General features: G+C 54.5%; 42 protein-coding genes and 1 riboswitch (1 of these 43 running past the window's edge). Of the genes, 32 read left to right on the top strand and 10 right to left on the bottom strand.

The genetic code is table 11. From position 1 onward, the window contains the following. Positions 1 to 373: 373 nt before the first annotated feature. From metA to aceK, 4 genes are all read left to right on the top strand, one after another. Positions 374 to 1,303, top strand: a complete 930-nt coding sequence (gene metA / locus FVB43_RS15685; RefSeq protein ID WP_133846944.1) for a homoserine O-acetyltransferase MetA — start codon at positions 374 to 376, stop codon at positions 1,301 to 1,303. Positions 1,304 to 1,617: 314 nt separating this feature from the next. Next, positions 1,618 to 3,216 carry a malate synthase A gene (aceB, locus tag FVB43_RS15690; RefSeq protein ID WP_167864284.1) on the top strand — a complete coding sequence of 533 codons (1,599 nt, stop codon included), beginning with the start codon at positions 1,618 to 1,620 and terminating at the stop codon, positions 3,214 to 3,216. A 21-nt stretch (positions 3,217 to 3,237) separates the two neighbouring features. Continuing rightward, positions 3,238 to 4,542, top strand: coding sequence for an isocitrate lyase (aceA, locus tag FVB43_RS15695; protein WP_133846946.1), 1,305 nt, complete (start codon positions 3,238 to 3,240; stop codon positions 4,540 to 4,542). A gap of 251 nt (positions 4,543 to 4,793) precedes the next feature. Continuing rightward, positions 4,794 to 6,533: a bifunctional isocitrate dehydrogenase kinase/phosphatase gene (gene aceK, locus FVB43_RS15700; RefSeq protein WP_133846947.1), complete on the top strand. Its 1,740-nt coding sequence runs from the start codon at positions 4,794 to 4,796 to the stop codon at positions 6,531 to 6,533. Here aceK and iclR read toward each other — a convergent pair. Continuing rightward, positions 6,530 to 7,363: a glyoxylate bypass operon transcriptional repressor IclR gene (gene iclR, locus FVB43_RS15705; protein WP_133846948.1), complete on the bottom strand. Its 834-nt coding sequence runs from the start codon at positions 7,361 to 7,363 to the stop codon at positions 6,530 to 6,532. The genes aceK and iclR overlap by 4 nt on opposite strands. A 309-nt stretch (positions 7,364 to 7,672) precedes the next feature. Between iclR and metH the strand changes: the two genes are divergently transcribed. Beyond that, positions 7,673 to 11,356 (top strand): methionine synthase, encoded by a 3,684-nt coding sequence (gene metH, locus FVB43_RS15710; protein ID WP_133846949.1) that lies wholly within the window; start codon positions 7,673 to 7,675, stop codon positions 11,354 to 11,356. 126 nt (positions 11,357 to 11,482) lie between these two features. Then, positions 11,483 to 13,132 carry a Na/Pi cotransporter family protein gene (locus tag FVB43_RS15715; RefSeq protein ID WP_133846950.1) on the top strand — a complete coding sequence of 550 codons (1,650 nt, stop codon included), beginning with the start codon at positions 11,483 to 11,485 and terminating at the stop codon, positions 13,130 to 13,132. 53 nt (positions 13,133 to 13,185) lie between these two features. On the opposite strand, the gene panS is transcribed toward FVB43_RS15715, so the two are convergent. Further along, complete coding sequence (panS, locus tag FVB43_RS15720) at positions 13,186 to 14,103, bottom strand: ketopantoate/pantoate/pantothenate transporter PanS (RefSeq protein ID WP_133846951.1); 918 nt, start codon at positions 14,101 to 14,103, stop codon at positions 13,186 to 13,188. Between the two features lie 248 nt (positions 14,104 to 14,351). Further along, a complete protein-coding gene (gene lysC / locus FVB43_RS15725) occupies positions 14,352 to 15,704 on the bottom strand; it encodes a lysine-sensitive aspartokinase 3 (RefSeq protein WP_159336734.1) in 1,353 nt (450 codons plus the stop codon). Between the two features lie 92 nt (positions 15,705 to 15,796). Next, positions 15,797 to 15,986: riboswitch (Lysine riboswitch) on the bottom strand. A 371-nt stretch (positions 15,987 to 16,357) separates the two neighbouring features. Here lysC and pgi point away from each other — a divergent pair. The 8 genes from pgi (at position 16,358) to ubiA (ending at position 24,581) form a co-directional block, all read left to right on the top strand. Further along, positions 16,358 to 18,001: a glucose-6-phosphate isomerase gene (gene pgi / locus FVB43_RS15730; RefSeq protein WP_133846953.1), complete on the top strand. Its 1,644-nt coding sequence runs from the start codon at positions 16,358 to 16,360 to the stop codon at positions 17,999 to 18,001. 648 nt (positions 18,002 to 18,649) lie between these two features. Continuing rightward, complete coding sequence (yjbE, locus tag FVB43_RS15735) at positions 18,650 to 18,919, top strand: exopolysaccharide production protein YjbE (RefSeq protein WP_133846954.1); 270 nt, start codon at positions 18,650 to 18,652, stop codon at positions 18,917 to 18,919. 77 nt (positions 18,920 to 18,996) lie between these two features. Beyond that, positions 18,997 to 19,644 carry a YjbF family lipoprotein gene (locus FVB43_RS15740; protein WP_133846955.1) on the top strand — a complete coding sequence of 216 codons (648 nt, stop codon included), beginning with the start codon at positions 18,997 to 18,999 and terminating at the stop codon, positions 19,642 to 19,644. Beyond that, positions 19,641 to 20,396, top strand: a complete 756-nt coding sequence (locus tag FVB43_RS15745) for a capsule biosynthesis GfcC D2 domain-containing protein (protein WP_167864285.1) — start codon at positions 19,641 to 19,643, stop codon at positions 20,394 to 20,396. Before FVB43_RS15740 ends, FVB43_RS15745 begins: the two co-directional genes overlap by 4 nt. Continuing rightward, positions 20,396 to 22,489, top strand: coding sequence for a YjbH domain-containing protein (locus FVB43_RS15750; protein WP_133846957.1), 2,094 nt, complete (start codon positions 20,396 to 20,398; stop codon positions 22,487 to 22,489). Before FVB43_RS15745 ends, FVB43_RS15750 begins: the two co-directional genes overlap by 1 nt. A gap of 174 nt (positions 22,490 to 22,663) precedes the next feature. Beyond that, complete coding sequence (gene psiE / locus FVB43_RS15755; RefSeq protein WP_062748345.1) at positions 22,664 to 23,080, top strand: phosphate-starvation-inducible protein PsiE; 417 nt, start codon at positions 22,664 to 22,666, stop codon at positions 23,078 to 23,080. A 105-nt stretch (positions 23,081 to 23,185) separates the two neighbouring features. Then, positions 23,186 to 23,713, top strand: a complete 528-nt coding sequence (ubiC, locus tag FVB43_RS15760; protein ID WP_133846958.1) for a chorismate lyase — start codon at positions 23,186 to 23,188, stop codon at positions 23,711 to 23,713. 19 nt (positions 23,714 to 23,732) lie between these two features. Continuing rightward, positions 23,733 to 24,581, top strand: a complete 849-nt coding sequence (gene ubiA, locus FVB43_RS15765) for a 4-hydroxybenzoate octaprenyltransferase (protein WP_192933176.1) — start codon at positions 23,733 to 23,735, stop codon at positions 24,579 to 24,581. A 48-nt stretch (positions 24,582 to 24,629) separates the two neighbouring features. Here the strand turns inward: ubiA and plsB are convergent, their stop codons facing one another. Beyond that, the gene (plsB, locus tag FVB43_RS15770) at positions 24,630 to 27,053 is read right to left on the bottom strand and encodes a glycerol-3-phosphate 1-O-acyltransferase PlsB (RefSeq protein ID WP_133846981.1); all 2,424 of its coding nucleotides are present in this window, start codon (positions 27,051 to 27,053) and stop codon (positions 24,630 to 24,632) included. A gap of 127 nt (positions 27,054 to 27,180) precedes the next feature. Between plsB and FVB43_RS15775 the strand changes: the two genes are divergently transcribed. From FVB43_RS15775 to FVB43_RS15790, 4 genes are all read left to right on the top strand, one after another. Further along, positions 27,181 to 27,549, top strand: a complete 369-nt coding sequence (locus FVB43_RS15775; protein WP_133846960.1) for a diacylglycerol kinase — start codon at positions 27,181 to 27,183, stop codon at positions 27,547 to 27,549. 106 nt (positions 27,550 to 27,655) lie between these two features. Then, positions 27,656 to 28,264, top strand: a complete 609-nt coding sequence (gene lexA, locus FVB43_RS15780) for a transcriptional repressor LexA (RefSeq protein ID WP_062748337.1) — start codon at positions 27,656 to 27,658, stop codon at positions 28,262 to 28,264. Between the two features lie 82 nt (positions 28,265 to 28,346). Beyond that, positions 28,347 to 29,669, top strand: coding sequence for an MATE family efflux transporter DinF (dinF, locus tag FVB43_RS15785; protein WP_167864286.1), 1,323 nt, complete (start codon positions 28,347 to 28,349; stop codon positions 29,667 to 29,669). Positions 29,670 to 29,884: 215 nt separating this feature from the next. Beyond that, positions 29,885 to 30,094: a CsbD family protein gene (locus FVB43_RS15790; RefSeq protein ID WP_133846962.1), complete on the top strand. Its 210-nt coding sequence runs from the start codon at positions 29,885 to 29,887 to the stop codon at positions 30,092 to 30,094. A gap of 86 nt (positions 30,095 to 30,180) precedes the next feature. On the opposite strand, the gene zur is transcribed toward FVB43_RS15790, so the two are convergent. Further along, positions 30,181 to 30,690 (bottom strand): zinc uptake transcriptional repressor Zur, encoded by a 510-nt coding sequence (gene zur, locus FVB43_RS15795; protein ID WP_133846982.1) that lies wholly within the window; start codon positions 30,688 to 30,690, stop codon positions 30,181 to 30,183. Positions 30,691 to 31,151: 461 nt separating this feature from the next. On the opposite strand from zur, the gene FVB43_RS15800 reads away from it, so the two are divergent. The 4 genes from FVB43_RS15800 to pspG all read left to right on the top strand — a co-directional run bounded on the left by FVB43_RS15800 (position 31,152) and on the right by pspG (position 34,442). After that, positions 31,152 to 32,393 (top strand): conjugal transfer protein TraF, encoded by a 1,242-nt coding sequence (locus FVB43_RS15800; RefSeq protein ID WP_167864287.1) that lies wholly within the window; start codon positions 31,152 to 31,154, stop codon positions 32,391 to 32,393. Between the two features lie 181 nt (positions 32,394 to 32,574). Next, on the top strand, positions 32,575 to 32,865 hold the full coding sequence (locus FVB43_RS15805; protein ID WP_238337024.1) for a hypothetical protein: 291 nt from the start codon (positions 32,575 to 32,577) through the stop codon (positions 32,863 to 32,865). 190 nt (positions 32,866 to 33,055) lie between these two features. Next, positions 33,056 to 34,051, top strand: a complete 996-nt coding sequence (dusA, locus tag FVB43_RS15810; RefSeq protein ID WP_159336738.1) for a tRNA dihydrouridine(20/20a) synthase DusA — start codon at positions 33,056 to 33,058, stop codon at positions 34,049 to 34,051. A gap of 157 nt (positions 34,052 to 34,208) precedes the next feature. Then, the gene (gene pspG / locus FVB43_RS15815) at positions 34,209 to 34,442 is read left to right on the top strand and encodes an envelope stress response protein PspG (protein WP_133846966.1); all 234 of its coding nucleotides are present in this window, start codon (positions 34,209 to 34,211) and stop codon (positions 34,440 to 34,442) included. Between the two features lie 239 nt (positions 34,443 to 34,681). On the opposite strand, the gene FVB43_RS15820 is transcribed toward pspG, so the two are convergent. Beyond that, positions 34,682 to 35,662: a quinone oxidoreductase gene (locus FVB43_RS15820; RefSeq protein WP_167864288.1), complete on the bottom strand. Its 981-nt coding sequence runs from the start codon at positions 35,660 to 35,662 to the stop codon at positions 34,682 to 34,684. 101 nt (positions 35,663 to 35,763) lie between these two features. Between FVB43_RS15820 and dnaB the strand changes: the two genes are divergently transcribed. The 7 genes from dnaB to FVB43_RS15855 all read left to right on the top strand — a co-directional run bounded on the left by dnaB (position 35,764) and on the right by FVB43_RS15855 (position 44,352). After that, positions 35,764 to 37,179 (top strand): replicative DNA helicase, encoded by a 1,416-nt coding sequence (dnaB, locus tag FVB43_RS15825; RefSeq protein ID WP_133846968.1) that lies wholly within the window; start codon positions 35,764 to 35,766, stop codon positions 37,177 to 37,179. A gap of 254 nt (positions 37,180 to 37,433) precedes the next feature. Then, positions 37,434 to 37,913 carry an Lrp/AsnC family transcriptional regulator gene (locus FVB43_RS15830; protein WP_133846969.1) on the top strand — a complete coding sequence of 160 codons (480 nt, stop codon included), beginning with the start codon at positions 37,434 to 37,436 and terminating at the stop codon, positions 37,911 to 37,913. A gap of 255 nt (positions 37,914 to 38,168) precedes the next feature. Continuing rightward, complete coding sequence (locus FVB43_RS15835) at positions 38,169 to 38,786, top strand: YitT family protein (RefSeq protein ID WP_133846970.1); 618 nt, start codon at positions 38,169 to 38,171, stop codon at positions 38,784 to 38,786. A 74-nt stretch (positions 38,787 to 38,860) separates the two neighbouring features. Beyond that, entirely contained in the window at positions 38,861 to 40,054 is a 1,194-nt protein-coding gene (locus FVB43_RS15840) for an amino acid aminotransferase (protein ID WP_197931294.1), read from the top strand. A gap of 114 nt (positions 40,055 to 40,168) precedes the next feature. Continuing rightward, positions 40,169 to 40,588: a secondary thiamine-phosphate synthase enzyme YjbQ gene (locus FVB43_RS15845; protein WP_133846971.1), complete on the top strand. Its 420-nt coding sequence runs from the start codon at positions 40,169 to 40,171 to the stop codon at positions 40,586 to 40,588. Positions 40,589 to 40,590: 2 nt separating this feature from the next. Then, complete coding sequence (locus FVB43_RS15850) at positions 40,591 to 40,908, top strand: MmcQ/YjbR family DNA-binding protein (protein WP_133846972.1); 318 nt, start codon at positions 40,591 to 40,593, stop codon at positions 40,906 to 40,908. Positions 40,909 to 41,805: 897 nt separating this feature from the next. Further along, a complete protein-coding gene (locus FVB43_RS15855; RefSeq protein WP_242462156.1) occupies positions 41,806 to 44,352 on the top strand; it encodes an autotransporter outer membrane beta-barrel domain-containing protein in 2,547 nt (848 codons plus the stop codon). A 53-nt stretch (positions 44,353 to 44,405) separates the two neighbouring features. Here FVB43_RS15855 and FVB43_RS15860 read toward each other — a convergent pair whose 3' ends face one another. Beyond that, positions 44,406 to 45,458, bottom strand: coding sequence for an NAD(P)-dependent alcohol dehydrogenase (locus FVB43_RS15860; RefSeq protein WP_133846974.1), 1,053 nt, complete (start codon positions 45,456 to 45,458; stop codon positions 44,406 to 44,408). A gap of 419 nt (positions 45,459 to 45,877) precedes the next feature. Continuing rightward, positions 45,878 to 48,706, bottom strand: coding sequence for an excinuclease ABC subunit UvrA (uvrA, locus tag FVB43_RS15865; protein WP_159336742.1), 2,829 nt, complete (start codon positions 48,704 to 48,706; stop codon positions 45,878 to 45,880). 251 nt (positions 48,707 to 48,957) lie between these two features. On the opposite strand from uvrA, the gene ssb1 reads away from it, so the two are divergent. Further along, positions 48,958 to 49,518 carry a single-stranded DNA-binding protein SSB1 gene (gene ssb1, locus FVB43_RS15870; RefSeq protein ID WP_133846976.1) on the top strand — a complete coding sequence of 187 codons (561 nt, stop codon included), beginning with the start codon at positions 48,958 to 48,960 and terminating at the stop codon, positions 49,516 to 49,518. Between the two features lie 79 nt (positions 49,519 to 49,597). Here ssb1 and FVB43_RS15875 read toward each other — a convergent pair whose 3' ends face one another. Further along, complete coding sequence (locus FVB43_RS15875; RefSeq protein ID WP_133846977.1) at positions 49,598 to 50,353, bottom strand: transporter substrate-binding domain-containing protein; 756 nt, start codon at positions 50,351 to 50,353, stop codon at positions 49,598 to 49,600. A 12-nt stretch (positions 50,354 to 50,365) separates the two neighbouring features. Continuing rightward, the gene (locus FVB43_RS15880) at positions 50,366 to 51,757 is read right to left on the bottom strand and encodes an amino acid permease (RefSeq protein ID WP_167864290.1); all 1,392 of its coding nucleotides are present in this window, start codon (positions 51,755 to 51,757) and stop codon (positions 50,366 to 50,368) included. Between the two features lie 531 nt (positions 51,758 to 52,288). Between FVB43_RS15880 and FVB43_RS15885 the strand changes: the two genes are divergently transcribed. Both FVB43_RS15885 and FVB43_RS15890 read left to right on the top strand, forming a co-directional pair. Then, positions 52,289 to 54,013, top strand: coding sequence for a ShlB/FhaC/HecB family hemolysin secretion/activation protein (locus FVB43_RS15885; protein ID WP_167864291.1), 1,725 nt, complete (start codon positions 52,289 to 52,291; stop codon positions 54,011 to 54,013). 70 nt (positions 54,014 to 54,083) lie between these two features. Then, positions 54,084 to 57,671 carry the start of a hemagglutinin repeat-containing protein gene (locus FVB43_RS15890; protein ID WP_167864292.1) on the top strand. Its footprint extends 4,089 nt past the window's final position, so 3,588 of the gene's 7,677 nt are visible here — the first part of the coding sequence; its start codon is at positions 54,084 to 54,086; its stop codon lies beyond the right edge, outside the window.

Below are 57,671 nucleotides of genomic sequence, written 5' to 3' on the forward strand. Positions count from 1 at the left end.
TCAGAAGTGAAACGCCGTAGCGCCGATGGTAGTGTGGGGTCTCCCCATGCGAGAGTAGGGAACTGCCAGGCATCAAACGAAGAAAGAACCCCGACCGAAAGGCCGGGGTTTTTTTTCGTCTGTGATTTAATCATTGCCATGTATGTCCCCTATTTAGAACAAAATCAGAACGTTAATAGTTGCTGAATCGAAGCAATCCTCCTCTGCATTGCCTGTTTCCTCACCACTAATGAGTCGATCGTTACTCTATACTGAGCAATGAGATGAAACATTTTCAATAATCGGATGAGTACTCGACATTCGGGCAGAGGCACGTTATCTTTGGCTGTCTGGATGTCTAAACGTATAAGCGTATGTAGTGAGGAAGCAGGTCATGCCGATCAGGGTACCCGATGAATTACCAGCCGTAAGTTTTTTGCGCGACGAGAACGTCTTTGTTATGACGTCCACGCGTGCCAGCACGCAGAATATTCGCCCGCTGAAAGTGCTGGTACTGAATTTGATGCCAAAGAAGATCGAAACTGAAAACCAATTTTTGCGTCTGCTTTCTAACTCCCCGCTGCAGATCGACATCCAGCTACTGCGCATCGACAGCCGCGAGTCACGCAATACGCCATCGGAACATCTGAATAACTTCTACTGTAATTTCGAAGACATTCAGAATGATAACTACGATGGACTGATCGTGACAGGTGCCCCGCTCGGGCTGGTCGACTTCTGCGATGTCGCGTACTGGCCGCAAATCCAGAAGGTTTTGCACTGGGCAAAAGAGCACGTGACTTCCACGTTATTTGTCTGTTGGGCTGTACAGGCGGCACTGAATATTCTGTATGGCATTCCAAAACAGACCCGCGAAAACAAATTATCAGGTGTGTTTGAGCATCAAATCTTACATCCTCACGCACTGTTAACGCGCGGCTTTGACGATACCTTCCTGGCGCCACATTCACGTTATGCTGACTTCCCCACTCAGCTACTGCGTGACTATACTGACCTGGAAATTTTTGCTGAGTCGGACCAGACCGGTGCATATCTGTTTGCCAGCAAAGACAAACGCCTGGCCTTTGTCACCGGCCATCCTGAATATGATGCACTGACGCTGTCCGGTGAATTCCACCGTGATTTTGATGCGGGCCTGAATCCGGAAGTGCCCTTTAACTACTTCCCGAATGACAACCCGGCATTGCCACCGCGTGCCAGCTGGCGTAGTCACGGTAACCTGCTGTTCTCCAACTGGCTGAACTACTACGTATACCAGATCACACCGTTCGATCTGCGTCATATGAACCCAACACTCGAGTAAACACTCCCCCTGTTCTGTTACCAGGTGGATCATCGATCCACCTTAAACACCGCCCACTCCCCCCTCTCTCATTTTGCTGAATCCAGTCACCCGATCGCGATCTCATTATTCTGTGAAAACAACTTCCTGTTGATTTGTAATTTTAATTATATATAAATCAATTCATTGAGTTCATATTGAGTTTAAAATGGAAATAGTTTTTGATTTTGAAATTTAACTGATGCTATTTTGATCCTGCAGTTCAAAGATTGTTCAAAGAAGATCGCCGGGTAACACATTGCATACCCGGTAGCATCGATGACAGGAGCAAACAGATGACACAGCAGGTAATTAGCAGGGAACTGGCCTTCCAGCGCGCATTTGGTGAGGATGAACAGCAGATTCTCACCGATGAAGCCGTCGATTTTCTTAGCGATCTGGTGGTGAAGTTCACGCCGCGCCGCCAGGCACTGCTATCAGAACGTGCACGGATACAGTGCCGGATTGATGGGGGAGAGCTCCCATGTTTTATTTCGGAAATGGATTCCATTAAAAATGGCGAGTGGACAATCCGCGGTATTCCAGCAGATTTGCAGAACCGCAGAGTCGAGATCACCGGCCCGGTAGAGCGCAAGATGGTCATCAATGCGCTCAATGCTAACGTGAATGTGTTTATGGCTGACTTTGAAGACTCGTTGGCCCCTGCATGGGACAAAGTGATCGCCGGACAGATCAATCTGCGCGATGCGATCAACGGCACCATCAGCTACACCAATGAGGCCGGGAAGATCTATCAGCTGAAGCCCGATCCGGCAGTACTGATCTGCCGTGTTCGCGGCCTGCACCTGCCTGAAAAGCATGTCACATGGCGCGATGAGCCGATCCCGGGCAGCCTGTTTGATTTTGCGCTCTACTTTTTCCACAACGTGAATGCGCTGCTGGCAAAGGGAAGCGGGCCTTACTTCTATCTGCCGAAAACCCAGTCGTATCAGGAAGCGGCCTGGTGGAGTGATGTGTTCAGCTACACCGAAGATCGTTTCGATCTCCCGCGTGGGACGATCAAAGCGACCTTGCTGATCGAAACCTTACCGGCCGTTTTCCAGATGGACGAGATCCTCTGGCACCTGCGCGATCATATTGTTGGCCTGAACTGCGGCCGCTGGGATTACATCTTCAGCTACATCAAAACCCTGAAAAATCATCCCGATCGTGTTTTACCCGATCGCCAGTCCGTGACGATGGATCAGGGTTTCCTGGATGCGTATTCACGCCTGCTGATCAAAACCTGTCACCGGCGCGGCGCGTTCGCGATGGGGGGAATGGCAGCGTTTATTCCCAGCAAAGACGCAGAGCGCAATCGGTGGGTGCTGGACAAAGTACAGGCCGACAAACAGCGTGAAGCGGCTAACGGTCACGATGGCACCTGGATTGCTCACCCCGGTCTGGCCGATACGGTGATGACCATTTTTGACCAGGTGCTGGGTGAACGTCCAAACCAACTCCAGGTGATGCGTGAACAGGATGCAGACATCACCGCAGAACAGTTGCTGGCCCCCTGTGCGGGTGAGCGTACTGAAGAGGGTATGCGCGCCAATATTCGGGTGGCTGTGCAGTACATCGAAGCCTGGATCAACGGCAACGGCTGCGTGCCTATCTATGGACTGATGGAAGATGCCGCCACCGCTGAAATCTCACGTACCTCAATCTGGCAATGGATTCATCACCGCAAAACGCTGCAAAGCGGTGAAGTGGTCACTGAAGCCCTGTTCCGCAAGATGCTGACAGAAGAGTTGCAGGTGATCCGGCAAGAGCTGGGTGACTTACGCTATCACGAAGGGCGCTTCGATGAGGCCGCTTCACTGATGGAACGCATTACCACTGAATCCGAACTGGTTGAGTTTCTGACTCTGCCGGGCTACCGCTTACTTCCCTGAACCCTGACAAGGAGCTCCATCATGACTTCTCGTACCCAACAGATTCAGCAGACAGAACAATCCTGGCGCGATGCACGCTGGGATGGCATCACCCGTCCGTACAGCGCTGAAGAGGTGGTCAAACTGCGTGGCTCGGTTAACCCGGTCTGTACGCTGGCCCAAAATGGAGCAGAAAAACTCTGGGCGCTGCTTAATGGCGGCGCAAAGAAAGGTTATATCAATAGCCTGGGCGCACTGACGGGCGGGCAGGCACTGCAACAGGCGAAAGCGGGGATTGAGGCGATCTACCTCTCCGGCTGGCAGGTGGCGGCCGATGCTAACCTCGCCGCCAGCATGTACCCGGACCAGTCGCTGTATCCGGCTAACTCCGTCCCGTCGGTGGTGGAACGCATCAATAACACCTTCCAGCGTGCCGATCAGATTCAGTGGTCATCGAATATTGAGCCTGGCGATCCGCGCTATGTGGACTATTTCCTGCCGATCGTGGCCGATGCGGAAGCCGGATTTGGCGGCGTACTCAATGCCTTTGAACTGATGAAGTCGATGATTCAGGCCGGCGCAGCGGGCGTGCACTTTGAAGACCAGCTGGCATCAGTGAAGAAGTGCGGCCATATGGGCGGCAAAGTGCTGGTGCCGACTCAGGAAGCGATTCAGAAACTGGTGGCTGCACGTCTGGCGGCTGATGTGATGGGCGTGCCTACGGTGTTGATTGCCCGCACGGATGCGGATGCAGCAGACCTGATCACCTCCGACTGCGATGATTATGACCGTGAATTTATTAGCGGAGAACGCACACCGGAAGGTTTCTTCCGCACCCATGCCGGTATTGAGCAGGCGATCAGCCGGGGTCTGGCGTACGCACCTTATGCTGATGTGATCTGGTGTGAAACCTCAAAGCCGGATCTTGAGCAGGCGCGGCGCTTTGCCGAAGCCATTCACGCGCGCTTCCCGGGTAAACTGCTGGCCTATAACTGCTCGCCGTCATTTAACTGGAAGAAGAACCTCGACGACAACACCATTGCCCGCTTCCAGCAGGCGCTGTCAGAGATGGGCTACAAATATCAGTTCATTACCCTGGCGGGCATCCACAGCATGTGGTTCAACATGTTCGACCTCGCACAGGCTTACGCACAGGGGGAAGGCATGCGCCACTATGTAGAGAAAGTACAGCAGCCGGAGTTTGCCGCGATTAAACAGGGCTACACCTTCTCCTCGCATCAGCAGGAGGTCGGAACGGGATACTTTGATCATGTCACCACCATCATCCAGGGCGGGGTGTCATCGGTGACGGCACTGACGGGATCGACGGAAGAAGAACAGTTCTGATCCTGGGTCGAGCATGCCCGACCCCTACACGTATCCGGGGCATGTCCGACCCGACACGTATCCCGGGTATGTCCGACCCGACACGTATCCCGGGCATGTCCGACCCGACACGTATCCCGGATATGTCCGACCCGACACGTATCTCGGGCATGTCCGACCCGACACCTATTCTGGGCCTGTCCGACCTCCACAGACTTCTGTAGGGGACGGGCATGCCCGTCCCTTCTTCATGCTGACGCCTGAGGTGAATCATGCCGATACTGGAAACCCTGATTGCCCGCACCATCCTGCAGGGATTTGACGCGCAGTATGGACGTTTTCTGGAAGTCACTGGCGGGGCGCAACAGCGTTTTGAACAGGCCGACTGGCAGGCGGTGCAACTGGCGATGAAAGCGCGTATCCATCTCTACGATCACCATGTGGGTCTGGTGGTAGAACAGCTGCGCTGTATTACCGCCTCGCAGTCGGAAGACCGTGATTTTTTGCAACGGGTAAAGGCCATCTACACCGATTTGCTGCCGGACTACCCGCGTTTTGAAATAGCCGAAAGCTTCTTTAATTCCGTCTACTGCCGTCTGTTCAGCCACCAGGCTCTGACGCCGGAACGACTGTTTATCTTCAGTTCACAACCAGAGCAGCGATTTCGCACCATTCCACGCCCACTGGCAAAAAACTTCAGTGCGGCCGATGGCTGGCAGTCTTTGCTGAGCCGTTTACTGCACGATCTGCCGTTGCGCCTGCCTTGGCAGGATATGGCGCGAGATATCCAGTATATCATTGCGCATCTGCGTGAAAACTTTAGCGCCAGTGAGCTGCAACAGGCGAATTTACAGGTCGCCAATGAACTGTTTTACCGGAATAAGGCTGCCTGGCTGGTTGCCAAACTGCGCACGCCTTCAGGAGTCTGCGCCTTCCTGCTGCCGATTCACCGCAGTGACGAAGGCACATTGTTTATTGATACCTGCCTGACGCGCAACCGTGAGGCCAGCATCGTCTTTGGCTTCGCCCGCTCCTACTTTATGGTGTATGCCCCGTTGCCTGCGGCGCTGGTTGAATGGCTGCGTGAGATCCTGCCGGGCAAAACCACGGCTGAACTCTATATGGCGATTGGCTGCCAGAAGCATGGCAAAACCGAAACGTATCGCGAATATCTCCACTATATGACCGCAACAACCGAGCAGTTTGTCGTGGCGCCCGGCGTACCAGGGCTGGTGATGCTGGTGTTTACCCTGCCGGGCTTTGATCGGGTATTTAAAGTGATTAAAGATCGCTTTGCGCCGCAGAAAGAGGTGACGCCAGAGCGGGTGCGTCAGTGCTATCAGCTGGTCAAAGAGCATGACCGCGTGGGCAGAATGGCGGATACCCAGGAATTCGAAAATTTTGCTATCGAAGAGAAGCGCATCAGCCCGGCGCTGCTGGCGCTGCTGGAGCAAGAGGTGCCGGAGAAATTGCAACGGAACGGGGAGATGCTGACCATCAGCCATCTGTATATGGAACGGCGTATGACCCCGCTTAACCTGTGGCTGGAGCAAGCCAGTGCGCAGCAACGACGAGAGGCGATAGAAGAGTACGGCAATGCGGTGAAGCAGCTGGCGGCGGCCAATATCTTCCCCGGCGATATGCTGTATAAAAATTTTGGCGTCACCCGTCACGGGCGGGTGGTGTTCTATGACTACGATGAAATCAGCTATATGACTGAAGTGAACTTCCGCGATATCCCCGCCGCACGCTACCCGGAAGATGAATTAAGCCACGAGCCCTGGTATAGCGTGTCGCCAGAAGACGTGTTTCCGGAAGAGTTTCGTCACTACCTGTGCGCCGATCCGGCCATCGCCACACTGTTTGATGAAATGCACGCGGAGCTGTTTCACGCCGACTTCTGGCGCGGGCTACAGCAGCGTATCCGCGCGGGTCACATTGAAGATGTGTTCGCCTACCGCCGCCGCCAGCGCTTCAGTCAGCGTTATCGTTCACTGCAAACGGCAGGTTAGCGCGATCCGCCGTATTCACGGGTGATCTCTTTCGCCGCTTTGATCACCAGTGCACCGATTTCGGTAACACGGTCGTCGGTAATGCGTGAGATCGGGCCGGAGATGGAAATCGCTGCGAAAGGTTCGCGGTGTTCGTCGTAGATGCAGGCGGCAATGCAACGCAGACCCAGCGCGTGTTCTTCATCATCAAACGAATAACCGGCCTTGCGTACCTGCGCAAGGTTCTCTTTCAGGCTGTGTGGTGACATCAACGTTTTCGGCGTGTAGTGATGTAGCCCCTGACGATGCAGTAGTTCGCTCACCTGCTTATCATCAAGGTTGGCGAGAAATGCCTTACCTGCACCGGAGGCGTGCATCGGCAGTTTGCCGCCAATCGGCGCTGACATGCGCATTAGCTGAGTGCATTGCACCTGATCGATAATCACCGCCTGGTGATCGCTGATGTCTAACACCGCCAGATTCACCGTTTCGCCGGAGGCCTCCATCAGTGTGCGTAGCATCGGATGGACCAGTGCCAGCAGGTTACGGCTTTGCAAAAAGCTACTGCCGACCACAAACGCGTGCGCCCCAATAGTCCACAGCCCTAAATCCCCGACCTGCCGCACAAATCCCTGTTGCTGCATAGTGGTCAACAAGCGATGTGTGGTGGAGTTAGGTAACCCGGCCTGCTGTGCCAGTTCAGTGAGCGCCACATTACCGTGGGACTCAGCAATAAATTCCAGCAGCTTCAGACCACGGGTTAACGACTGAACCTGCCCGGCAGGCGCAGCAGTAGATGCAGCGGCGGCACGCGGCTTCTTGCCGCGTTTCACGACGACGGGGGTGACCATACCTGACTCCTTTTTGCGCATTATGGAAATCATTTTCGTTCTATACCCGTCATACTTCAAGCTGCTTCTGCGTTGGCTGCTCTCACTCACCCGAATCACTTACTCCAGTAAGCTCATCGGGATTCATTCGTTGGCCGCCTTGAAGCAACTCGAATTATTTAGGGTACTTACCGTCATACTTCAAGCTGCTTCTGCATTTGTCATCAGACTGAAAATGTCTCACCTGGCATCACTGTTACCCGCACAAAAGTTGTGCCAGTATGACGTGCTGGCAGTGGTGCCTGGGTGAGATGCTGAAGGGGAAGAGTGGTGAGTAACCGGATTGAAGCGCTGCATCAGCAGTTGAAAAAACGCATTATGCTGCTGGATGGCGGCATGGGAACCATGATCCAGAGCTACAGACTGGAAGAAGAGGATTTTCGCGGTGCGCGTTTTGCCGACTGGCCGAGCGATCTCAAAGGCAACAACGATCTGCTGGTGCTGACGAAACCCGAGATGATTAGCGAAATCCACAACGGCTACCTCGCCGCAGGTGCAGATATCCTCGAAACTAACACCTTCAACTCCACCACCATCGCGATGGCCGATTACCAGATGGAATCCCTGTCGGCCGAGATCAACTACGTTGCTGCGAAACTGGCGCGGGCCTGTGCCGACGAGTGGACGGCACGCACCCCGGATCGTCCACGCTATGTCGCAGGTGTGTTAGGGCCCACTAACCGCACCTGCTCCATTTCTCCTGATGTCAACGATCCCGCATTTCGTAATGTCACCTTTAACCAGCTGGTGGAAGCTTACCGCGAATCCACCCGCGCGCTGGTGGAGGGGGGCGCTGACATCATCATGATTGAAACGGTGTTCGATACCCTGAATGCCAAAGCGGCGATCTTTGCCGTTAAAGAGGAATTTGAAGCGCTGGGGGTTGAGCTGCCGCTGATGATCTCCGGTACCATCACCGATGCTTCAGGCCGAACGCTCTCTGGCCAGACGACGGAAGCCTTCTATAACTCACTGCGCCACGCGGAACCGCTCTCCTTTGGCCTGAACTGTGCTCTTGGTCCAGACGAGTTACGTCAGTACGTAGCGGAGCTGGCGCGTATTGCCGAAGGGTATGTCACCGCACACCCGAATGCCGGGTTACCCAACGCTTTTGGTGAATACGATCTGGATGCGCAGATCATGGCCGAACAGATTGGTGAATGGGCGCAGGCCGGCTTCCTGAACATTGTCGGCGGCTGCTGCGGTACCACGCCAGAGCATATCGCGGCGATGGCGAAAGCGGTTGAGGGCGTTGCCCCGCGTCCGCTACCAACGCTGCCCGTTGCCTGCCGCCTTGCCGGGCTGGAGCCGCTGAACATCAGCGCAGAAAGCCTGTTTGTCAACGTGGGGGAACGGACTAACGTCACCGGCTCGGCGAAATTTAAACGACTGATCAAAGAAGAAAAGTATAACGAAGCGCTGGAAGTGGCTTTGCAACAGGTGCAAAGCGGCGCACAGATTATTGATATTAATATGGATGAGGGGATGCTCGACGCTGAAGCAGCGATGGTGCGTTTTCTCAACCTGATTGCCGGGGAACCGGATATTGCGCGTGTGCCCATTATGATCGACTCCTCGAAATGGGAGGTGATCGAGAAAGGTCTGCAATGTATCCAGGGCAAGGGCATCGTTAACTCGATCTCCATGAAAGAGGGCGTCGATCAGTTCCTGCGTCATGCCCGCCTGGTGCGGCGTTACGGTGCGGCAATGGTGGTGATGGCCTTTGATGAAGTGGGCCAGGCGGATACCCGTGCGCGTAAAATCGAGATCTGCCGCCGCGCCTACAAGCTGCTGACGGAAGAGGTCGGCTTCCCGCCGGAAGATATTATTTTTGACCCGAATATCTTCGCGGTCGCCACCGGCATTGAAGAGCACAACAACTACGCGATGGACTTTATCGGCGCCTGTGAAGACATCAAACGCGAACTGCCGCATGCGATGATTTCGGGCGGGGTGTCCAACGTGTCGTTTTCCTTCCGGGGTAACGACCCGGTGCGTGAAGCGATTCACGCGGTCTTCCTCTACCACGCTATCCGTAACGGCATGGATATGGGGATCGTGAATGCCGGGCAGCTGGCAATCTATGACGACCTGCCTGCCGACCTGCGTGATGCGGTAGAGGACGTGGTGCAAAACCGTCGCGACGACGGCACCGAACGTCTGCTGGAGCTGGCAGAGAAATATCGTGGCAGCAAAGCCGATGATGACAGCACCAAACCGCAGGCCGAATGGCGCAGCTGGGACGTGGCAAAACGCCTGGAATACTCGCTGGTTAAAGGGATTACCGAATTTATTGAAGTCGATACGGAAGCCGCACGCCTGTTGGCCGCCCGTCCGATCGAAGTGATTGAAGGGCCACTGATGGCCGGTATGAACGTGGTCGGTGACCTGTTTGGCGAGGGTAAAATGTTTCTGCCACAGGTGGTGAAATCAGCGCGTGTGATGAAACAGGCGGTGGCCTGGCTGGAACCCTATATTGAAGCCAGCAAAGAGAAGGGCAGCACCAACGGTAAAATCGTTCTGGCGACGGTAAAAGGCGATGTGCACGATATCGGCAAAAATATCGTTGGCGTGGTGTTGCAGTGTAATAATTACGAAATCATTGACCTGGGCGTGATGGTGCCCAGCGATAAGATCCTGAAAACCGCCCGCGAGCACAACGCCGATATTATCGGCCTGTCTGGCCTGATCACCCCGTCACTGGACGAGATGGTCAACGTGGCGAAAGAGATGGAGCGCCAGGGCTTTACAATACCGCTGTTGATTGGTGGGGCTACCACGTCTAAAGCGCACACTGCGGTAAAAATCGAACAGAATTACAGCGGCCCGACGGTATATGTGCAGAACGCCTCGCGCACCGTGGGCGTGGTCTCTGCGCTGCTGTCTGCGACCCAGTACGATGACTTTGTCACCCGCACCCGCAAAGAGTACGACACCGTACGTATTCAGCATGCCCGTAAAAAACCGCGTACGCCGCCGGTGACTTTACAGGTGGCACGTGACAACGATTTTTCCTTCGACTGGGAGAATTACACACCACCGAGAGCACACAGGCTGGGTGTGAGCGAAGTGAGTGCTAACATCGAAACGCTGCGCAACTATATCGACTGGACGCCATTCTTTATGACCTGGTCGCTGGCCGGCAAATATCCGCGCATTCTGGAAGATGAGGTGGTCGGTGAAGAAGCCAAACGGCTGTTCGCCGATGCCAACGCGATGCTGGATCAGCTAAGCCGCGACGGTTCACTCAATCCGCGCGGTGTAGTGGGCATTTTCCCGGCGAACCGCGTCGGGGATGATATCGAAATTTACAGCGACGAATCGCGTACTGAAATTTTGCAAGTGAGTCATCACTTACGCCAGCAGACCGAAAAAAAGGGCTTTGCTAACTATTGTCTCGCCGATTTTGTCGCGCCGAAGTCGAGCGGTAAAGCCGACTATCTGGGCGCATTTGCCGTCACCGCAGGCCTCGAAGAAGATGCCCTGGCAGACGCCTGGGATGCACAGCACGACGACTACAACAAAATCATGGTCAAAGCATTGTCAGATCGCCTGGCGGAAGGTTTTGCCGAATATCTGCATGAGCGGGTGCGTAAAGTGATATGGGGCTTTGCCGCCACGGAAAACCTCAGCAACGACGAGTTGATTCGGGAAAACTACCAGGGGATCCGTCCTGCGCCTGGCTACCCTGCCTGCCCGGAGCACACGGAGAAAGCCACCATCTGGGAACTGCTCGATGTGGAATCCCACACCGGAATGAAACTGACGGAGTCCTTCGCCATGTGGCCGGGGGCGGCGGTGTCCGGCTGGTACTTCAGCCATCCGGAGAGTAAATACTTTGCCGTGGCCCAGCTACAGCGTGACCAGATTGAAGACTACGCCCGGCGTAAAGGGATGTCGGTCACCGACGTTGAACGCTGGTTAGCGCCTAATCTGGGATATGACGCTGATTAAAAACGTGTTCATTGCTCTTCATTGAGAATTGATAAGGTAATCATCGGCTAAACTAACACTATCAGCACAGCGGATGTTGTTACTGCTGTGCATAGTCAGTCTTTCTGAGTGATGAGGTCGATATCTGTGTTAACCCTGCTTAATCTTCTTTCTGCCGTGGCGTTGCTGGTGTGGGGGACGCACATCGTGCGTACCGGCATTATGCGCGTCTACGGTGCCGATCTGCGGCGGGTACTCAGCCGCAGCGTGGCAAAAAAACCGATGGCGTTTCTGGCGGGCATTGGTGTTACCGCCCTGGTGCAGAGCAGCAATGCCACCACCATGCTGGTGACGTCATTTGTCGCCCAGGAGCTGGTGGGGCTGACACCTGCGCTGGTGATCATCCTCGGTGCGGATGTCGGTACGGCGCTGATGGCGCGTATCCTCACGTTTGATCTCTCCTGGCTGTCGCCGTTGTTTATCTTCTTTGGCGTGGTGTTTTTCCTTGGCCGCAAACAGACCCGTGCGGGGCAGATAGGGCGTGCCAGCATCGGGCTGGGGTTAATTCTTCTGGCCTTACAGCTGATTGTTGCTGCTGCCACGCCGATCACCCAGGCCGCCGGGGTAAAAGTGCTGTTCTCATCACTGACCGGTGATGTGATGCTTGATTCACTGATCGGTGCGCTGTTCGCGATTATCAGCTATTCCAGCCTCGCGGCCGTTCTGCTGACCGCCACGCTGACGGCCACCGGGGTGATCTCCTTCAAAGTCGCCCTCTGTCTGGTGGTTGGGGCTAACCTCGGCAGTGGGCTGCTGGCGATGCTGAATAACAGCGCGTCGAACGCTTCCGGCAAACGGGTGGCGCTCGGCAGCCTGCTGTTTAAATTTATCGGCTCGCTGCTGGTGCTGCCGTTTATTGAGCCGCTGGCGGGTTGGCTGGAGAAATTGCCGGTCAACGACGAAGAGTTAGTGATTTTCTTCCATGTGTTTTACAACCTGATCCGCTGCGTTGTCATGGTGCCCTTTGCCGAACCGATGGCTGCGCTGTGTCGTCGGCTGATCCGTGAGGAGCCGGAAACCGACCTGCGTCTGAAGCCACGCCATCTTGATCCCGGCTCACTGGATACGCCTGCGCTGGCGCTGGCTAATGCCTCACGTGAAACTCTGCGAATGGGGGATGTGATGGAACAAATGCTGGCGACCTTTAGCAAAGTTGTGCACGGTGAACTGCGGGAAGATCGCGAAATTCGCAAGTTGGATGATGATGTCGATGTGTTGTACACCGCCATCAAACTCTATCTGGCACAGATGCCAAAAGAAGACCTGCCGGAAGAGGATTCACGGCGCTGGGCAGAAATTATTGAGATGGCCCTGAACCTGGAGCAGGCCGGAGATATTCTTGAACGAATGAGTGGCGATGTGGCCGATAAATCACTGGCCGCGCGGCGCGCATTCTCGGTGGAAGGTTTACAGGAGCTGGATGCTCAGTTAGAGCTGCTGACCAACAACCTGCGCCTGAGCCTGTCGGTATTTTTATCCCGCGACATGACCAGTGCGAAACGCCTGCGTCGTTCCAAGCACCGTTTTCGCATCACCAACCGTCGCTACTCGCATGCTCATGTTGATCGTCTGCATCAGCATAATGTTCAGAGCATCGAAACCAGTTCGCTGCATCTGGGGTTACTGGGGGATATGAAGCGCCTTAACTCTCTGTTCTGCGCGGTGGCATACAGCGTGCTGGAGCAGGCGGATGATGACAGAGATGATGAGGAAAGTAGCAGAGTCAGGAAGGTGTAGGGGCCAGGCACGCCTGACCCGCTACGAATGTTAAAACAAACCCCAACAGCAGGTTATTTTTTCTTAATCGCTTTGCCAGACCAGTAACCCGCCAGCAGTGACCCGGACAGGTTATGCCACACGGAGAACAGCGCGCCTGGCAATGCTGCCAGTGGGGAAAAGTACATTTTCCCCAGCGCCGCGGCCAGACCGGAGTTCTGCATGCCCACTTCCAGCGCCAGCGTGCGGCAGGTGGATTCGTCGAAGCCAAACAGCTTGCCGCCCCAGTAGCCGCCCAGCAGACCAATGGCGTTATGCAGGATCACAGCGACAATCACCATCAGCCCCACTGAACCGATAAAGCCCTGGCTGCCTGCCACCACCGCACTGATGATCAACAGAATGCAGACCATGGAAAATGCAGGCAGGTAAGGCTCTACGCGTTTCACCAGGCCGTTCATGGTGTGGTGGATCACCAGGCCGAGGCTGATCGGCACGACGACAATTTTCACAATACTCAGCAGCATGCCCACCACATCCACCTGAATATGGGTATCGACATAGAATTTAGTCAGCAGCGGCGTAGCGAAGACCCCCACCAGCGCCGACACGGAGGAGATGGTTACGGACAGGGCAACATCGCCCTTGGCCAGATAGATCATCACGTTAGAGGCGGTCCCGCTGGCCACGCTGCCCACCAGAATCATACCTGCTGCCAGGTCAGGCGGCATATGGAACAGCTTTGCCAGGCCCCAGGCTGCCAGTGGCATCACCAGATAGTGCAGGAAGGTACCGGCAATCACCGGTGCCGGGCGGGTCAGTACCCGTTTGAAATCGCCGACGTTTAGCGTCACACCCATACCGAACATAATCAGCATCAGCAGGTAAGGCACATAAGGTCCCATGCCGGTGAAGGTCGTGGGCGTGTAATACGCGGCAACAGAGAGCAGGACTGCCCAGAGAGGAAACAGTCGGGTAACAGTGGCGAGCATAGAGAGACTTCCTTTTTAGAATCGCATTTTTTCTTTCAGCGAGTATGCAGATGATGCCAAATTGCCATAGCAAAACAACGCTCATCCCGAAGGATAAGACGTCGAAGATCATAGCATTAAAAATGGGGTGAAAAGTCAGCGAGTTCCGGCGGATATAAAGCAGAAAACCCCACCGGAGTGGGGTTCAGGCAGCACAGCATACTTCTTCTGCCGCCGACGAAAAAACCGGGCAAGGCCCGGTTTCATCATCATTCAAACAGGTTGCGGTGCAGCGTTTGGACAATTTTCTCTGCATCCTGTCCAGGGACAAGGAAGCAGAGATTGTAGCTGCTGGCACCGTAACAGATCATGCGCAGATTGAACGGCTCCAGCACGCCAAACACTTCTTTGCCCACGCCACAGGCCTGAGAAAGTTTGTTGCCGATAATCGCAACCAGCGCGAGATTCTCTTCCACTTCTACCCGGCACAGGGAGGAGAGTTCCGTCAGCAACGCCTGTGTCAGCAGGCTTTCTCCGGTCGAGGTTGAACCGGTGGTATCCAGCGTCAGCGCCACGCTCACTTCAGAGGTGGTGATCAGGTCAACGGAGATATTGTGACGCGCCAGAATGTTGAAGACTTCGGCAAGGAACCCGCGTGCATGCAGCATATTCAGGCTGTGCAGCGTCAGCAGCGTCTGTTTACGGCGCAACGCAAGGGCGCGGAACAGCGGCGGGTTCTCGGTTTTATTGCACACCATGGTGCCACCGGCTGACGGATCTTTGCTGGAACCGACAAACACCGGAATATCACTGCGGACCGCAGGCAACAGCGTCGCCGGATGCAGCACTTTCGCGCCAAATGTCGCCATTTCAGCAGCTTCTTCGAAGGTGATCTCATCGATACGATGGGCAGTATGCACCACGCGCGGATCGGTGGTGTAGATACCCGGCACGTCAGTCCAGATATCAATGCGGCTGGCATGCAGCGCTTCACCCAGCAGGGCAGCCGTATAGTCACTGCCGCCACGGCCTAGCGTGGTGGTGCGGCCCTGTGCTTCACTCCCGATAAAGCCCTGTGTCACCACCAGCGCTTCGTCAGTGCGGGATTTCAGCTGGGTGTTAACCAGTTCGTTCAGCAGCGTGACGTTTGGTTCTGCGCGGCCAAAGCGGTCGTTAGTGCGCATCACTTTACGCACATCGAACCACTCTGCGGCGACCTGACGCTGGCGCAGGATCTCAACAAACAGCAGGGTGGACATCAGTTCACCGTGGCTGACCAGTTCATCGGTCAGGGCGGTAGAGGGCGACAGTGCTGCCGCTTCGGACAGCATACTGATGTTGTCCAGCATGCGGTCGATTTCGTCACGGATGACCGTCGGTTGATCCAGTGCGTCAATGATCGCGTACTGAATACGGCGAATGTCGTCGAGCAGGGAAGCACGCTGTTTTGGCTGCTGGCCTTCAGCCAGCGCAACCAGCAGATTGGTCACACCCGCAGAGGCGGATAAGACAACCAGACGCACATCGGGATTGGACAGCACCACATCAGCGCTGCGGTTCATAGCGGTAAAGTCGGCCACACTGGTGCCGCCAAATTTCGCCACGATCAGATTTTGAGACATTACGATGACTACCTTCGTGTCAGGATTTATTCCATCAGCTTGGCACAAGGGAAGGAGCACAACAGGGGAGGACGTAGAATGAAGGCTACGAGTCACCCAGAAGCGCCCCACCTCGCCGCCCGACTACCGGACGTTGCTGGTGACAACCCAGAGGATTCAGCCCCTGCGGTCGATACGCCCCACTCCGCGTGGTTGATACCTCGGCGTCGCTCCCCATCATGCATTATCAAAGGATTCGGTTCCTCCAATACACTGCCTGGGCGACGCGCCTCTTCTGGCTTACACATTGCGTAAGTTGCGCATAGAAATATCGGGTTATGGCGCGGCTGTCAACGCTTGTCGGCTAATGATTATTCATTTTCGTTATACCCGGGAAGGTATCACTCGTGCTAATCACTTTTGGATCAAAAATCATCGTTTAGACCATAAGCGTCAATTCTTATAAGCACGGTCCGGGCTATAATTTTTTCTCGTAAAAGGGTATGAATAGTCATACTGAAACCCTCCATGCGAATCATTCGCACTGGCGGAGACAAAATCGTGGCGGGATGATAGCTGTAACCTGTTGCAGGAAGAGGGGAGCCGAACGCCCGTAACAGGTAATATATCGTCCGGTCTGAATGACAGTTCTTAAATAAAAAGAGTGTGTTGCTATGAAAAATATCAATCCGACACAAACCGCTGCCTGGCAGGCGCTGCTTCAGCATTTTGAACAAATGAAAGATGTGCAAATTGCTGACCTGTTCGCCAAAGATGCCAACCGGTTTGCTGCCTTCTCTGCCACGTTCGACGATCAGATGCTGGTGGATTTCTCCAAAAACCGCATCACCAGCGAAACCCTGGAAAAACTGCAGGCGCTGGCTAAAGAGACCGATCTGCAGGGCGCGATCAAATCCATGTTCTCCGGCGAGAAAATCAACCGTACTGAAGATCGTGCCGTACTGCACGTGGCGCTGCGTAACCGTAGCAACACGCCAATCGTCGTCGACGGTAAAGATGTGATGCCGGAAGTGAACGCGGTGCTGGAGAAGATGAAAGGTTTCTCTGAGCGCATCATCGGCGGTGAGTGGAAAGGCTTTACCGGGAAACCGATCACTGACGTGGTAAACATCGGTATCGGCGGTTCGGACCTGGGGCCGTTTATGGTCACCGAAGCGTTGCGTCCGTATAAAAATCATCTGAATATGCACTTCGTTTCTAACGTTGACGGCACCCATATTGCTGAAACGCTGAAAACACTGAGCCCGGAAACCACCCTGTTCCTGGTGGCGTCAAAAACCTTCACCACGCAGGAAACCATGACCAACGCCCACAGCGCGCGTGACTGGTTCCTGACCTCGGGTCATCAGGAGGATGTGGCGAAGCACTTTGCCGCGCTGTCGACCAACGGTAAAGCGGTGGCTGAGTTCGGTATCGACACCGCTAACATGTTCGAGTTCTGGGATTGGGTGGGGGGGCGTTATTCTCTGTGGTCAGCGATTGGTCTGTCGATCATCCTCTCTATCGGTTTCGACAACTTCGAGAAGCTGCTGGACGGTGCCCACGCCATGGATCGCCATTTTGCGGATACCCCGGAAGAGAAAAACCTGCCGGTTCTGCTGGCGCTTATCGGCATCTGGTACAACAACTTCTTCGGCGCAGAAACCGAAGCGATCCTGCCTTACGATCAGTATATGCATCGCTTTGCTGCTTACTTCCAGCAGGGCAACATGGAGTCTAACGGCAAATATGTGGACCGTGCCGGTAACCCGGTCTCTTACCAGACTGGCCCGATTATCTGGGGCGAGCCAGGCACCAATGGTCAGCACGCGTTCTACCAGTTGATCCACCAGGGTACCAAGCTGGTGCCATGCGACTTTATCGCGCCAGCGGTATCGCATAACAAACTGGGCGATCACCACAGTAAGCTGCTGTCTAACTTCTTTGCTCAGACGGAAGCTCTGGCGTTTGGTAAAGCACGTGATGTTGTGGAAAAAGAGTTCGCGGATGCCGGCCTGGACGCGAAAGCCGTTGAGCACGTGGTGCCGTACAAAGTGTTTGAAGGCAACCGTCCAACCAACTCCATCCTGCTGCGTGATATCACCCCGTACAGCCTCGGTGCGCTGATTGCACTGTATGAGCACAAAATCTTCACCCAGGGCGTGATCCTTAACATCTTCACCTTCGATCAGTGGGGCGTGGAGCTGGGCAAACAGCTGGCTAACCGCATCCTGCCAGAACTGGCGAGTGGCGAACCGGTCAGCAGTCATGACAGCTCGACGAATGGTCTGATTAATCGCTATAAATCCTGGCGTTAATCTACCCGCCTGGGCGAGGCACGCCTCGCCCAGGGCAGGCGTTTCTGACCCCTGCGATGCTCTATGCGGCCCCCAGTTTCTGGGGGTTTTTTATTTTCTGGAAATAACTGGACCTGGTTGACAGCGCGCCCTTTCTCTTAACAGCCGCGTACAGGCGTTGGCAGCCTGTAGGCACTCTGATTACACGGCTATTTTTCACCCCAAAGATGAATAAAGTGGCCGTAAGGAGGGTGGGCATAATCCTAAAAATCACGTAAACCGTACCAATTTGAGACAGATAATTCTTAAATAAACGCTCGTTAAAACCTAATAAATGTTAAGAACTAATTTGTTATTTAATTGATTTTTATCGTTTTTCTGTCGATATTTCGTCAATTACTACCGCTACGTCATTATTCTCCTCGCTGTATGCCTTTTTCAACTTTTCATATCGATAATAAAGTGAGTGTTGGTATTAACCGCTGTTTAAATGTGTATGGCAGGTAAAAATATCTTAATGCGCCACATTTTCAGTCTTTTATCATAGCTGTGTCTCTTGCTTCGACACCTCGCCCGATGCGCTGCTTTCTGGAAATTAATTCCCCATACTGGAGTCGCCAGGTGCCATCCAGGCCCGGGCATCCATTCATTTAATGAAGGGAAAGTGTGATGAAAAAAGTCATATGGGCTACTGCAGCCATAGTGTACTTAGCGAGTGCAACAGGCGCGTTTGCCGCCGTTGAAGCCACTGGTGCGCCAGAGGTTGAAACGGGTGCGGCTGCTGGTGCGGAAGCAGGTGCGATGTCAACCGGTGTCACCACCGCTGTTGGTATTGGCGCTGTTGGCGCACTGGCTGGCGTGGTGCTGGCAGCAAGCAGCGGTGGAAATGGTTCTAATACCGGAACAACGACCACCACCACCACAAGTACAACCCGCTAAGTTCAAAAATTAATCATAACCACACATTTGTGTGGTTATTTTCAGCCTTGTTCTACTTTGCTCAGGGACACACACAGTTGCGAAACCTACCACTTCTGCTGCTCTGCCTGCTGCTTCAGGCCTGTACACAAACGCAAAAAGGATTGGGTGAAACCGTCAAGCTGGCTTTTCTTGGCGTCGACGACATCCAGATGACTAACGAACAAATCGACACGATGCCTTACGCCAGCATGTATCTGCGCGTCAACGGCGGCCAGCAAATCTTTGTGGTGCTGGGCTTCAACGAAAATGGTCAGCAAAAGTGGATCACCCGCGATAAAGCCATGGTGGTCACTCAGCATGGTCGTCTGGTGAAAACGCTCGGCCTGGCAGATAACCTCAACGGTGTCAGTAACCTGGATAACGATCCGCTGCGAGATGCCCTGCATCTGACCGATGGCGCGAGCTGGACCCGCACCCTGCGCTGGACCGAGGGCGGCAAGCCGGAGGCGGGCACGGCGGTTTCCCACTTCTCGCGCCAGAAGGATGAAGTACTGCAACTGGCGGGTCAGTCGGTGGCATGCCGCGTCTGGCAGGAAGAGGTGTCGATAGCGGAAAGTGGCGAATCCTGGCGTAATACCTTCTGGGTGGATATCTCCACCGGGCAGGTGCGCCAGTCACTGCAAATGCTGGGGGCAGACTATATCCCTGTTGAATCCACCATCCTGAAGCCTGCGAAATCATGAAAAAAATAACCCTTATTCTCGCAGGGATAGTGGCATCACTGTCGCTGCACGCCCAGGCCGATGGTCGGGTCAATGTCTTTTACCCTGGACAGACACAACCGGTAGTGATCAGCGGAGCGGCCAATCTGGTGCAACTGGTGACCAACCCGGCACTGACGCAGAAAACCTGGTGGCCGGGAACGGTGATCGGCGAAAAACTGGCGACGGCCGTGGCGGTACAGCAGCAACAGCAGCTGCTGACACGCTTGCAGGCATGGCGCGATGAACTCAAAAGTGACGGTGACGGTGAACAGGCCGCTGTGGTGGAAAATGTCCGTCAGCAGATTGCCGGGCTTAAAGTCACAGGGCGTCAGATCGTGAATCTGGACCCGGACTGGGTGCGTTTACGACCGCAGGCTAACCGCACGCTGGAAGGGGAATACAGCCTCTATACCCTGGCAGAACCCACGTCCATTACGCTGGCTGGCGTGGTGGAAAATGCTGGAAAAACACCGTGGGCAGCAGGACGATCTGTGGTTGAGTATCTTGATGCGCACCCGCGAAGGGAAGGCGGTGAACGCAACAACGCGCAGGTGATCTCTCCGGCAGGCGAGGTGACAGAAGTGCCGGTGGCGTACTGGAACCGTCGTCACTATGAGCCGCAGCCGGGCAGCATCCTGTTTGTGGGCTTCTCTTCCTGGAGGCTGCCGAGCGCCTATGCCGATCTTAACCAGCAGATCGTTTCTGTTCTGACGCACCGGATCCCTGACTGATGAAAAAACGTTATCTTCTCAGCCTGCTGTCACTCTCTGTCGCCTGTGCCTGTCAGGTTCAGGCTGCCGGTTATCCGGACCCGATTGGCCCGTCACAGTCTGACTTCGGTGGCGTCGGCCTGATGCAGGTACCGACTGCGCGTATGGCCAAAGAGGGCGAGTTCAGCCTTAACTATCGTTATAACGATCAGTATCACTTCTACTCCTCCTCGGTGCAGCTGTTCCCGTGGCTGGAAGCGACCATCCGCTACACCGATGTGAAAACGCGTGAGTACAGTGCGGTGTCGAGCTTCTCGGGAGATCAAACCTACAAAGACAAAGCCTTCGACCTCAAACTGCGCCTGTGGGAAGAGGGCTTCTGGCTACCGGAAGTCTCCGTGGGGACACGTGATCTCGGCGGTACGGGCCTGTTTGACAGTGAATATCTGGTTGCCACCAAAGCCTGGGGGCCATTTGATTTCACCCTCGGTATGGGCTGGGGCTATATCGGTAACAGCGGCACGGTGAAAAATCCGTTCTGCTCCGCCAGTGAAAAATATTGCTACCGCACCGAGGGTAGCGGCACCGCCGGTTCCGTCAGTGGTAGCGATATGTTCAAAGGGCCGACCGCTATCTTCGGCGGGATTGAATATCAGACGCCGTGGCAGCCGCTGCGCCTGAAAATGGAGTACGAAGGTAACGACTATCAGGATGATTTCGCCGGTCGTCTCGAGCAGAAGAGCAAGTTTAACGTCGGGGCGATCTATCGCATTACAGACTGGGCAGATGTGAACGTCAGCTACGAGCGTGGCAACACCTTTATGGCAGGCTTCACCCTGCGCACTAACTTCAACGATCTGCATCAGACCCAGCGTGATACGCCGAAACCGGAATATAACCCGCAGCCGCAGGAGCGCTTCCTCGATCCAACGGTGACGGCCAATCAGTTGACCGATCTGAAATACAACGCCGGGCTGAATGCACCAAGTATTCAGGTAGAAGGCAGCACGCTATACGTGAGCGGTGAGCAGGCGAAATATCGCGATACCACCCGCGGCGTTGATCGCGCCAACATCATCATGGTGAACCACCTGCCAGAGGGGATTGATACCCTGAAGGTGACGCAGACGCGCAGCCATATGCCGCAGGTGACGACGGAGACTAATGTGGCAAGTCTGCAACGTCAGCTGGCGGGATACCCGCTGGGGCGTGAAGAGACGCTACAGCAGCAACGTGTCAATCCGGTTGACCCGGGGCGCACCGAACAGGGCTTCTTTATCGATGGCGATCGCCTGAACTACAGTTTGTCGCCAGTGCTCAATCAGTCAGTCGGTGGCCCGGAAAGCTTCTACCTGTATCAGCTGGGCGTGATGGCGAATGCCAGCTTCTGGCTGACGGATCATTTGCTGGTCGATGGCAGCCTGTTCGGCAACCTTGCCAATAATTATGACAAGTTCAACTACAACGGCGCACCGGCAGACTCCACGCTTCCCCGCGTACGTACCCATATTCGCGACTACGTTGAAAATAACGTTTACGTGAATAACCTGCAGGCCAACTACATGCGTGAACTCGGCAACGGCTTCTATGGTCAGGTGTATGGCGGGTATCTGGAAACCATGTACGGCGGAGCGGGGGGCGAAGTATTGTACCGCCCACTGGATTCCAGCTGGGCGATTGGCGTGGATGCGAACTACGTCAAACAGCGTGACTGGGACAATATGATGAAGTTCAACGACTATTCGGCGAAGGTGGGCAATATTACCGGATACTGGCAGCCGTGGTTCATGCGTAATGTTCTGGTGAAAGCCAGCGTCGGGCAATATCTGGCTGAAGACAAAGGGGTTACCGTTGACGTTTCGAAACGCTTTGACAGCGGGATTATCGTGGGCGCTTACGCCACGAAAACCAACGTCTCAGCAGAAGAGTATGGCGAAGGCGATTTCACCAAAGGCTTCTACATCTCCGTACCGATGGATGTCTTTAGTGTTTCACCAACCCGTGGTCGTGCGCAGGTCAACTGGACGCCGCTGACGCGTGATGGCGGCCAGATGCTGGGCCGTAAATACCAGCTGTACGATATGACAACCGATCGCGACCGCAATTACCGTTAACCGCCGGGCCAGGCATGCCTGGCCCCTACGAAATGTAAGGGTCGGGCACGCCCGGCCCGCAGCCAGTACAATGCATGCGTTATCCATCATCGAAATGTTGTGATCTGCATCACGCTCAAGCATATTGTTATCCGTCGGCATTCACGACGGATAACAATGACTTTGAGGCACACCATGACGTCCCAGGAACGTAACACGCCCGCCACCCGGCTGGCCTTTGCCCTGCAAATGGTATTAAACACAGGCCTGATCGTGCTGGCCTGTATTCTGATCATCTTTCTTGGTAAAGAGACCATCCATCTTGGTAACGTGCTGCTGAATACCGGAGAGCAGACATCGTCTTATCTGCTGATCGAAGGTATCGTGATCTACTTCCTCTATTTTGAGTTTATCGCACTGATCATTAAGTATTTTCAGTCAGGCTATCACTTCCCGCTGCGCTACTTTGTCTACATCGGGATCACGGCGATCATTCGTCTGATTATCGTCGACCATAAAAACCCGTTCGATACCCTGGCCTACGCCATTGCCATTCTCATCCTGGTTATCACCCTTTGGCTGGCGAACAGCAACCGCCTGAAGCGGGAATAACTCGCCAAACCAGCCACAAAATCGTGGCTTTTTGCCGAGCTTTGATAGGTTTGCCGCCAGGGTCTGCGTTACACTGACGCATCGAAGATTTTGCGGAGAAGTGTTATGGCTGAGAACGCGCTGTCGCTATTGCGCGCGATCAACTGGCTACCAGATTCATCACCCCTGTTAACCGCCCCCCTGCTGGACTGGCTGCTGGAAGTCGATTCCATGACCCGTCGTTTTGAGCGTCACTGCCAACAGGTGACGGTTAACCTGCTGCGTGAAGGATTTGTCAGTGCCCAGGACGCAGCAGAGGATACCGCCCTGCTGCCAACAGAACCACGTTACTGGTTGCGGGAAATCGAACTGTGCGGTGACGGGGTTCCCTGGCTGGTGGCGCGCACGCTGGTCCCAGAGTCGACCCTGAACGGCCCGGAGCAGAAGCTGCAACAGCTGGGCACCATCCCTCTGGGTCGTTACCTGTTTGCCACCTCTACCTTAACGCGTGATTTTATTGATGTCGGCCACAGTGCTGAACTGTGGGGGCGGCGTTCACGCCTGCGTTTATCGGGCAAGCCGCTATTATTGACCGAACTGTTTTTACCCGCTTCCCCGCTCTATGCCAGCGTGGCGGCAGAAGGGGGACAGTAGCGTGGAGAGAAGTCTGCAAATGAGTAAGCTTTCGGCCTATAGCCGTCTGATGCGTATTGATAAACCGATTGGTTCGTTGCTGCTGCTGTGGCCAACGCTTTGGGCGCTCTGGCTGGCTGGCATGAGCATCCCGCCGCTCAATGTGCTGCTGGTCTTTGTGCTGGGCGTATTTTTTATGCGTGCAGCAGGTTGTGTGGTCAATGATTTTGCTGACCGCAAAATCGATGGTTTTGTGAAGCGTACCCGGGAGCGCCCGCTCCCCAGCGGTGCGGTGACCACGCTAGAGGCAAAACTGCTGTTCGCCGGGCTGGTACTGGTTTCCTTTGGGCTGGTGCTGACCATGAATAACATGACCATCTGGCTGTCGCTTGGTGGGTTGGGGTTGGCCTGGCTCTATCCGTTTATGAAACGTTACACGCATCTGCCGCAGGTGGTGCTCGGGGCGGCGTTTGGCTGGGCTATTCCGATGGGCTGGGCGGCGGTAAGTGAAACGGTCCCCTTAACCTGCTGGCTGCTGTTCCTGGCGAATATTTGCTGGACGGTGGCGTACGACACGCTTTATGCGATGGTTGATCGTGATGATGATTTGAAAATCGGCGTGAAATCCACCGCCATTCTGTTTGGACGTTTCGATAAGCTGATTGTGGGGCTGTTACAGCTGGCAACGCTTGGCCTGATGACGCTGGTGGGCTGGCAACTGCATCTCAGCGGCGTATTCTATTGGGCGGTGCTGGTGGCGGGTGTGTTTTTTGTCCATCAGCAGAAGCTGATTGCCGGACGTCAGCGCGATCGCTGTTTCCAGGCCTTCCTGAATAATAACTGGGTAGGGTTGGTGCTGTTCGTTGGCGTGGTACTGGGGATCGGATAAAACGCGTAGGGGCCGATCATCTGTTTCGATCGGCCCACCACACTGACATCAATCGTGCTCTACGGCACTCTCAATGGTCATTCTCACATCCTGAGTTATCAGCTCTGCCAGCAGTTGATAAACCTGCTGTGTCTGCTCAACCTGAGCATCACCGGAATCGCTGATATAGCCTTCATCACGCAGCGTTAACACCAGCGATGTAAACACCGCTTTGTCGAAGAACTCCGGCGCGTTAATACCATGCAGCACGGACAGACGCTGTGCCATGGTACGGCTCTCTTTTTCCAGCGTGCCACGGTTAATTGCGGGTTTCGCGCTGAGGATAGAGAAGGTAATCGAGTAACGTTGCAGGGTTTCGCGCACGCCGGCAGCCAGCAGTTGCAGGGTACGGAAACGACCGGCACTCAGACGCAGACTACTCTCTTCAGCAATCAACAGCCCCTGACGGGCCATTTCAGCCACCAGTGAGTCGAGTACCTGGCCCAGTTCATCGGTGCTCCAGCGCAGGAAAAGCTCACTCTTCAGCATTGGGTAGATCACCGTGACCTGGCGCAGAAGCTCGGCGCGGGTGATTTCACGGTGCTGCATCAGAATGGCGGCAATCAGCGACGGCATCACCAGCATGTGATGAATGTTGTTGCGATAGTAGGTCATCAGCACGGCCTGCTCACGCGGCAGTACCACGATCTCGCCGATGCTATCCTGCTCCAGCTCGAATTTGTTCATGCTCAGCGCATGTTCCAGCAGTGCCTCTGGCGTCATATCCGGCACGGTGGAATCAGGCGAGTACGGCACATTGCGCAGCAGTTGCACATAACAGTCGAGCTGTTCGGTCAGCTGCTCGCGGGTCATCGAACGCTGGCGTGATGCCAGCAGCGCAGTCACACACAGGTTCATGGCATTGGCTGCCCCTGCATTGTTAATCCGCACCATGACTTTCTGCGCGATGTCGTTCACGGCCGGGGTTAACCAGGCTGGACGCTGGGCTTCAATAGGATCGATAGCCTCACGCCACTCTGGTACCTGCTGATTCAGATACGCGACCAGCGGCAGCGGCTCACCAAAGTTCACATAGCCCTGACCGAGATTACGCAGCTTACGCAGCCCGCGCACCATCGACATAAAGCCTTCTTTCTCTTTGGTCGCACCGCGCAGCTCTTTGGCGTAAGTTCCCACTTCCATCACGTGTTCGTAACCGATGTAAATCGGTACCAGCGTAATAGGGCGGTTACCTCCACGCAGCATCGCCTGAATCGTCATCGACAGGGTGCCGGTTTTCGGATCCAGCAGGCGGCCGGTACGTGAACGGCCGCCTTCCACGAAGTATTCGACGGAATAGCCACGGGTGAACAGCTCACCAAGGTATTCACGGAACACCGTGGAGTAGAGCTTATTGCCCTTGAAGGTACGACGAATAAAGAAAGCGCCCAGGCGACGGAAAATCGGGCCCGCTGGCCAGAAGTTCAGGTTGATCCCGGCGGCAATATGCGGCGGCACCAGACCCTGGTGATACAGCACATAGGAGAGCAGCAGGTAGTCCATATGGCTGCGATGGCAGGGCACGTAGACAATTTCATGTCCGTCCTGTGCCAGCTGGCGCACGCGCTCACCGCCGTTAACGTTAATCCCCTGATACAGCTTGCTCCAGGTCCAACCCATGATACGGTCGGTCAGACGAATCGCTTCGTAAGAGAAGTCAGCGGCGATCTCTTCCATCAGCTCAACGGCATTCTGCTGGGCTTTTTCATGGGAGATTTTTTTGCTGCGTGCTTCGTCTTCAACCGCTTTGGCGATCGCTTTAGACTGCAACAGCTTGTTGAACAAGTCCTGGCGCACAGGCAGACGCGGCCCCACGGCCGCTAAACGCTGGCGGGCAAAGTGCATACGCGCCACACGGGCCAGCTTCTGCGCGATGATTTTATCTGTACCGTGCTCGGTGGCCATATGGCGCAGCGATACCATCGGTGAGAAGCGCACAAAACTGTCACGTCCCAGCCAGATGACGGCAAAGAATTTCTGGATACCATTCAACATGCGCAGATGCGGCTGTTCGTCACCCTGTACCTCACGGCCCGGCGCACGACCAAACATCACTGATACCGGCACCATTTGCACATCCAGATCGGGATGATTGCGGTGCAGATCGAGATAATCGTGGAACAGCTTGACCGACTCAAGATTCGGAACAAAGTACGGGAACAAGCGCGGGCCATCATGAATAAACACATGGCGTGGCAATACCGTACCGTCGATCTCCAGAGGTTCCAGAGGATCGGGCAGGTCTTGTTTGCGACACTGCTCACGCAGTGCAAGGAGATCGGCCTTTGAATCATAAGGCAGCACATACATAATAGGGCGCGACGTATCAAGCCCGAGTTCGGCAACCGGCTCAGCCGGAATTGCTTTACTTTTTACCAGTAGTTTTACTGGAAGATTCAATAAGTTATAATATAATTTACGCCAACCTGACATAGACAACATGAAGCCTCTTGTTAGCAAAGCGCCGCAAGCATACCAGAAAGCGCCAACAGAATCTGTGGTGTTAAAAAACCTGTAGTTCCACTCATTGACGTTAAACTTCTCAAAGGGTTCCCTGATTATGGCAAATAATGTCACCGGACTGACGCGAATCATAAAAGCAGCCGGGTATTCGTGGAAAGGCATCCGCAGCGCGTGGCAGCATGAAGCCGCTTTTCGTCAGGAAGCCGTCGCGGCGATCATTGCGATTATCATTGCCTGCTGGCTGGACGTAGATGCCATTACCCGTGTGCTGCTGATTGGCTCGGTCATGCTGGTCATCATTGTCGAAATACTCAACAGTGCCATCGAAGCGGTCGTCGACCGTATCGGCAGTGAAATACACCCCCTTGCAGGCCGGGCCAAAGATATGGGTTCTGCGGCCGTGCTGTTGACTATCTTGCTGGCAATTTTTGTTTGGATCATGCTGTTAGTGCCACATTTGCGATGAGTTTTCCAAAAATCGCCACAAACTGCATTTCGCCCAACTTTAGGTTTTCAATGTCTAAATACCTGTATATACTCACAGTCGACTGTATAAACAACCAGGGGGCGGAATGAAAGCACTAACGGCGAGGCAGCAGCAGGTTTATGACCTGATTCGCGACCACATTAATCAAACTGGTATGCCGCCGACGCGCGCAGAGATCGCTGCGCAACTTGGTTTCCGTTCCCCGAATGCGGCTGAAGAACACCTGAAGGCCTTAGCCCGTAAAGGCGTGATTGAGATCGTTTCTGGTGCTTCCCGCGGTATTCGCCTGATGATGGAAGAAGAAGACGGTCTTCCACTGATTGGCCGGGTTGCCGCCGGTGAGCCACTGTTGGCAGAGCAGCACATTGAAGGGCACTACAAAGTTGACCCTGACCTGTTCAAGCCTGGCGCTGATTTTCTGTTGCGCGTCAGTGGGATGTCGATGAAAGACATCGGTATTATGGACGGCGATCTGTTAGCGGTACATAAAACGGAAGATGTGCGTAATGGGCAGGTTGTGGTTGCGCGCATTGATGACGAAGTGACAGTGAAACGCCTGAAAAGGCAGGGTAATACGGTGCAACTTTTACCAGAAAACCCGGACTTCAAACCTATCATTGTCGACCTGCGTCAGCAAACGCTGACTATTGAAGGTCTTGCTGTCGGCGTTATTCGCAACGGCAACTGGCTGTAATCGTTACTCCCCGCTAAATCCTGCGCGCTGCTTCTGTGGCGCGTATTATCATCTGTAATCGCTTTAGCTCTGATGGGTTCTGATGAAACTGCTCACCTCTGCGGATAAAAGCCTCTGGCGGCTGGCGCTGCCGATGATCCTTTCTAATATTACCGTGCCACTGCTTGGTCTGGTCGATACCGCCGTGATCGGCCATCTTGATAGCCCGACGTATCTTGGTGGGGTGGCGATCGGCACAACCGTAACCAGCTTCCTGTTTATGCTGCTACTGTTTCTACGCATGAGCACCACCGGGCTGACTGCCCAGGCATTTGGAGCCAGTGATAAATCCGCACTGGCACGTGCATTGATGCAGCCGCTGCTGCTCGCTTTGCTGGCCGGCCTGCTGTTTATCCTGCTAAAAACACCCATCACTCACTTTGCTCTGGGCCTGACCGGTGGCAGCGAAGACGTTCTGCACCAGGCGGCACTGTTTATGCAGGTGCGCTGGCTCAGTGCTCCCGCAACGTTGGCCAATCTCGTGCTGCTTGGCTGGCTCCTTGGGGTGCAGTATGCGCGTGCCCCAGTGATCCTGCTGGTGGTGGGTAATCTGGTCAATATCCTGCTGGATCTGTGGTTTGTTATTGGCCTGAAGTGGGGTGTGCAGGGCGCGGCAGCGGCTACCGCAATAGCTGAATATGTCAGTTTTATTGTTGGTCTGCTGCTGGTATGGCGGGTGATGAAACTGCGTGGTCTGTCAGTAGGGTTGATGCTGAGTGCCTGGCGCGGGGATGTGGGGCGCCTGCTGCGCTTAAACCGCGACATCATGCTGCGTTCTCTGTTGCTGCAAATCTGCTTTGCGTCGCTGACTATCTTTGGTGCCCGTCTGGGGAATGATGTGGTGGCGGTCAACGCGGTATTGCTGATGTTCCTCACCTTTACCGCCTATGCACTGGATGGCTTCGCCTATGCGGTTGAGGCCTGTTCTGGAGAAGCCTATGGCGCGCGCGACAGTAAGCAGTTACTCAGCGTCTGGCATGCTGCCTGTCGGCAGTCGTTACTAGTTGCAGCAGGGTTTTCTCTATTTTATGCCCTGTTTGGTGAGCAAATTATCGCGCTGCTGACGTCTCTGGAACCGCTTCGCCAGCTTGCCGATCGGTATTTATGGTGGCAGGTGCTGATGCCATTAGCGGGTGTGGGCTGTTATTTGCTGGATGGGATGTTTATCGGTGCCACCCGCGCCAGTGAGATGCGCAACAGTATGGCCGTCGCAGCACTGGGCTTTGGTTTGGCGCTGTTTAGCATGCCGTGGCTGGGTAATCATGGTCTGTGGCTGGCAGTCACGTTGTTCCTGCTGCTGCGCGGTGTCTCCCTGTGGGTCATCTGGCGTCGTCACTGGCGTAAGGGAACCTGGTTCGCGCAGTGACACATTTGGTTACGTAACGCGCCGCTTCGCTAGTTCACTGAATTCTAGGTGTTTTTAGTGATTTCTACCGCTTTTGCCAGCGGGTTAACGGCCAGTGCGTGGTTTCTCTACTACAATTATCTTTGTCTCAGGCAAATAACCAGATGATCGTCTGGTTTAACAGTTGGTTTTTGAGGCATTAAAGCTGTTTTAACCCAAGGTAGAGGAATCACATTATGAATAAAGACGAAGCCGGCGGTAACTGGAAACAGTTTAAAGGTAAAGTGAAAGAACAATGGGGTAAGCTGACCGATGATGACCTGACGGTCGTTGAGGGTAAACGCGATCAGTTGGTGGGTAAAATTCAGGAACGCTACGGCTATCAGAAAGATCAGGCCGAAAAAGAGCTGAGTGATTGGGAAACCCGTAACAACCACCGCTGGTAAAAACAGCGGACCCTTTCAGGACGATGCTCCTACCCAGGCACAAGGACAGTGCCACTCACCTCTTTCTCCTCCCTCACAAAATTTGACTAACGCCCGCGTTTTTTACTCTGCACACTATGATCGTGCTGGCACGCATCCTGATGGGTGCAGGCTTCAATCTCCCCGCATTTTTCACAGAAACCATGCGCCTCAATCACGCTATGTCCCAGGGTAAAACCGGACTTCAGGGCCAGCGATTTCAAAATATCTTCCACGCCATTAGCATGCTGCTCGGCCACTGAACCGCAGCGGTCACAAATCAGCATGGCTGAGGTGTGTGATGGTTCTTCAAAGTGATGACAAACCACATAGCTGTTGGTGGACTCCACGCGATGGATAAAGCCCTGCTCCAGCAGGAAGTCCAGCGCACGGTAGATGGTAGGAGGCTTTGCCTGAGGTTCAGAGGCACGCAGTAAGTCCAGCAGATCGTAGGCGCTGATGGCCCCATTCTGCTCACTCATCAAACGCAGAACTTCAAGACGCTGCGGCGTGAGTCGCACGCTGCGTTGCTGACAGATGACTTCCGCCTGCGACAGGATTTTTTCAGCACTGGTCATATTCATTGTTCCCCCTCAGGCCATATCAGGATGTTATTTTATCACGTCTGCAACAAAACGCCGAGTTCACCTTCAGGCGGCCCTCTGTCACGTGTACAGACTCAACCCTTTACTGGTATTGCTGATAAGTGCAGAAGGTAAAAAAAATTTCATCATTGTTTTGAACGCACCAGGGCCATTCTTTTTTAATGCAGTATCGTTAATCTGATTTGCAGGGCTTAAGGTTCATGACTACCTTTTGCAAAGGGCTGTGTGCGTTTGGTACTGAAATAAACAGATGCAAAACGTTCAACTGTTAGCGTGATAACAGATTAATAAAATGGCAATGACCTGATAAGCCCACTCATCTTCTCTCAATTCACAGCAATGAAATGGTGCCTTTATGTTCATTATTCAGGCATTCGGTTATGCGTGTCTTTGCGCATTCGCTTTTTCATTTTTTTATGGTGGGTTTGGGGTCAATGGCAAATAAATTCAATAAATTAATCGGTTTTTCCGCACCAGTGGTATTACCCGCTCTGTTGTTTACTCCGCTGAGTGCGCTTGCCGCCGGTAACTATTTCGATGCCCGCAATGATGCGATGGGCGGGGTGGGGGTTGCCTCTTCCAGCTACGGTTCGGCGGTGCTGGCGAACCCGGCGCTGATGACCAAATCAAAACCGGAAGACAGCGTCAGTATTATCCTGCCAGCCGTCGGTGCGCAGATCAGCGACAAAGGAAAACTGGTCGATAAGGTGGATGACCTGACCAATGCTGTCGACAGTTACAAAGACCTGGCGAATAATTTCGTCTTCCCCACGGATATCCCCCGCGCCCAGTCGGCTGCCGGTGATCTAGCCGATCGTCTGCGCGAGATCAAAGGGCAGAAGGCATGGGCAAACGCGGGTGCTGCATTTGCAGTGACGGTTCCGAATGAGGTTCTGCCTTTCGCGTTTGTCACCAAAGCTTACGGTACGGCTTCCGTGGTAACCGATGTCACGCAAAGCGACATCGATTATCTGCAAGGTATTGCCGATGGCACTAACATTCCGACGACGGCGGGACTGAACAGCCTGACTTCTGCCGGACTGGGACGTGCAGCGGTGGTTTACGATATGGGGATCGCCGTCGCGCATGAGTTCGATTTCGGTGGTCAGCCGGTGTCGCTGGGCATCACGCCAAAGCTGCAAAAAACCACGCTGTATAACTACAGCGCCTCGGTATACAGCTATGACAAGTCAGACTTCACCAACGGCAATTATAAAAATACCAACACCGGGTTTAACCTGGATGCGGGCGCCTCAACCGACCTCGGTGAAAACTGGACGCTGGGCCTGAGCGCGCAGAACCTGATCTCACGTGATATTGATACCAAAGAGGTCAGCGGCTACAAGGATACCTATCAAATCCGTCCGCTGGTCACCTCCGGCGTGGCATACCATACCGAGCGCCTGACAACGGCACTGGATGTGGACCTGACCCCGACTAAGCGCTTTAAAACGCAACAGGACAGCCAGTATGCTGCCGTGGGTGCGGAGTATCGTTTACTGGACTGGCTGCAACTGCGCGCCGGTTACCGTGCTGATGTGAAGTCCAATGACACTGATGTCTTCACGGGCGGTTTTGGCCTGTCACCGTTTAACAAAGTGCATCTGGACCTTGCCGGGATGGTGGGGAAAGACAATACCTGGGGCGCCGTTGCCCAGTTGAACTTCACTTTCTGATAGTCCGGATGGTCTTTAGGAGGGCAACCCTAAGGGGTTGTCCTCACCCTTACTGGTTTTTCCTCGCACTTTTCCTGATATCCATCTTTGCTCACTCAATCGAACAGACATACCCTGGATGGTTTTCTCCAATACTGGCAGACTGAGTAAACTCATAGGGGAAAATACAGGGAAGATAACAATGCGGGTAATGAATGGAATGGTTTTGTTGTGTCTGGTAATCAGCGGGTGTGCGTCTAACATCACGACTGCGCCATCCAGGGATATCAAAGCATTTACCGATAATGCTGATAACTGCATCCATATGTCGGGAGAATGGGATAGTAACCTCCCTAAAGAACGGCAGGTGGAAATTGAAAAATCTGTTGATAATTATTGCGGTAAAGCGAAAGAGCAGAAAGAAAAACTGAAAATAAAATATGAAAATGACCCTGCAGTTGAAAATATTTTAAACCGTTATGACTTTAGCTGATATTGAATAACTTAATAATTCATTCAAGTCACTGCGCTTTGAAGCGGAACGTTATTTTCTGATTTTTCCCAGCAGTCACCTCACGGCTGCTGGCAATCACCTTTCCCTGATCCTGTATCCTCGCGGCCCGCCGTGCTATGATTGCGCACAATATCGACACTCCCTTTCTGATACAGAGTTAACGCTTTTCATGACCGATAATTTCCCTGCTCATCGCTTTTCCATTGCCCCGATGCTCGACTGGACCGATCGCCACTGTCGTTACTTTCATCGTCAGTTGACCCGGCAGACGTTGCTGTACACCGAAATGGTGACCACCGGGGCGATTATCCACGGCAAAGGCGATTACCTGGCCTGGAGTTCTGAAGAGCAGCCCGTGGCGCTGCAACTGGGCGGCAGCGATCCGGCAGCACTGGCACAGTGTGCAAAACTGGCAGAAGAGCGTGGCTACAATGAGGTTAACCTCAATGTGGGCTGCCCGTCTGACCGTGTGCAGAATGGTCGCTTCGGTGCCTGCCTGATGGGTGAAGCCCAACTGGTGGCGGATTGCATCAAAGCGATGCGCGATGTGGTCTCTATTCCGGTTACCGTGAAAACCCGAATTGGCATCGACGATCAGGACAGCTACGAATTCCTCTGTGATTTCATTCAGCGCGTTGCAGAGCAGGGGGGATGCGAGACATTTATTATTCACGCCCGCAAAGCCTGGCTCTCTGGCCTCAGCCCGAAAGAGAACCGTGAAATTCCACCGCTCGACTATGAACGCGTTTACCAGCTGAAGCGTGATTTCCCGCAGCTTACGCTATCGCTTAACGGCGGCGTCAAGTCGCTGGAAGAAGCCCGCACTCATTTACAGCATCTGGACGGGGTGATGATGGGGCGCGAAGCCTATCAGAACCCGGGACTGTTGGCGCAGGTAGACCAGATGATCTTCGGCAGCACCGTGCCGATGGTTGATCCTGTTGCAGTGGTGCGTGCGATGTACCCGTATATCGAGCGCGAGCTGGCGAACGGTACTTACCTTGGCCACGTGACCCGCCATATGCTGGGACTGTTCCAGGGCATTCCTGGTGCGCGTCAGTGGCGTCGTTACCTGAGTGAGAATGCCCATAAAGCGGGTGCCGGTGTTGATGTGGTGGAAAAAGCCTTGCTACTGGTTGCGGATAAAGTGCCTGCCAACGTATAACATCGTCAAATATTCACTAAGCTTTGATGAAATTCACCAGGGTTGTTACGGCCCTGGTGAGTGCCTTCCTTATAGATCAATACCTTAAAATCCTCGCCGTACTGGCACGCTTCTTGTAATAGTCCCTTCAGAGTCCCTTATTCTGGAGCGTATCGACATGTTAGAGATCCTGTTTGTCATCGGCTTTTTTATGATGCTGTTGCTGACCGGTATTTCGTTATTGGGCATCATTGCAGCGCTGCTGGTGGCTACCGTAGTGATGGTCGTTGGCGGATTGTTCGCTGTTGTTATTAAATTGTTACCGTGGTTGCTGCTGGCGGTGATTGGCGTCTGGTTATATCGGGCTTTTCGGAAACCCTCTGCGAAGGATAAACCCTGGTTATCTCGATAATATCAATGAGTTGCCTGAGGTCTTTGGCGTGTTAATGCGGGTTGGATCACATCATGGCAAATTGCTAAGCACCATTTCGCAATTAAACATATTTTTTACTTATGAATTCTGCCAGGATGGTTTCACTGAATCAAAACGTATTCATCGCCGCTGACCCTACACTCAGTGCGAACTATAAAAAAGAAAGAAAAAAGGGCCTCCTTCGGGAGGCCCTGATTATTTGTGCAGTACGCCAGAAATCACGGTATTAATAAACTCGATCCCTGTGTACCACGTCCTTCGAGTACCTGGTGCGCCCGCTCTGCATCGGCCAGCGCAAACTTCTGCGTGTCTGGCACATCCACTTTAATCGCATTACTTGCCATCAGCGAGAACAGCTCATTGCTGGCCTGAAGCAGCGCTTCACGCGTGGTGATATAACCATTGAGGGATGGCCGGGTCACATACAGTGATCCTTTTTGATTGAGGATGCTGAGATTCACACCCGTCACCGGGCCGGATGAGTTGCCAAAGCTGACCATCAGGCCACGACGCTGCAGGCAGTCCAGCGATGCTTCCCAGGTATCTTTCCCTACCGAGTCATACACCACACGCAGCTTTTTGCCATGGGTCAACTCGCTGACGCGCGCGGCAATGTCCTCTTCCCGATAGTTAATGGTTTCCCAGGCGCCCGCACGTTTTGCCAGCGCGGCTTTCTCCGCCGAGCCTACCGTGCCGATCAGATGTGCCCCGAGCGCCTTTGCCCACTGGCAGGCAATCAGCCCGACGCCGCCTGCAGCGGCATGGAACAGAAACACCTCATCCGGCTGCACCACATAGGTCTGGCGCAGCAAATAATGCACCGTCAGGCCTTTAAGAAAGGATGCCGCGCCCTGTTCATAGGAGATGGCATCCGGCAGCAGCGCCACCTTATCGACCGGAACGTTGTGCACTTCGCTGTAGGCACCCAGAGACGACTGTGCGTAAACCACACGGTCACCTGGTTTCAGGGCGCTGACGCCAGCGCCAACGCGAGTGACGATCCCGGCGGCTTCTGTTCCCAGCCCGGCAGGAAGCGGAGCAGAGTACAGGCCGCTGCGCACATAGGTATCGATGTAATTGATGCCGATGGCTTTGTTCTCAACCTGCACCTCACCGGGGGCCGGATCGGTCGGTTCAAAACTCACCAGCTGCATCACTTCGGGTGCACCGTGCTGGCTGATTTGTATACGTTTCGCCATGTTCACTCCTGTGGATTTCGCGGTAATGTGGGGGAGGACGTCAGTCATGCAAACGGGTATACTTGCGCGTCCCCCCACAAGATTTTTGGTATCGCATCACTATGGCAGGAAATAAACCCACCAACAAATCCTTCGAAAACCGCGAGCCGCGTGACCGCCAGATGGAAGGTCTTAAGCTGCCCCCGCACTCGCTGGAAGCTGAACAGTCGGTGTTGGGCGGTTTAATGCTGGATAACGAACGCTGGGATAACGTTGCCGAGCGCGTGGTGGCAAAGGATTTCTTTAGCCGCCCGCACCGGATGATCTTCGCGGAGATGCAGCGCCTGCTGGAACTGGGTAAACCGATCGATCTGATTACCCTTTCCGAATCGATGGAAACCAAAGGCGAACTGAGCATGGTCGGCGGTTTTGCCTATCTGGCTGAGTTGTCTAAAAATACGCCAAGTGCGGCAAACATCGGCGCCTATGCGGATATCGTCCGTGAACGTGCCGTTGTGCGTGAGATGATTTCCGTTGCTAACGAAATTGCGGATGCCGGTTATGATCCTCAGGGGCGCACCAGTGAAGATCTGCTCGATCTGGCGGAAACCCGCGTGTTCCAGATCGCCGAAAGCCGTGCCAATAAAGATGAAGGGCCGAAGAGTGTTGATCAGATCCTCGAATCAACAATCGAGCGTATCGAGGCCCTCTATCAGACGCCGCAGAATGGTGTCACAGGGGTGGATACGGGCTACGGCGATCTGAATAAGAAAACTGCCGGGCTTCAGCGTTCTGACCTGATTATCGTCGCGGCCCGTCCGTCGATGGGTAAAACCACCTTTGCCATGAACCTGTGTGAAAACGCAGCGATGGAACAGGATAAACCGGTGCTGATCTTCAGCCTGGAGATGCCCGGCGAGCAGATCATGATGCGTATGCTGGCATCGATGTCCCGCGTTGACCAGACCCGTATTCGTACCGGTCAGCTTGATGATGAGGATTGGGCGCGCATCTCCAGCACTATGGGGATCATGATGGAGAAGAAGAACATGTACATTGATGATTCTTCCGGCCTCACCCCGACCGATGTTCGTTCGCGTGCGCGCCGTATTTTCCGTGAGCACGGCGGCTTAAGTCTGATCATGATCGACTACCTGCAATTGATGCGCGTACCGGCACTGTCCGATAACCGTACCCTGGAAATTGCTGAGATATCACGTTCGCTTAAGGCGCTCGCGAAAGAGCTTCAGGTGCCGGTTGTGGCGCTGTCGCAGCTTAACCGCTCTCTGGAGCAACGCAGTAATAAACGCCCGATTAACTCCGACCTGCGTGAATCCGGCTCCATCGAGCAGGATGCCGACTTGATCATGTTTATCTACCGTGATGAGGTTTATGAAGAAAACAGCGAGCATAAAGGCATCGCTGAGATCATCATCGGTAAGCAGCGTAACGGCCCCATCGGGACTGTACGCCTGACCTTTAATGGTCAGTGGTCGCGCTTCGACAACTATGCGGGTCCGCAGTACGACGACGAGTAATCTTTTCGGGTCGGGCATGCCCGACCCCTACGATTTATCCCTCGCTTCCGACGCGATACAACATACCTCGCCAATCTTGGTGGGCCAGCCTGCCCAACCCCCCTACGATTTATCCCTCGCTTCCGACGCTTGTAGGGGGCGGGCATGCCCGACCCGCTTTCAACGCCTGTCATCACAAAATAGTGTTGGACAACACTGCAATGAATGCGGTTATCTGTCTGTCAGCTGTATCCAGACACCAGCACGGATGAACGATGACCCAGATTGATGATTTTGACCTTAAGATACTGACTTTACTGGAAGCGAATGGTCGCCTGACTAACCAGGAATTGAGCGATATTGTGAAGCTGTCCGCCTCACAGTGCTCACGCCGCCGTATTAACCTGGAACAGGCTGGATTGATCCTTGGCTATCACGCGCGGTTGTCCCCGGATGCCGTCGGCCTGGGGATGATCGGCCTGATTGAAGTGCGGCTGATCAGCCACACGACAGAATACGTTGAGAGTTTTCACCGCATGGTGTCCGAGCAGTCGGCTATCGTGGATGCCTATAAAACCACGGGTGACGCTGATTACCTGTTGAAAGTGGCGGTGGCCGATCTCGCCGGGCTGAGCGCGCTGATTAGCCAGTTGGTGGCAGGGCATCAAAGCGTTTCGCATGTGAAGACGTCAGTGGTCCTGAACCGCCTGAAAGAGAATGGCCTGATGTCGGTGAGTGAGACGCTGCTGCGCTAAAACAGTGCATGTCGCGCACCATGCTTGTGCATCAAAGCGATCTTTCATGCGGAATGTGTGCGATAAAATCAACTTAAGTGCGTGATGTGATGCTTAAATGGCAATTTCATGCACAAAAACGAGCAACAAAGCGCCTTGTATTCAATGGGTTAATTCGCTGGCACCATCCGGTGGCTCCAGGGGCCGCCGGATTGGTGCGATTTTTGCTATATATTGGGCAATCAATAAAGCAATAATCACCCGAGAATCAATCCGATGGATAACGTCGTGCAACAACCTGTAAAAATCCCCCATACCCTGCTGGAAGATGTGCTGGCTATTCTGCTGGGTACGTTGATGGTCTCTTTTGGTGTCACGCTGCTGAAACAGGCCGGGGCGCTGACCGGAAGTACTGCCGGTATCGCCTTTCTGATCAGCTACTTGAGTAAAACCTCCTTTGGGCTGGCATTTTTCCTGATCAACATCCCATTTTACTGGCTGGCCGTGAAGCGCATGGGTTGGGCTTTCACTGTGAAAACCTTCTCTGCTGTGGCACTGGTCTCTGCATTTAGCCACCTGCACCCATTATTCATCCATTTTTCCGCGCTGGATCCCTTTTATGCGACACTGTTCGGTAACGTGGTCATGGGGATTGGGTTTATAGTGTTATTTCGCCATAAGGCCAGCCTGGGTGGGATCAATATCCTGGCGTTGTGGTTGCAGGACCGTTACGGTATTCGCGCCGGAAAACTGCAAATGGGGGTGGATACCTGCGTGGTGTTGGCCTCGCTGTTTGTTGTTTCGCGCGAGATGCTGGCGGCCTCTATTGCCGGTGCGGTAGTGCTGAATCTGATTATTGCCATGAACCACCGCCCTGGCCGCTATTACGTTTAACCCTGCCTGAATTTACCGCAACGCCCGCCGCGGCGTTGCAGGACATGACTGATTATTTAATGGAGACTTGCACCGTGTTTCAAAACGTTGATGCCTACGCTGGCGATCCGATTCTCTCCCTGATGGAAACTTTCAAGCAGGACAACTGCGCGCACAAGGTGAACCTGAGCATCGGCCTGTATTACGACGCACAGGGTGTGATCCCACAGATGAGGGCGGTTGCCGCAGCGGAAGCTTTGCTGAATGCACAGCCACAGAGTGCCTCTCTCTATCTGCCGATGGAAGGCCTGCCACCTTACCGCAGCGCGGTTGCGCCACTGCTGTTTGGCGCAGAACATCCGGTACTGAAAGCGGGGCGTATCGCCACAATTCAGACCCTGGGGGGATCGGGTGCGCTGAAAGTCGGTGCTGACTTCCTGAAATACTACTTCCCGAATTCACAGGTCTGGGTCAGCGATCCGACCTGGGAAAACCACATTGCCATCTTTGCGGGTGCCGGCTTCACGGTCAATACGTACCCGTGGTATGACGATGAAAGCAATGGTGTGAAGTTCGCCGCGTTGCTGGAAAAACTGAACACCTTGCCTGCCCAGAGCATTGTGCTGCTGCATCCGTGCTGCCATAACCCAACCGGGGCTGATCTGACCAACGCACAGTGGGATGAAGTGACCGCTGTGCTGAAAGCACGCGAGCTGATCCCGTTCCTGGATATCGCCTATCAGGGCTTCGGTGCTGGCATGGAAGACGATGCCTATGCTATCCGCGCTATCGCCGCGGCGGGCCTGCCTGCGCTGGTCAGTAACTCATTCTCTAAAATCTTCTCCCTGTATGGCGAACGCGTTGGCGGCCTGTCCATCGTCTGTGATGATGCGGATGAAGCCGCTCGTGTGCTTGGCCAGCTCAAAGCGACTGTGCGCCGTAACTACTCCAGCCCACCAAACTTTGGTGCGCAGGTCGTCTCCTGCGTGCTCAATAACCCTGAGCTGAAAGCCAGCTGGCTGGCAGAAGTAGAAGCGATGCGCGTGCGTATTCTGGAAATGCGTCAGGCGCTGGTGGAAGGGCTTACCCTCGCCGTCCCGGGTAAAAACTTTGACTACTTGCTGAAGCAGCGCGGCATGTTCAGCTACACCGGCCTGAGCGCAGCACAGGTCGACCGCCTGCGTAATGAGTTTGGCGTGTACCTGATTGCCAGCGGACGTATCTGCATCGCTGGCCTGAACCACAACAATGTGCGTCAGGTTGCGGAAGCGATGGCTGCTGTTATGTAATCATTTCTGGCCGGGACTCTCCCGGCCAGCTATTCCTGCTTTTTCACTTTTCAGGTTTACCTTTTCGCCACTTGCTGCACACTTAACGCATCTATTGCGTTAAGGAGTCCTACTATGTGGTATCAGCAAACGCTCACTCTGAACGAAAAACCGCGTGGCTTTCATCTGATAACGGATGAGATCCTCGGTGAACTACGTCGATTAAGTGATGTGCAGACCGGGCTGCTGCATCTGCTGTTGCAGCATACATCTGCTTCCCTGACGCTGAACGAAAACTGCGATCCCACGGTGAGAACCGATATGGAGCAACATTTTCTGCGTTCGGTGCCGGACAATGCGCCCTACCAGCACGACTATGAAGGTGCGGATGATATGCCTGCCCATATTAAGTCCTCGCTGCTGGGCACCTCACTGTTGCTGCCGATCAGCCGTGGTCGGCTGATGCTGGGGACATGGCAGGGAATTTACCTGGGTGAACACCGGATTCGCGGTGGTGCCCGACGTATCGTGGCAACCCTACAGGGGGATGATTAAGCATGAAGATATCTGAGCTGTTGTCATACTGCATGGCGAAAAACGGTGCAGAGCAAAGTGAACACGATGAGTGGCAGGCTACACAGATCAAAGCCAAAGGAGTGCTGTTTGCCATGCTCTACGATGTGGGTGGACGTCCTGCGGTGGCGCTGAAAAGCACCCCTGCCTTGGCCGATCTTATTCGAGAGCAGCACAGTGATGTGCAGCCCTGCGAGCATCTGAATCCCTCACACTGGAACGCCGTGTTGCTGGACGGATCACTGAAAGATTCACAAATTTACTACCTGGTGGATGCGTCTTATCAACAGGTGCAGAAATAAAGATGAAACGGCCAGAATGCCTGGTGCGGGCTGGTCGTTATCCTGCTTTACCGAATATTTCCACTAAACGAGATGCTCATTAGCGACACATCAACGTTATATTAAAGGACAGAGGAATAAAAATATCGTAATTTAATGCATTGCTATTTTATTTTTTCTAATGCATATCTAAATTAAAACGTATCTCACCCTTGTTAAATTATGTTAACAAGGGCGGTGACGATTGTGTTTTATGGCTTTTTATCTATTTAATTTCATTCATTCATCTATTGATTGTAAAAAATATTTTTCTGCTACGAGCACACATTGTTTTTTTTCATTTCCAGGAAAAAATAAGAAAAACACTAACATCATTTTTACGATGAATATGCTAAAACATCGCGGTTAAAACTGAAGGCAAAGGTAGCGAACCCATTAAAAACTCTCAATTTTTCACCACAATATATTAATAAATATTATTGTGGCGCGAAGGGCTGGCTGCAGTGTTAAATCGCAAAGGTCTTGATAATGATGATTTTTATGCGGGGTGTGGTGCATCGCAATACGACTTTATATTTGTAATGGTTGGCTTAAAAGGAATTGATAATGGATGTTGATTTGAATAAGAAATGGAATATTGGGAAGTTACTGAAAACTCCAATGTGTGTCGTGCCTTTAATTTTTGCTCCTTGCATGCCTGTTTGGGCGGAAGATACAGCGATTCTGGTGACCAATAATGAGGCGCGCCTCATTGAGAATGAAATATATTCGAACGGCTCCCTCAGTAAAAACATCCTTGCAGTGACGAATGGCGGAGATCTCACGGCAAACGGTGTCACGCTTAATAGCACGGGGGCGAGGAGCTCGGGGGTATCGGTTCAAAACGGCAAATTTAATGCGCAGGACTTAATTGTCAATGTGTCGGGGAGTGGCAGTACCGGGCTGATGCTGGGCGCTGGCGCAGAGGTCGTATTGAAAGACCTTAACATTTCAGGCGATGACACTGCGAAGGGGCTGGTGTTCAAGGGGAACAGCGCGGAGATTAATACCGGTACCATTAGTACCAACAAAGGCACTGCGATCAATGCCTCCTCGGGTGTACTTTCCCTGAATAACGTGTCGGCCAGTACTCAGGGGACGAATAACTATGCGTTAGAGGTGACTTCAGAGGCTAGCGTCAGCGCTGATGGTGGAAGTTTTTCCACCGAAGAGGAGGAAAGTTCTGCCGTGTGGATACATGGGTTAAACCCCACGGCTACCCTGAATGATGTGACTATCACCACCAAAGGTGATGTTTCCATGGGCGTTAAAGCTGAAAGCGGAACCATGGTTCTGACTAATAGCAAGATTGAGACAGAGGGGGGCGGAAGTCATGCCCTTTACACTGAAGACAACATTCGGGGTGAGAATCTGGCAATAACCACCCGGGGTGAAGCTTCTGTGGCGTTGGATGTCCAACAGAATGCCGAAGGTGTGCTGCTGAAGAGTACCGTTGACACCTATGGTGATTCTTCTTCAGCCATTGATGCAGGCGAAGGCGCAGCAATTACTGCTGATGATGTACAGATTAAAACGATGGGTAAGCAGAGTTACGGCATATCGAGCAGCGGAAGTACGCTAGATATCCGTAACAGCGATATTTCCACCGCAGGTGAGCTGGCGAGTGGGATGTATGTCGGCGGTTTGGGGGCTGGAGACAGCTCTGTTTCGCTGGATACGGTGACTATCGATGCCCGGCAGGCTCAGGCAATTGAGTTTGATACCGCCAGCGCGGTGATGAATGTGAAAAATTCCGTGCTGACCGGCGGTAACGGGCAGGCATTAACCGTCGCAGATAATAAAGCCAATAATGCGTACAGTAATCTCACTTTCAATGCCACAGGCAGCACCTTAAATGGCGATATTGTGGTGAGTCATATTGGCAATACCGTGGCGGTCGATCTGTCCTCCGCGTCTGTGCTCAACGGTGCCGTCACGAAAGCCACCTCGCTGTCGCTCGATGCCAGCAGCGAATGGAACATGAACAACAATTCCGATGTCGGCCAGTTGACCAATAACGGTACGATTACTTTCTCCGATCAAAGCAAGTTTGACACCCTGACGATAACGGGCGATTACGCCGGTGACGGTGGATTGCTGGTGATGAACAGCGTACTGGGTGATGACAGCTCACAAACCAATAAGCTGATTGTCGGCGGAGATGTACTGGCAGGAACAACCAGCGTCACGATCAATAACCTTGGCGGCCAGGGCGCACAGACCGTGGAAGGTATTGAAATTGTTGAGGTGGGTGGAACCTCGACAGGAACTTTCGAGAAATCGGGGCGTATGGTTGCAGGAGCCTATGATTACGACCTCGTTCAGAAAGGCGAAAACTGGTATCTGACCAGTCTGCTCACTCCAGTGGTTCCCGATCCAACAGACCCTACAAATCCAACAGATCCAACAGATCCAAACCCAGGTCATACTCTGCACCCCTCAGTCATTCGCCCTGAAGGTGGAAGCTACACGGCTAACCTGGCAACAGCAAACACCTTGTTCCTACTGACCCTGCATGACAGGTTGGGTGAAACACAGTTCATTGATGCGTTAACGGGCCAGAAGGAAGTCACCAGCATGTGGTTACGCCAGGTTGGCGGACATAATTCATGGCACGACGACAGTGGACAGTTGAAAACCCAGAGCAATCGCTATGTGGCGCAGATCGGTGGTGATGTTGCCCGCTGGAGTACGGATGGGCTAGACCGCTGGCATGTTGGCGTTATGGCTGGCTATGGTGACAGCCACAGCACCACCCGAAACCAGCACAGCGGTTACCGTTCAAAAGGTTCCGTTAATGGTTACAGCGTGGGCGGTTATGCGACCTGGTATGGCAATACTGAAAACCATACCGGTGCGCACCTGGATACCTGGCTGCAGTATGGCTGGTTTGATAACGACGTTAAAGGTGAAGAACTGGCGACCGAAAGCTATAAATCCCATGGGGTTTCAGCTTCACTGGAAGGCGGCTACACCTGGAAACTCGGCCAGTTCTCGGGGAGCCAGGGATCGCTCAATGAATGGTTTATTCAACCTCAGGCCCAGGTTGTCTGGATGGGTGTAAAGGCAAATAACGTTCAGGAAGCGAATGGTACGAAGGTGAAAGGTGAGGGCGACGGCAACCTGTTGACGCGTCTGGGGGTGAAAACCTACTTGAAAGGTCACAGTGCTATTGATAACAATAAGCAGCGCGAGTTCCAGCCTTTCCTTCAGGTGAACTGGCTGCATAACACACGCAACTTTGCGACCAAAATGGATGACGTTCGTGTCAGCCAGAACGGCGCAACCAACCTGGCGGAAGTGAAAGTCGGGCTGGAAGGGAAAGTGAACCCACGTCTGAATCTGTGGGGGAACATTGGCGTGCAGATGGGCGATGCGGGTTACAACGATAATGCCGCAATGGTTGGCGTGAAATACAATTTCTAATCGTCAACATTAAGCGGGCGGCCCTGAACAGGGCCGCCCGCTTTGTCTTCTGGTTACGCGCGCAATGTATCGATATCAATCACGAAACGGTACTTCACATCGCTTTTCAGCATACGCTCATAGGCTTCGTTGATCTGATTAATATTGATCATCTCAATATCGGAGGTGATGTTGTGCTTACCGCAGAAATCCAGCATCTCCTGAGTCTCTTTAATCCCGCCAATCAGTGAACCCGCAATGCTGCGGCGTTTAAAGATCAGATTAAACACCTGCGGTGACGGATGATCATGTTCCGGCGCACCGACCAGCGTCATGGTGCCATCGCGGCGCAGCAGGGTGATAAACGGGTTCAGATCGTGCTGTGCAGCAACCGTGTTAAGAATGAAGTCAAAACTGTTGGCATGTTGCGCCATCTGGTCGGCATCTTTCGAGATCACGACTTCATCTGCGCCCAGGCGCTTACCGTCTTCAATTTTAGATGGCGAGGTGGTGAACAGTACGACGTGCGCGCCCATGGCATGCGCAATTTTTACGCCCATATGGCCGAGGCCGCCCAGGCCTACGATACCGACTTTTTTACCCGGGCCCACGCCCCAGTGGTGCAGTGGCGAGAAGGTGGTGATCCCGGCACACAGCAGTGGCGCGGCACCGGCCGGATCGAGATTTTCAGGCACGCGCAGTACGAAGTCTTCATGCACTACTACTTGGGTGGAATAACCCCCAAAGGTGATATCGCCGTTGATGCGGTCTTCGCCGTTATAGGTGCCAACAAAGCCTTCTTCGCAGTACTGCTCCAGGTCCTCTTTACAGCTGTCACAGGTACGACAACTGTCGACCATACAGCCCACGCCAACCAGATCGCCCACCTTGTATTTATGGCCGTGTGCGCCGACTGCCGTCACGCGACCCACAATCTCATGGCCTGGCACGACCGGGAAAATGGTGTTGCGCCATTCATTGCGTGCCTGGTGTAGGTCAGAGTGGCAAACGCCGCAGAACAACACCTCGATCTGCACATCATGTTCACGCAGTTCGCGTGGCTGAAACTCAAACGGAGCCAGCTTCGATTTCGCGTCCTGGGCGGCATAAGCATGCGTAATATTCATTGGTCTCTCCAGTTATTGATGATGTGGCGCAGTGGCCGTGAGGGTGGGAGCAGGCAGTGGAATAGCGTCACCTTCTCCGCAAAATGATGAAGGTTAAGCATAGTCAGATAATGGTGAAGGGGGTATATCCAAAACTCGCTAAGTCTTGCCTGTTTCTGCAAGATTTTGTGGCGATTGTAAGAAAAATGCAGCAAACCACGGAGAAAAATACCGTTCGTGATAGCGGGTCGGGCATGCCCGACCCCTACGAAAACCGTAAAACCGTAAAACCGTAAAACCGTAAAACCGTAAAACCGTAAAACCGTAAAACCGTAATCGTAATCGTAATCGTAATCGTAATCGTAATCGTAATCGTAATCGTAATCGTAGGGGCGAGGCACGCCTCGCCCGATGCATTGTCCGATGCCTCGCCCAAATAATTAACGCTGTAACAGCGGCTTCAGGAAGCGCGCGGTGTGCGAACGTTCGCACTCTGCCACTGTTTCCGGCGTACCGGACACGAGGATCTCACCGCCACCGCTGCCGCCTTCCGGCCCGAGGTCAACAATCCAGTCAGCGGTTTTGATCACATCAAGGTTGTGCTCAATCACCACGATGGTGTTGCCCTGGTCGCGCAGCTGGTGCAGCACTTCCAGCAGTTGCTCTATATCGGCAAAGTGCAGGCCGGTGGTGGGTTCATCAAGGATGTACAGCGTCTGACCTGTGCCGCGTTTCGACAGCTCACGCGCCAGCTTCACGCGCTGCGCTTCACCACCGGAGAGCGTGGTGGCCGACTGCCCGAGACGAATATAGGACAGGCCGACATCCATCAGGGTTTGCAGCTTACGCGCCAGCGCAGGAACGGCATCGAAGAACTCACGGGCTTCTTCAATGGTCATCTCCAGCACTTCGTGAATGCTCTTACCCTTGTATTTCACTTCCAGTGTTTCACGGTTATAGCGTTTGCCTTTGCACTGGTCACAGGGCACGTAGATATCCGGCAGGAAGTGCATCTCCACCTTGATCACGCCATCACCCTGACAGGCTTCACAGCGCCCACCGCGCACGTTAAAGCTGAAGCGCCCCGGCGTATAGCCGCGTGTACGTGACTCCGGCACCCCGGCAAACAGTTCACGCACTGGGGTGAAGATCCCGGTATAGGTGGCCGGGTTTGAACGCGGCGTACGCCCGATAGGGCTTTGATCGATGTCGATCACCTTATCGAAATGCTCCATCCCAGAGATATCACGGTACGGTGCGGCTTCGGCAATAGTGGCGCCGTTCAGCTGGCGCTGGGCAATCGGGAACAGAGTATCGTTGATCAGCGTCGATTTCCCGGAGCCGGACACGCCGGTCACGCAGGTAAACAGCCCGACAGGCAGTGTCAGTGTGACGTCCTTCAGGTTGTTACCGCTGGCGCCGGTCAGCTTCAGCACCTTCGCCGGATCGCCCTTAACGCGCTGTTGCGGGATGGCGATGCCACGCTTGCCGCTGAGGTACTGCCCGGTCAGGGACGACTCCACCGCCATGATGTCATCCACCGTCCCTTCTGCGACGATCTGTCCGCCATGCACCCCGGCACCGGGGCCGATATCAATCACATGGTCGGCCGCGCGGATGGCATCTTCATCGTGCTCAACCACAATCACGGTATTGCCCAGATTGCGCAGATGCACCAGGGTTTCCAGCAGACGCTCGTTGTCACGCTGATGCAGGCCGATAGAGGGCTCATCCAGCACGTACATCACGCCCACCAGGCCCGCACCGATCTGGCTGGCAAGACGGATACGCTGCGCTTCACCGCCGGAGAGGGTTTCCGCCGAACGCGACATCGACAGATAGTTCAGGCCAACGTTCACCAGGAACTTCAGGCGGTCGCCAATCTCTTTCAGCACTTTCTCAGCGATTTGCGCGCGCTGGCCGCTGAGTTTCATATTCTGGAAAAACTCCATCGCATGGCCGATGCTCATATCTGAGATGGTCGGTAGCGTGGTGTTCTCCAGGAAGACGTGGCGTGCTTCACGACGCAGACGTGTACCGCCGCAGCTGGTACAGGAGCGGTTGCTGATATATTTCGCCAGTTCTTCGCGCACCGCGGACGATTCCGTCTCTTTATAGCGGCGTTCCATATTGTGCAGTACGCCTTCGAACGGATGGCGGCGCACCGAGGTATCGCCCCGGTCGTTGACGTACTTAAATTCGATGTTCTCTTTGCCTGAGCCGTACAGGATCACTTTGCGGTTGTAGTCGCTGAGCGAGCTGAACGGCGCTTCGATATCAAATTCCAGATGCTCAGCCAGCGAGCGCAGCATCTGGAAATAGTAGAAGTTACGGCGATCCCAGCCGCGAATGGCACCACCCGCCAGTGACAGCTCAGGGTTCTGCACCACGCGGTCAGGATCAAAATACTGCTGAACGCCCAGCCCGTCACAGGTCGGGCAAGCCCCGGCCGGGTTGTTGAAGGAGAACAGGCGCGGTTCCAGCTCATTCATACTGTAGCCACAAATCGGGCAGGCAAAGTTGGCTGAGAACAGCAGTTCTTCGGCGCTGGTGTCATCCATATCCGCGACGACCGCACTACCACCGGACAGTTCGAGCGCAGTTTCAAACGACTCTGCCAGGCGCTGGGCCAGATCGTCACGCACCTTAAAGCGGTCAACCACCACTTCAATGGTGTGTTTCTTCTGCAGTTCCAGCTTCGGCGGATCGGACAGATCGCAGACTTCACCGTCGATACGCGCACGGATGTAGCCCTGGCTTGCCAGGTTTTCCAGCGTTTTGGTGTGTTCACCCTTACGATCTTTCACGATCGGTGCCAGCAGCATCAGACGGCGGCCTTCAGGCTGCGCCAGCACATTATCCACCATCTGACTGACGGTTTGTGCTGCCAGCGTGACATCGTGGTCCGGGCAGCGAGGCTCACCCACGCGAGCAAACAGCAGGCGCAGATAGTCATGAATTTCGGTGATGGTGCCGACGGTGGAACGCGGGTTGTGCGAGGTCGATTTTTGTTCAATCGAAATCGCCGGTGACAGCCCTTCGATATGGTCGACGTCTGGTTTTTCCATCAAGGAAAGGAACTGGCGCGCATAGGCCGATAGCGACTCGACATAGCGGCGTTGCCCTTCTGCGTACAGCGTATCAAACGCCAGCGAGGACTTGCCAGAGCCTGACAGGCCCGTAACGACGATCAGTTTGTCGCGCGGGATGGTCAGGTTAATGTTTTTCAAATTGTGGGTGCGGGCACCCCGTACTTCGATCTTATCCATTCACAATTCCCGGATTAGCACAAACCTCACCATGCCTGCCCGGCACGGCCAGAAAGAAACGCGTTAGTATGGCACAAAAAAACCTGAATGGATAACCAGTGTTTTGGCGTAGAATGCCATACAGAGCGATGTAATACTGCAACGAACAGCGGTGTTTTTCGAGGCATCTCCTAAATGTAGGATCTGGGGGTATGCCATGATAGAATTTTGCGCTTAGACTTAAGTCAGAACATTTAACCGGAGACAGCAACATGGCCAGCAGAGGCGTAAACAAAGTAATTTTAGTCGGAAATCTGGGTCAGGACCCGGAAGTTCGCTACATGCCAAATGGCGGTGCCGTTGCCAACATTACTCTGGCCACCTCCGAAAGCTGGCGTGACAAGCAAACCGGTGAAACCAAAGAGAAGACTGAGTGGCACCGTGTTGTGCTGTTCGGCAAACTGGCCGAAGTGGCGGGTGAATACCTGCGTAAGGGTTCTCAGGTTTATATCGAAGGCGCACTGCAGACCCGTAAATGGACTGACCAGGCTGGCGTTGAGAAGTACACCACCGAAGTCGTGGTTAACGTTGGCGGCACCATGCAGATGCTGGGCGGTCGTGCTCAGGGCGGCGGCGCACCAGCCGGTGGCGGTCAGGGCGGCGGCAGCAACAACGGTTGGGGCCAGCCACAGCAGCCACAGGGCGGCGCACCGGGCGGCAACCAGTTCAGCGGCGGCGCGCAGCAGTCTCGCCCGCAGCAGGCACCACAGCAGAACAGTGCGCCTGCCAACAATGAACCCCCAATGGACTTTGACGACGACATTCCTTTCTAAATACGGAATGTATGTTGCTTAAAGCATAAAAAAAGAGGCCTGATGGCCTCTTTTTTTATGCACGCAATCAGCGCATTCGTCACATCCAGTGGGCGACGATGGCGGGATACTCACCGGTGGCGCGGGACAGATGCAGCCACTGGTCGACGTAAAGCTTCCAGCTGATATCGTCGGTCGGTAGCATGTAAGACTTCTCGCCATACTGCATCGGTTTATCAGGGTTCACCGCGCAAAGCGACGGGTGCGACTTCTTCTGATACAGCGCTTCAGATGCCTCGGTTATCATCACATCGGCCTTTTTGTCGACCAGTTGCTGGAAGATGCCGGCATTATCGTGAGAGAGCGTCAGCGTGCTTTTCGGTAAGAAAGCGTGGGCAAAAGCCTCGTTAGTGCCGCCTGCCGGCTCGATCAGGCGTACTGAGGGTTTGTTGATTTGCTCAATCGTTTGATACCTTTTCACATCCACGCAGCGTACCAGCGGGATTTTACCGTCAACGTCGATCTTCTCGGCAAAGAAAGCCTGCTGCTGACGCGCCAGCGTGACCGAAATTCCGCCCATCGCAATATCGCATTTGCCTGCCACCAGATCGGGCGTCAGAGTCTTCCAGGTCGATTTCACGATGTTCACCTTTACCCCCAGGCTTTTCGCCAGCGATTCAGCCATCGAGATATCAATCCCTTCATAGCTGCCATCGGGTTTCAGGAAGGTGTAAGGCTTGTAATCACCCGTAGTACAGACAGTTAACGTGCCCTGCTTTACCACTGTTTGCAGATGTGATTCTGCGCTGGCGCTCCCGGCGGCAACCAGCAATACCAAAGGTAATAATGTTTTCATTTTTTCCCTGTCTCAGAGGTTATTGGTTTCAACAATCGTGCCCACATGCGCGGTGTTTTTCTTTTTTCTTAACTGATAGCTCACGGTCAGCACCAGCAGCCAGACGGGGATCAGCCAGACGGAAATCGCGATGCCCGGCGTCATAAACATAATCACCAGAATACCGGCCAGGAACAGCAGGCACAGAATATTGGTCAGGGGATAGCCCAGGCTGGCGAAGCGGGTTTTCTGCCCGGCAACTCGCATGGCGCTGCGGAATTTCAGATGGGTGATACTGATCATCGCCCAGTTGATCACCAGCGCAGAAACCACCAGTGACATCAGCAGCTCGAAGGCTTTGCCCGGCATCAGGTAATTAAGCAGTACGCAAAGGGCGGTCACCAGCGCCGAAACGCTAAGGGCGTTGAAAGGAATACCGCGACGATTAATCTTTAATAATGACGCCGGAGCGTTACCCTGTTTCGCCAAACCAAACAGCATACGGCTGTTGCTGAACACGCAGCTGTTATAAACGGACAGCGCAGCAGACAGCACCACGGCATTCAGCAGCGTCGCGACCAGATTGCTGTCGAGTGCGTGGAAAATAAGAACGAACGGACTCCCGCCTTCGACCACTTTCTGCCACGGATAGAGTGACAGCAGCACCGCCAGCGCCCCCACATAGAACAGCAGGATGCGATAAATCACCTGATTGGTAGCCTTCGGAATACTTTTCTGAGGATCATCGGCTTCGGCGGCGGTAATGCCTATCAGCTCAAGCCCACCGAAAGAGAACATGATCACGGCCATCGCCATCACCAGCCCACTGATCCCGTTAGGGAAAAACCCGCCGTACTGCCACAGGTTAGCGACGCTGGCCTCAGGGCCGCCATGACCGCTGGCAAGCAGCCAGGCGCCAAAGCCTATCATGCCGACAATCGCCGCGACTTTGATGATGGAAAACCAGAACTCCACCTCACCGTAGATTTTCACGCTGGTCATGTTGATGAGGTTGATCGCAACAAAGAACACCCCGGCAGAAACCCAGGTCGGAATGTCCGGCCACCAGTACTGAACGTAAATCCCGACAGCGGTGAGCTCAGCCATACTGACCAGCACGTAAAGCACCCAGTAATTCCAGCCGGAGACGAAACCGGCAAAGCTGCCCCAGTAGGTGTTGGCAAAATGACTGAACGAGCCTGCAACCGGTTCGTGAACCACCATCTCGCCGAGCTGGCGCATAATAAAGAAGGCAATCATGCCGGCAATCGCATAGCCCAGCAGAACCGACGGGCCTGCCATTTTGATGGTTTGCGCAATACCGAGAAACAGCCCGGTACCGATTGCGCCACCCAAAGCAATCAGCTGAATATGGCGATTTTTCAATCCCCTGTGCAGCTGACCTTCTGACTGATTGTGATCCATATATGCTCCCCAGCGTATTGATATTTGTTGCAGGGTAATTAGCAATTCCCGGGCCAGCGGCAGCGCTTATTAAGGAGCGACATGCTCAACACAATGAAAAATAAGACTAATTATTTTTACGCTCGACTCACAGGCTATGCACGCAACACGTCTTATGCACCGATGTTGTGCTCTTTAGGGTGTTTTTGTGCACGAATTGAGCAGGGGGTGCGTCTTTAATGACGGATGTGAACCATAAAGGTGCAGGGTGATGTGTCGCTCTGCGCATTCTTACTGAATAACTCTTCTAAGAACGCGGTTTTTCCGTTAATTCAAATGACTTATCCCAAATTCTAAAATAGATAAGTAACCCATTTGTATTATTAATTAGCTGAACCTTTAACGGTAAGTCATTTTAACTTATCCAGACAGAAGCCTTTTCGTGTGAATAATAAAAAACGGATACATCCCTGCTTGATTTTCATTTTATTGAATGGATAATGCACGAAAATTACATTGTGTTACATGCCTTTAAAATGGACTTACATTAGCATGACTTTATTTTTGCGTTTCTTTCAGCAGGGATTTGCTACATCTTTACTTATGAGTGCGGCAATTACCGCTACACCCATCGCCTTCGCGGCAGCACTCCCTGATAACGATACCCGTACGGGCGCAACGCTGGATGCCCAGGAGCAACTGCGCCAGCAGGCGCGAGAGCGTGCACTCCAGCAGCAAAATGCGCCGGACAGTGATGTCCGTCTGGCACGCCCCGATGCGGTGACCCCTGACTATCCTGTCGACGAAAAACCCTGCTTCATGATCCACTCCCTGCGTCTGCAGGGCGATCTCGCACCCCGTTTTCAGTGGGCGCTGGACGCGGCTGAGGGGGCCAAAGGACGTTGTCTGGGCGGGCAGGGCATTATGCTGGTGATCAACAAGGTGCAGAATGCCATCCTGGCAAAAGGCTTTGTCACCACCCGGGTGATGGCCCAGGAACAGGATTTGACCCAAGGTGTGCTGACATTGACGCTCCAGCCCGGACGCATCGGTCGCGTGCAGTTTGAAGAGCCGGTTTCATGGCGTGCACGTATGTGGAATGCTGTACCGGCATCCTCAGGAGATGTGCTGAATCTGCGCGATATTGAGCAGGGGTTGGAAAACTTCCGGCGGGTGCCCAGCGCCACGGCCGATATCAGCATCCTGCCCGGTGAGCAGGATGGCACCAGCGACCTGCGGGTGAACTGGAAAGAGGGCCGCCCGGTTCGCCTCAGCCTGGGGCTGGACGACAGCGGTTCAAAAAGCACCGGGCGCTACCTCGGTTCCGCCACGCTGGCGGTGGATGCACCTTTTGCACAAAACGATCTGTTCTATGCCAACATCGGCAAAGATCTGTTTCAGCACGGCCCCTTTGGCAACCGCTCGCATACGCTGAACTACTCGGTGCCTGTGGGCTACTGGGGGCTGGCCGCCAACTACAACAATTACACCTACCACCAGAATATCGCCAACGCCAACGAGGTGTTGAGCTACAGCGGCAAGAGCGACAACGTACAGTTGACGCTCTCGCGCCTGCTGTTCCGCAATCAGTTGCATAAAACCACCCTCAATATGCGCCTCTGGCGCAGAAACTCCTCTAACGCAGTGGAGGACGTCGAGATCGAACAGCAGCGCCGCCGTACGGCGGGTTGGGAGTTGGGGCTGAATCAGCGCAGTTATCTTGGCAACGCCACGCTGGATGCCAACCTCAACTGGCGGCGTGGCACCGGCGCTTTCAATGCGCTGCGGGCACCCGAAGAGGATACCCAGAGCGGCAGCGCCCGTACCGGCATTGCCATGGCCGATATCAGCCTGAACCAACCCTTTACCCTGGGCAGCGAACCCTGGCGTTATGTCACCAGCGTACGCGGCCAGTGGAGCGCCAACCCGCTGACGCCACAGGATCGCATAGCAATTGCGGGGCGTTACTCGGTACGCGGTTTTGACGGTGAGCAGATCCTGTCGGGTGAGAAAGGGATGATATGGCGTAATGAGCTGGCGTGGAATGTGCTGTCACGCGGCCATGAGCTGTATGCCGCGCTGGACTACGGTCGAGTTGACGGCCCCGGTACCCGTTATCTGGCCGGGCACCAGCTGGCAGGGAGCGCCATCGGCGTGCGCGGTGCTGTATTGAGCCACCTCAGCTACGACCTGTTTGCCGGGGTACCGCTGCAAAAACCCGAACAATTCCATACTTCAGGTGCGACGGCAGGTTTCAGCCTCAACCTGGACATTTAACGCGGCCTGCCGCCCTCGCGGCGGCTGCACTATGACGTGAACGGACAGTGCTCTTTCAGGGACGACTTCTATGAACAAACATTGCTATCGCCTTATCTTCAGCCGCACTCACGGGGAGCTGCGCGTGGTGTCCGAACTGGCCCGCAGTTGCAGCAGCGAGCCCGGCCAGAGCCGTGGCATCGGCGCGCCGCGTCTGTGGGTGACGGTACGTCGGGTGGTCTGGATGCTCGGCCTGTCACTGTTTGCCGCGCCGACGATCGCCGCTGGGATTGTTGCCGACGGCTCGGCACCTGCGGGCCAGCGCCCGCAGGTGATCGCCACGCAGAACGGACTGCCACAGGTGAACATCGCCGCGCCGAACCGCTCCGGGGTATCGCATAACCAGTACCGCCAGTTTGACGTTGATAAACGCGGGGCGATCCTCAATAACTCCGCGTCGATGACCTCGACCCAACTGGCGGGGATGATCCAGGGTAACCCGAATCTTAAGCTGAATTCAGCCCCGGCGCGGGTGATTCTTAACGAAGTGAACAGCAGCAACCCCAGCGAACTGCGCGGCTTCCTTGAAGTCGCAGGCGGGCGTGCGCAGGTCATTGTCGCCAACCCGGCGGGGATCGTCTGCAATGGCTGCGGCACCATCAACGCCGGGCGCATGACGCTGACGACCGGTAAAACTCAGTTGAACGCCGATGGCAGCCTGGCGGGTTATCAGGTGGAGCGCGGCACCGTGCGTATTGAAGGCGGCGGGCTGAATGGCGATGCCCGGCATGATACGGAATACGTTGACGTGCTGGCGCGTGCAGTCGACGTGAATGCGGGCGTGTGGGCGAAACAGGGGCTCAACGTGGTCGCAGGCCGGAACCGCATCAGCGCAGACGCGAAAACGGTGAGTGCGCTGGCCACCGACGGCAAGGCGCCTGAACTGGCGATCGACATGGGACAGATGGGCGGCATGTACAGCGGCCATATTCGCATGATCGGGACGGAAGCGGGCGTCGGCGTGCGCAACCAGGGCGGGCACATTCAGGCTGAGAAAACGCTGACAGTGAGCAGCGAAGGTAAACTCACCTGGCAGTCTGGCAAACAGGAGGCGGTGACCGAAGCGGGCGGGGATATTCAGCTGGCGGCCCGGGACAGCATTGAACACCACGGCAAACTGCACAGCGGTGGCACGCTGTCCGTCGACAGCCGCGAAGGTGATGTGAAACAGTCCGGCACTCTGGCAGCGGCGGGCGACGTCACACTGAAAGCAAAACGCGGTATAACCAGCAACGGTAACCTGCTGGCAGGCAGTGATGCGAACAGTGTCCTGACGCAGGATGCGGATCTTACGCTGACCAGCCAGGGCGATATCCAGGCCAGCGGCAAGCTGTTGAGCAAAAAGGACGTGAAGGTCAGCGGGCAACGGGTTGATCTCAGCCAGAGTACGCTGGCTGCCCGCCGTGCCGACATCCGTGCGCAGGCGGCAGGCGTAGCATTAAAAAATGCCAAAGTGGACAGCGCCGAGCTGATCGTTAACACCGCAGGGAGCGTTGCGGCGCAGCAGGCGCAGGTGAGCGCGGGCCGCTGGGATATTAACGCGGATAGTCTCTCCGTACAGCGTGGCATCTGGTCGCAGACCGGAGAAGGGGAAAGCCGTTTTGCCCTTTCTGGCCAGCTGGATAATACCGATGGCAGCATTGAAGCCCGGCAGTTGAGCCTGACCAGCGCTACGCTGACCAACCAGAATGGACGGCTGGTGGCACTCAATGATACGGCGCAGCACTGGCAGGTCAGCGGTTTGCTGGATAACACCCATGGCGCTCTGGGTAGCAACGGTAATCTGACGCTGGCGGTCGAGGGCGGCCTGGGCAACCGCGGTGGCCTGATCTTCAGCGACCAGCAGCTTGATCTGACGGTGAATAACGCGCTGGACAATCAGGGCGGCACGGTGAGGAGCAGCGACGATCAGCGCATTGTGGCCAACCACATTAATAACCGCCAGGGGCTGTTCAGCAGCGGCGCAGGGCTGGAACTGACCGCGCAGCAGCTGGATAACCCGGACGGCACGCTGATCAGCTATGGCAAGGGTGTGTACCATGTTGCCACGTTGAATAATCAGCAGGGCAAGCTTCATAGCGGCGATGCACTGGCGATTGAGGCCAATGAGGTCAACAACCAGGGCGGCCAGCTGGTTGCAACGCGGGCGCTGGACGTGCATACGACGCAGTTGAATAATCAGGATCAGGGAAAAATCAGCAGCCAGCAGGCGCTGACCGTACAGGCGGATCGGTTGAATAACCGTGACGGCGGGCTGCTGCTGGGTACCACGGACACCGATGTGACGGCCCGCACGCTGGATAACCGCGCCGGGAGTGTACAGAGTGCAGGAACGCTCACCCTTTCACTGCTGGAGACGCTGGATAACCGCCAGGGACGTGTTGTGGCGAATCAGGCGCTGACGATCCAGGGCGGCAATCCGGGCGCACGCAGTGCCGGAGTTCCCGCGCTCGATCTGATCAATCAGGGCGGCGTGGTGCAAAGCGGCGCAACATTAAGCGTTCAGACCCACACTCTCAACAACCAGGGCGGTACGCTGCTCAGCCAGCAGGATCTGAATCTCGCGGTCCGCCAGGATTACACTCACCGTGCGGGCGACACCCTCAGCAGCAACGGCACTGTTACGCTTTCCGTGGCGGGCGTGCTGACCAACCTGACGGATTGGCTACTGCCTGGCGGCCTGATCGTTAACAGCCAGGATTTCACGAATCAGGGATCGCTGGTCGGTAAAACGCTGCACCTGACGACCGGCTTGCTGCTTAACCGTGGGCGACTGGAAGCCGACAGCATGACGCTGAACGTGGATACGCTGGACAACCCGGCGACCCTGATCGGCGATAACATCATCGTGCGTGGCCGGGTGATCGACAACCACGGTAATGCTGCGGTAATCGCGGCGACCGACCGTCTGGATCTGCATAGCGGGGAACGCCTGACGAACCGCGATGGCGGCCTGCTCTACAGCAGCGGCAGCCTCTTCCTGGGCAGTGATGATCTGATTGAAAATCGCGCCAGCAGCATCGAAGCGGACGGTGATGTGACGGTGGAGGCCAAACGCCTGAACAACCTGCGCGAAGGGTTGAATATCGCCCGTAATGCGGCCAGCAGTGACTACAGCTGGCATCGCTACAACTATTACTGGCGCTCATATGGTTCAGATGTTGGTCGCAACAAAAACACCATGACGCCAACCACCCAGCGGCTCACCTTTAAGGATGACGCGGCTGCTGCCAGCAATCGCTACGGCACCTTGCCGGCTATCGATGCCGGGTCCAAACGCGCCCAGGTGCGGGTGAAAAACAGTCAAGGGGTGATGACGAATCTGTGGGTCAACTACCTGGCCCTGAAGCCGAATGCGGATGGCAGCTATGCCATGACGTTCTATGAAACGCGTGGCTATCGCCAGAATACGGTGCCAACACCGTATCAAAACACCGTCTGGCGAGAACACGACCAGGGGCGGCTGGAACAGTGGGATCCGAACAAACATCTTGATATTGCCGATGCACCGTACGTCAGCGATTACAACAACCTGCGTGAGCGTACGGTCACTGGCACGGTAACCCGTGACAAACTGGTGTCTGCGGGTGTCGGTGCGCATATTCTGGCGGGCGGCAAT

Source organism: Erwinia rhapontici (assembly GCF_012271765.1).
In the GTDB taxonomy this organism is placed as follows: Bacteria; Pseudomonadota; Gammaproteobacteria; order Enterobacterales; family Enterobacteriaceae; genus Erwinia; species Erwinia rhapontici.

Bases quoted from the DNA above. Each gene is read 5' to 3' on its own strand.
- FVB43_RS15880 (WP_167864290.1), bottom strand. From the start codon at position 51,757: ATGGATCACAATCAGTCAGAAGGTCAGCTGCACAGGGGATTGAAAAAT.
- FVB43_RS15805 (WP_238337024.1), top strand. From the start codon at position 32,575: ATGCGGGTAATGAATGGAATGGTTTTGTTGTGTCTGGTAATCAGCGGG.
- metA (WP_133846944.1), top strand. From the start codon at position 374: ATGCCGATCAGGGTACCCGATGAATTACCAGCCGTAAGTTTTTTGCGC.
- dnaB (WP_133846968.1), top strand. From the start codon at position 35,764: ATGGCAGGAAATAAACCCACCAACAAATCCTTCGAAAACCGCGAGCCG.
- iclR (WP_133846948.1), bottom strand. From the start codon at position 7,363: ATGGTCACCCCCGTCGTCGTGAAACGCGGCAAGAAGCCGCGTGCCGCC.
- lysC (WP_159336734.1), bottom strand. From the start codon at position 15,704: ATGTCTCAAAATCTGATCGTGGCGAAATTTGGCGGCACCAGTGTGGCC.
- dusA (WP_159336738.1), top strand. From the start codon at position 33,056: ATGACCGATAATTTCCCTGCTCATCGCTTTTCCATTGCCCCGATGCTC.
- FVB43_RS15800 (WP_167864287.1), top strand. From the start codon at position 31,152: ATGGCAAATAAATTCAATAAATTAATCGGTTTTTCCGCACCAGTGGTA.
- FVB43_RS15775 (WP_133846960.1), top strand. From the start codon at position 27,181: ATGGCAAATAATGTCACCGGACTGACGCGAATCATAAAAGCAGCCGGG.
- FVB43_RS15850 (WP_133846972.1), top strand. From the start codon at position 40,591: ATGAAGATATCTGAGCTGTTGTCATACTGCATGGCGAAAAACGGTGCA.
- plsB (WP_133846981.1), bottom strand. From the start codon at position 27,053: ATGTCAGGTTGGCGTAAATTATATTATAACTTATTGAATCTTCCAGTA.
- zur (WP_133846982.1), bottom strand. From the start codon at position 30,690: ATGACCAGTGCTGAAAAAATCCTGTCGCAGGCGGAAGTCATCTGTCAG.
- ssb1 (WP_133846976.1), top strand. From the start codon at position 48,958: ATGGCCAGCAGAGGCGTAAACAAAGTAATTTTAGTCGGAAATCTGGGT.
- yjbE (WP_133846954.1), top strand. From the start codon at position 18,650: ATGAAAAAAGTCATATGGGCTACTGCAGCCATAGTGTACTTAGCGAGT.
- ubiA (WP_192933176.1), top strand. From the start codon at position 23,733: ATGAGTAAGCTTTCGGCCTATAGCCGTCTGATGCGTATTGATAAACCG.
- FVB43_RS15745 (WP_167864285.1), top strand. From the start codon at position 19,641: ATGAAAAAAATAACCCTTATTCTCGCAGGGATAGTGGCATCACTGTCG.
- FVB43_RS15820 (WP_167864288.1), bottom strand. From the start codon at position 35,662: ATGGCGAAACGTATACAAATCAGCCAGCACGGTGCACCCGAAGTGATG.
- aceK (WP_133846947.1), top strand. From the start codon at position 4,794: ATGCCGATACTGGAAACCCTGATTGCCCGCACCATCCTGCAGGGATTT.
- aceA (WP_133846946.1), top strand. From the start codon at position 3,238: ATGACTTCTCGTACCCAACAGATTCAGCAGACAGAACAATCCTGGCGC.
- aceB (WP_167864284.1), top strand. From the start codon at position 1,618: ATGACACAGCAGGTAATTAGCAGGGAACTGGCCTTCCAGCGCGCATTT.
- FVB43_RS15860 (WP_133846974.1), bottom strand. From the start codon at position 45,458: ATGAATATTACGCATGCTTATGCCGCCCAGGACGCGAAATCGAAGCTG.
- FVB43_RS15835 (WP_133846970.1), top strand. From the start codon at position 38,169: ATGGATAACGTCGTGCAACAACCTGTAAAAATCCCCCATACCCTGCTG.
- FVB43_RS15750 (WP_133846957.1), top strand. From the start codon at position 20,396: ATGAAAAAACGTTATCTTCTCAGCCTGCTGTCACTCTCTGTCGCCTGT.
- psiE (WP_062748345.1), top strand. From the start codon at position 22,664: ATGACGTCCCAGGAACGTAACACGCCCGCCACCCGGCTGGCCTTTGCC.
- lexA (WP_062748337.1), top strand. From the start codon at position 27,656: ATGAAAGCACTAACGGCGAGGCAGCAGCAGGTTTATGACCTGATTCGC.
- panS (WP_133846951.1), bottom strand. From the start codon at position 14,103: ATGCTCGCCACTGTTACCCGACTGTTTCCTCTCTGGGCAGTCCTGCTC.
- uvrA (WP_159336742.1), bottom strand. From the start codon at position 48,706: ATGGATAAGATCGAAGTACGGGGTGCCCGCACCCACAATTTGAAAAAC.
- dinF (WP_167864286.1), top strand. From the start codon at position 28,347: ATGAAACTGCTCACCTCTGCGGATAAAAGCCTCTGGCGGCTGGCGCTG.
- FVB43_RS15885 (WP_167864291.1), top strand. From the start codon at position 52,289: ATGACTTTATTTTTGCGTTTCTTTCAGCAGGGATTTGCTACATCTTTA.
- FVB43_RS15875 (WP_133846977.1), bottom strand. From the start codon at position 50,353: ATGAAAACATTATTACCTTTGGTATTGCTGGTTGCCGCCGGGAGCGCC.
- FVB43_RS15845 (WP_133846971.1), top strand. From the start codon at position 40,169: ATGTGGTATCAGCAAACGCTCACTCTGAACGAAAAACCGCGTGGCTTT.
- FVB43_RS15790 (WP_133846962.1), top strand. From the start codon at position 29,885: ATGAATAAAGACGAAGCCGGCGGTAACTGGAAACAGTTTAAAGGTAAA.
- FVB43_RS15830 (WP_133846969.1), top strand. From the start codon at position 37,434: ATGACCCAGATTGATGATTTTGACCTTAAGATACTGACTTTACTGGAA.
- pgi (WP_133846953.1), top strand. From the start codon at position 16,358: ATGAAAAATATCAATCCGACACAAACCGCTGCCTGGCAGGCGCTGCTT.
- ubiC (WP_133846958.1), top strand. From the start codon at position 23,186: ATGGCTGAGAACGCGCTGTCGCTATTGCGCGCGATCAACTGGCTACCA.
- pspG (WP_133846966.1), top strand. From the start codon at position 34,209: ATGTTAGAGATCCTGTTTGTCATCGGCTTTTTTATGATGCTGTTGCTG.